The organism is Dechloromonas aromatica RCB, assembly GCF_000012425.1.
Genome location: NC_007298.1, coordinates 4,316,644 through 4,372,130, shown reverse-complemented (window position 1 = coordinate 4,372,130; position 55,487 = coordinate 4,316,644). Strand labels below are relative to the sequence as shown.

General features: G+C 61.2%; 61 protein-coding genes, 1 other RNA gene and 2 riboswitches (2 of these 64 only partly in view). Of the genes, 38 read left to right on the top strand and 24 right to left on the bottom strand.

Annotation, left to right across the window (positions count from 1 at the left end):
• On the bottom strand, nt 1–233 hold the 5' end (the start) of the coding sequence (locus DARO_RS20770) for a LysR substrate-binding domain-containing protein (RefSeq protein ID WP_011289797.1). 643 nt of this gene lie to the left of the window's left edge; 233 of the gene's 876 nt are visible here — the first part of the coding sequence; its start codon is at nt 231–233; the stop codon falls past the left edge of the window.
• Nucleotides 234–538: 305 nt separating this feature from the next.
• Here DARO_RS20770 and DARO_RS20765 point away from each other — a divergent pair, with 305 nt between their 5' ends.
• Entirely contained in the window at nt 539–868 is a 330-nt protein-coding gene (locus tag DARO_RS20765) for a chorismate mutase (RefSeq protein WP_011289796.1), read from the top strand.
• Between the two features lie 13 nt (nt 869–881).
• Entirely contained in the window at nt 882–1,766 is an 885-nt protein-coding gene (locus tag DARO_RS20760) for a DMT family transporter (RefSeq protein WP_011289795.1), read from the top strand.
• 51 nt (nt 1,767–1,817) lie between these two features.
• Here DARO_RS20760 and DARO_RS20755 read toward each other — a convergent pair whose 3' ends face one another.
• The 7 genes from DARO_RS20755 to DARO_RS20725 form a co-directional block, all read right to left on the bottom strand.
• Nucleotides 1,818–2,165: a GFA family protein gene (locus tag DARO_RS20755; RefSeq protein ID WP_011289794.1), complete on the bottom strand. Its 348-nt coding sequence runs from the start codon at nt 2,163–2,165 to the stop codon at nt 1,818–1,820.
• Nucleotides 2,166–2,207: 42 nt separating this feature from the next.
• Nucleotides 2,208–2,651 carry an SRPBCC family protein gene (locus DARO_RS20750; RefSeq protein ID WP_011289793.1) on the bottom strand — a complete coding sequence of 148 codons (444 nt, stop codon included), beginning with the start codon at nt 2,649–2,651 and terminating at the stop codon, nt 2,208–2,210.
• Nucleotides 2,652–2,711: 60 nt separating this feature from the next.
• Nucleotides 2,712–3,515, bottom strand: coding sequence for an amidase (locus tag DARO_RS20745; RefSeq protein WP_011289792.1), 804 nt, complete (start codon nt 3,513–3,515; stop codon nt 2,712–2,714).
• A 167-nt stretch (nt 3,516–3,682) separates the two neighbouring features.
• Nucleotides 3,683–4,156: an SseB family protein gene (locus DARO_RS20740; RefSeq protein WP_011289791.1), complete on the bottom strand. Its 474-nt coding sequence runs from the start codon at nt 4,154–4,156 to the stop codon at nt 3,683–3,685.
• A gap of 305 nt (nt 4,157–4,461) precedes the next feature.
• Entirely contained in the window at nt 4,462–5,505 is a 1,044-nt protein-coding gene (gene pstS, locus DARO_RS20735) for a phosphate ABC transporter substrate-binding protein PstS (protein ID WP_041224573.1), read from the bottom strand.
• Nucleotides 5,506–5,688: 183 nt separating this feature from the next.
• A complete protein-coding gene (locus tag DARO_RS20730) occupies nt 5,689–6,357 on the bottom strand; it encodes a hypothetical protein (protein WP_011289789.1) in 669 nt (222 codons plus the stop codon).
• Between the two features lie 115 nt (nt 6,358–6,472).
• Entirely contained in the window at nt 6,473–8,098 is a 1,626-nt protein-coding gene (locus tag DARO_RS20725; protein ID WP_011289788.1) for a helicase HerA-like C-terminal domain-containing protein, read from the bottom strand.
• A gap of 159 nt (nt 8,099–8,257) precedes the next feature.
• On the opposite strand from DARO_RS20725, the gene DARO_RS20720 reads away from it, so the two are divergent.
• The 20 genes from DARO_RS20720 (at nt 8,258) to DARO_RS20625 (ending at nt 24,993) form a co-directional block, all read left to right on the top strand.
• Nucleotides 8,258–8,983 (top strand): YebC/PmpR family DNA-binding transcriptional regulator, encoded by a 726-nt coding sequence (locus DARO_RS20720; RefSeq protein ID WP_011289787.1) that lies wholly within the window; start codon nt 8,258–8,260, stop codon nt 8,981–8,983.
• Nucleotides 8,984–9,051: 68 nt separating this feature from the next.
• On the top strand, nt 9,052–9,528 hold the full coding sequence (locus tag DARO_RS20715) for a hypothetical protein (protein ID WP_011289786.1): 477 nt from the start codon (nt 9,052–9,054) through the stop codon (nt 9,526–9,528).
• A 94-nt stretch (nt 9,529–9,622) separates the two neighbouring features.
• Nucleotides 9,623–10,129: a hypothetical protein gene (locus tag DARO_RS20710; protein WP_011289785.1), complete on the top strand. Its 507-nt coding sequence runs from the start codon at nt 9,623–9,625 to the stop codon at nt 10,127–10,129.
• A complete protein-coding gene (locus DARO_RS20705; protein WP_011289784.1) occupies nt 10,129–10,980 on the top strand; it encodes a DMT family transporter in 852 nt (283 codons plus the stop codon). Before DARO_RS20710 ends, DARO_RS20705 begins: the two co-directional genes overlap by 1 nt.
• A complete protein-coding gene (ruvC, locus tag DARO_RS20700; RefSeq protein ID WP_011289783.1) occupies nt 10,977–11,516 on the top strand; it encodes a crossover junction endodeoxyribonuclease RuvC in 540 nt (179 codons plus the stop codon). The genes DARO_RS20705 and ruvC overlap by 4 nt, the downstream gene beginning before the upstream one ends.
• Nucleotides 11,517–11,565: 49 nt before the next feature.
• Entirely contained in the window at nt 11,566–12,144 is a 579-nt protein-coding gene (gene ruvA, locus DARO_RS20695) for a Holliday junction branch migration protein RuvA (protein WP_011289782.1), read from the top strand.
• A gap of 2 nt (nt 12,145–12,146) precedes the next feature.
• Entirely contained in the window at nt 12,147–13,202 is a 1,056-nt protein-coding gene (locus DARO_RS20690; protein ID WP_011289781.1) for an AI-2E family transporter, read from the top strand.
• Entirely contained in the window at nt 13,199–14,275 is a 1,077-nt protein-coding gene (gene ruvB / locus DARO_RS20685; protein WP_011289780.1) for a Holliday junction branch migration DNA helicase RuvB, read from the top strand. Before DARO_RS20690 ends, ruvB begins: the two co-directional genes overlap by 4 nt.
• Before the next feature lie 69 nt (nt 14,276–14,344).
• Nucleotides 14,345–15,739 carry a DUF2330 domain-containing protein gene (locus DARO_RS20680; protein WP_011289779.1) on the top strand — a complete coding sequence of 465 codons (1,395 nt, stop codon included), beginning with the start codon at nt 14,345–14,347 and terminating at the stop codon, nt 15,737–15,739.
• 22 nt (nt 15,740–15,761) lie between these two features.
• On the top strand, nt 15,762–16,595 hold the full coding sequence (locus DARO_RS20675; RefSeq protein WP_011289778.1) for an RnfABCDGE type electron transport complex subunit D: 834 nt from the start codon (nt 15,762–15,764) through the stop codon (nt 16,593–16,595).
• Entirely contained in the window at nt 16,592–17,014 is a 423-nt protein-coding gene (ybgC, locus tag DARO_RS20670) for a tol-pal system-associated acyl-CoA thioesterase (protein ID WP_011289777.1), read from the top strand. The genes DARO_RS20675 and ybgC overlap by 4 nt, the downstream gene beginning before the upstream one ends.
• On the top strand, nt 17,011–17,688 hold the full coding sequence (gene tolQ / locus DARO_RS20665) for a protein TolQ (RefSeq protein WP_011289776.1): 678 nt from the start codon (nt 17,011–17,013) through the stop codon (nt 17,686–17,688). Before ybgC ends, tolQ begins: the two co-directional genes overlap by 4 nt.
• A 3-nt stretch (nt 17,689–17,691) precedes the next feature.
• Entirely contained in the window at nt 17,692–18,099 is a 408-nt protein-coding gene (gene tolR, locus DARO_RS20660) for a protein TolR (RefSeq protein WP_011289775.1), read from the top strand.
• 6 nt (nt 18,100–18,105) lie between these two features.
• Nucleotides 18,106–18,942: an energy transducer TonB gene (locus tag DARO_RS20655; protein ID WP_011289774.1), complete on the top strand. Its 837-nt coding sequence runs from the start codon at nt 18,106–18,108 to the stop codon at nt 18,940–18,942.
• A 22-nt stretch (nt 18,943–18,964) separates the two neighbouring features.
• Complete coding sequence (tolB, locus tag DARO_RS20650; protein WP_497463009.1) at nt 18,965–20,245, top strand: Tol-Pal system beta propeller repeat protein TolB; 1,281 nt, start codon at nt 18,965–18,967, stop codon at nt 20,243–20,245.
• A gap of 18 nt (nt 20,246–20,263) precedes the next feature.
• Nucleotides 20,264–20,806: a peptidoglycan-associated lipoprotein Pal gene (gene pal / locus DARO_RS20645; protein WP_011289772.1), complete on the top strand. Its 543-nt coding sequence runs from the start codon at nt 20,264–20,266 to the stop codon at nt 20,804–20,806.
• 3 nt (nt 20,807–20,809) lie between these two features.
• Entirely contained in the window at nt 20,810–21,541 is a 732-nt protein-coding gene (ybgF, locus tag DARO_RS20640) for a tol-pal system protein YbgF (protein WP_011289771.1), read from the top strand.
• Nucleotides 21,542–22,180 (top strand): 7-carboxy-7-deazaguanine synthase QueE, encoded by a 639-nt coding sequence (gene queE / locus DARO_RS20635; protein ID WP_011289770.1) that lies wholly within the window; start codon nt 21,542–21,544, stop codon nt 22,178–22,180. It begins immediately after the preceding gene.
• 14 nt (nt 22,181–22,194) lie between these two features.
• Complete coding sequence (locus DARO_RS20630; protein ID WP_011289769.1) at nt 22,195–22,557, top strand: PilZ domain-containing protein; 363 nt, start codon at nt 22,195–22,197, stop codon at nt 22,555–22,557.
• A 216-nt stretch (nt 22,558–22,773) separates the two neighbouring features.
• Entirely contained in the window at nt 22,774–24,993 is a 2,220-nt protein-coding gene (locus DARO_RS20625; RefSeq protein ID WP_011289768.1) for a bifunctional diguanylate cyclase/phosphodiesterase, read from the top strand.
• On the opposite strand, the gene DARO_RS20620 is transcribed toward DARO_RS20625, so the two are convergent.
• Genes DARO_RS20620 through DARO_RS20600 form a run of 5 tightly spaced genes read right to left on the bottom strand, consistent with a single transcriptional unit; the run spans nt 24,990 to nt 29,469 of the window.
• Entirely contained in the window at nt 24,990–25,700 is a 711-nt protein-coding gene (locus DARO_RS20620; RefSeq protein WP_011289767.1) for a branched-chain amino acid ABC transporter ATP-binding protein, read from the bottom strand. The two genes, DARO_RS20625 and DARO_RS20620, sit on opposite strands and share 4 nt — an antisense overlap.
• The gene (locus tag DARO_RS20615; RefSeq protein WP_011289766.1) at nt 25,697–26,452 is read right to left on the bottom strand and encodes an ABC transporter ATP-binding protein; all 756 of its coding nucleotides are present in this window, start codon (nt 26,450–26,452) and stop codon (nt 25,697–25,699) included. Before DARO_RS20615 ends, DARO_RS20620 begins: the two co-directional genes overlap by 4 nt.
• Nucleotides 26,445–27,392, bottom strand: a complete 948-nt coding sequence (locus DARO_RS20610; RefSeq protein WP_011289765.1) for a branched-chain amino acid ABC transporter permease — start codon at nt 27,390–27,392, stop codon at nt 26,445–26,447. The genes DARO_RS20615 and DARO_RS20610 overlap by 8 nt, the downstream gene beginning before the upstream one ends.
• Nucleotides 27,392–28,306: a branched-chain amino acid ABC transporter permease gene (locus DARO_RS20605; RefSeq protein ID WP_011289764.1), complete on the bottom strand. Its 915-nt coding sequence runs from the start codon at nt 28,304–28,306 to the stop codon at nt 27,392–27,394. Before DARO_RS20605 ends, DARO_RS20610 begins: the two co-directional genes overlap by 1 nt.
• Nucleotides 28,303–29,469, bottom strand: a complete 1,167-nt coding sequence (locus DARO_RS20600) for an ABC transporter substrate-binding protein (protein ID WP_011289763.1) — start codon at nt 29,467–29,469, stop codon at nt 28,303–28,305. The genes DARO_RS20605 and DARO_RS20600 overlap by 4 nt, the downstream gene beginning before the upstream one ends.
• 96 nt (nt 29,470–29,565) lie before the next feature.
• On the opposite strand from DARO_RS20600, the gene queC reads away from it, so the two are divergent.
• Entirely contained in the window at nt 29,566–30,243 is a 678-nt protein-coding gene (gene queC / locus DARO_RS20595) for a 7-cyano-7-deazaguanine synthase QueC (protein ID WP_011289762.1), read from the top strand.
• 2 nt (nt 30,244–30,245) lie between these two features.
• Nucleotides 30,246–31,349 (top strand): YeeE/YedE family protein, encoded by a 1,104-nt coding sequence (locus tag DARO_RS20590; protein WP_011289761.1) that lies wholly within the window; start codon nt 30,246–30,248, stop codon nt 31,347–31,349.
• A gap of 7 nt (nt 31,350–31,356) precedes the next feature.
• Here the strand turns inward: DARO_RS20590 and DARO_RS20585 are convergent, their stop codons facing one another.
• Nucleotides 31,357–31,575, bottom strand: a complete 219-nt coding sequence (locus DARO_RS20585; RefSeq protein WP_011289760.1) for a hypothetical protein — start codon at nt 31,573–31,575, stop codon at nt 31,357–31,359.
• A gap of 71 nt (nt 31,576–31,646) precedes the next feature.
• Here DARO_RS20585 and DARO_RS20580 point away from each other — a divergent pair, with 71 nt between their 5' ends.
• Nucleotides 31,647–32,660 carry an MBL fold metallo-hydrolase gene (locus DARO_RS20580; RefSeq protein ID WP_011289759.1) on the top strand — a complete coding sequence of 338 codons (1,014 nt, stop codon included), beginning with the start codon at nt 31,647–31,649 and terminating at the stop codon, nt 32,658–32,660.
• 104 nt (nt 32,661–32,764) lie between these two features.
• Nucleotides 32,765–34,264 carry a protein adenylyltransferase SelO gene (locus DARO_RS20575; protein WP_011289758.1) on the top strand — a complete coding sequence of 500 codons (1,500 nt, stop codon included), beginning with the start codon at nt 32,765–32,767 and terminating at the stop codon, nt 34,262–34,264.
• Here the strand turns inward: DARO_RS20575 and DARO_RS22040 are convergent.
• From DARO_RS22040 to DARO_RS20530, 9 genes are all read right to left on the bottom strand, one after another.
• On the bottom strand, nt 34,248–36,227 hold the full coding sequence (locus DARO_RS22040; RefSeq protein ID WP_011289757.1) for an ATP-binding protein: 1,980 nt from the start codon (nt 36,225–36,227) through the stop codon (nt 34,248–34,250). The two genes, DARO_RS20575 and DARO_RS22040, sit on opposite strands and share 17 nt — an antisense overlap.
• A 183-nt stretch (nt 36,228–36,410) precedes the next feature.
• Nucleotides 36,411–36,656: a TonB-dependent receptor plug domain-containing protein gene (locus DARO_RS20565; protein WP_041224570.1), complete on the bottom strand. Its 246-nt coding sequence runs from the start codon at nt 36,654–36,656 to the stop codon at nt 36,411–36,413.
• 104 nt (nt 36,657–36,760) lie between these two features.
• Nucleotides 36,761–37,627, bottom strand: coding sequence for a Tim44 domain-containing protein (locus DARO_RS20560; RefSeq protein WP_011289756.1), 867 nt, complete (start codon nt 37,625–37,627; stop codon nt 36,761–36,763).
• Nucleotides 37,628–37,727: 100 nt separating this feature from the next.
• The gene (locus DARO_RS20555; protein WP_011289755.1) at nt 37,728–39,011 is read right to left on the bottom strand and encodes a cobyrinic acid a,c-diamide synthase CobB; all 1,284 of its coding nucleotides are present in this window, start codon (nt 39,009–39,011) and stop codon (nt 37,728–37,730) included.
• Nucleotides 39,011–39,601 (bottom strand): cob(I)yrinic acid a,c-diamide adenosyltransferase, encoded by a 591-nt coding sequence (gene cobO / locus DARO_RS20550; RefSeq protein WP_011289754.1) that lies wholly within the window; start codon nt 39,599–39,601, stop codon nt 39,011–39,013. The genes DARO_RS20555 and cobO overlap by 1 nt, the downstream gene beginning before the upstream one ends.
• Before the next feature lie 3 nt (nt 39,602–39,604).
• Nucleotides 39,605–40,378 (bottom strand): ABC transporter ATP-binding protein, encoded by a 774-nt coding sequence (locus DARO_RS20545; RefSeq protein WP_011289753.1) that lies wholly within the window; start codon nt 40,376–40,378, stop codon nt 39,605–39,607.
• Nucleotides 40,375–41,352 (bottom strand): iron ABC transporter permease, encoded by a 978-nt coding sequence (locus tag DARO_RS20540; RefSeq protein ID WP_011289752.1) that lies wholly within the window; start codon nt 41,350–41,352, stop codon nt 40,375–40,377. The genes DARO_RS20545 and DARO_RS20540 overlap by 4 nt, the downstream gene beginning before the upstream one ends.
• A 24-nt stretch (nt 41,353–41,376) precedes the next feature.
• On the bottom strand, nt 41,377–43,347 hold the full coding sequence (locus tag DARO_RS20535) for a TonB-dependent receptor (protein WP_041224569.1): 1,971 nt from the start codon (nt 43,345–43,347) through the stop codon (nt 41,377–41,379).
• A gap of 102 nt (nt 43,348–43,449) precedes the next feature.
• Nucleotides 43,450–43,656: riboswitch (cobalamin riboswitch) on the bottom strand.
• A 42-nt stretch (nt 43,657–43,698) separates the two neighbouring features.
• Nucleotides 43,699–45,858 (bottom strand): TonB-dependent receptor, encoded by a 2,160-nt coding sequence (locus tag DARO_RS20530; protein WP_011289750.1) that lies wholly within the window; start codon nt 45,856–45,858, stop codon nt 43,699–43,701.
• Nucleotides 45,859–45,962: 104 nt separating this feature from the next.
• A riboswitch (cobalamin riboswitch) is annotated at nt 45,963–46,168 on the bottom strand.
• A 115-nt stretch (nt 46,169–46,283) separates the two neighbouring features.
• Here DARO_RS20530 and DARO_RS20525 point away from each other — a divergent pair.
• The 5 genes from DARO_RS20525 to DARO_RS20510 all read left to right on the top strand — a co-directional run bounded on the left by DARO_RS20525 (nt 46,284) and on the right by DARO_RS20510 (nt 48,341).
• Complete coding sequence (locus DARO_RS20525; protein ID WP_011289749.1) at nt 46,284–46,481, top strand: hypothetical protein; 198 nt, start codon at nt 46,284–46,286, stop codon at nt 46,479–46,481.
• 1 nt (nt 46,482) lies between these two features.
• On the top strand, nt 46,483–46,818 hold the full coding sequence (locus DARO_RS20520; protein ID WP_011289748.1) for a cell division protein ZapA: 336 nt from the start codon (nt 46,483–46,485) through the stop codon (nt 46,816–46,818).
• A 29-nt stretch (nt 46,819–46,847) separates the two neighbouring features.
• Nucleotides 46,848–47,028: non-coding RNA, 6S RNA (gene ssrS / locus DARO_RS22590), on the top strand.
• Between the two features lie 54 nt (nt 47,029–47,082).
• Nucleotides 47,083–47,544 (top strand): EVE domain-containing protein, encoded by a 462-nt coding sequence (locus DARO_RS20515; protein ID WP_011289747.1) that lies wholly within the window; start codon nt 47,083–47,085, stop codon nt 47,542–47,544.
• Nucleotides 47,541–48,341: a sulfite exporter TauE/SafE family protein gene (locus DARO_RS20510; protein ID WP_011289746.1), complete on the top strand. Its 801-nt coding sequence runs from the start codon at nt 47,541–47,543 to the stop codon at nt 48,339–48,341. Before DARO_RS20515 ends, DARO_RS20510 begins: the two co-directional genes overlap by 4 nt.
• A gap of 5 nt (nt 48,342–48,346) precedes the next feature.
• Here the strand turns inward: DARO_RS20510 and DARO_RS20505 are convergent, their stop codons facing one another.
• On the bottom strand, nt 48,347–49,033 hold the full coding sequence (locus DARO_RS20505) for a GntR family transcriptional regulator (RefSeq protein WP_049758832.1): 687 nt from the start codon (nt 49,031–49,033) through the stop codon (nt 48,347–48,349).
• A 197-nt stretch (nt 49,034–49,230) separates the two neighbouring features.
• On the opposite strand from DARO_RS20505, the gene dctP reads away from it, so the two are divergent.
• The 7 genes in view from dctP to mdcE are tightly spaced (at most 13 nt apart) and all read left to right on the top strand, a layout consistent with a single transcriptional unit that may run on beyond the window.
• Nucleotides 49,231–50,256 (top strand): TRAP transporter substrate-binding protein DctP, encoded by a 1,026-nt coding sequence (gene dctP, locus DARO_RS20500; RefSeq protein ID WP_011289744.1) that lies wholly within the window; start codon nt 49,231–49,233, stop codon nt 50,254–50,256.
• A complete protein-coding gene (locus DARO_RS20495; protein ID WP_011289743.1) occupies nt 50,253–50,804 on the top strand; it encodes a TRAP transporter small permease in 552 nt (183 codons plus the stop codon). Before dctP ends, DARO_RS20495 begins: the two co-directional genes overlap by 4 nt.
• A 1-nt stretch (nt 50,805) precedes the next feature.
• Nucleotides 50,806–52,158 carry a TRAP transporter large permease subunit gene (locus tag DARO_RS20490; protein ID WP_011289742.1) on the top strand — a complete coding sequence of 451 codons (1,353 nt, stop codon included), beginning with the start codon at nt 50,806–50,808 and terminating at the stop codon, nt 52,156–52,158.
• Nucleotides 52,159–52,171: 13 nt separating this feature from the next.
• Entirely contained in the window at nt 52,172–53,836 is a 1,665-nt protein-coding gene (gene mdcA, locus DARO_RS20485; RefSeq protein WP_011289741.1) for a malonate decarboxylase subunit alpha, read from the top strand.
• A gap of 5 nt (nt 53,837–53,841) precedes the next feature.
• Nucleotides 53,842–54,156 carry a malonate decarboxylase acyl carrier protein gene (gene mdcC / locus DARO_RS20480; protein WP_011289740.1) on the top strand — a complete coding sequence of 105 codons (315 nt, stop codon included), beginning with the start codon at nt 53,842–53,844 and terminating at the stop codon, nt 54,154–54,156.
• The gene (locus tag DARO_RS20475; protein ID WP_011289739.1) at nt 54,153–55,055 is read left to right on the top strand and encodes a biotin-independent malonate decarboxylase subunit beta; all 903 of its coding nucleotides are present in this window, start codon (nt 54,153–54,155) and stop codon (nt 55,053–55,055) included. Before mdcC ends, DARO_RS20475 begins: the two co-directional genes overlap by 4 nt.
• Nucleotides 55,052–55,487, top strand: the 5' portion of a protein-coding gene (gene mdcE / locus DARO_RS20470; protein ID WP_011289738.1) for a biotin-independent malonate decarboxylase subunit gamma. It continues 287 nt past the right edge of the window; only the first 436 of its 723 coding nucleotides appear in the window; it begins with the start codon at nt 55,052–55,054; its stop codon lies beyond the right edge, outside the window. Before DARO_RS20475 ends, mdcE begins: the two co-directional genes overlap by 4 nt.

The window sequence follows — 55,487 nt, the reverse complement described above, 5'->3', positions numbered from 1 at the left end:
CGCAACAAGGCATCGCGCACCACGGCCAGATAACGCCGCCCGGCGGTGGTCAGCACCACGGCCCGATGCCGGCGCTCGAACAGCGCCTGGCCGAGATGCTCCTCCAGTTGCCGAATGCGATGGCTGATCGCCGAGGGTGTCAGGTGCAGGGCCTCGGCTGCCGCCAGAAAGCTGCCGAGCCGGGCGGCGGCTTCGAAGGCGGGCAGGGTGTGGAGCGGCGGCAGGTCGTGCATGGGGGCTGGCCGGGGGCGAGTGGTTGGGCTATGCCGAGTATTCTGCCCGAATACCGCTGGTTCGTTATTTCGGTCGTCTTGACGCAGCGCACAATATGCCTTCAAAATGAACCAATGAACTGCGAAATCTCCCTGTTTTCCCTGAAGGCCCCGTCTCGCCGCATCCTGCGTGCGTGGCGCGTTGCCATTCGTCCGGGGCCGGGGTGAAGTAGTCGATTTCTCCCAGAATTCAGCAAAGGCCGCGGATTTGAACCCCGCGGCCTTTTTGTTTGCCCCTTGTTTATCCCTGATCGAAAGGAAGTGCCATGACCCGTATTGCCCACCGAATCGCCCAATGCGCCTCGCTGGCCGAAGTGCGCCAGAACATTGACCGGCTGGATCGCGAACTGGTCACGCTGATCGCCGAGCGCGGGGCTTACGTGAAACAGGCGGCTGGTTTCAAGAAAACGGCTGCCGAAGTTCCGGCCCCGCCGCGGGTGGTGCAGGTGCTGGCCAAGGTGAACGCTCTGGCGCTGGAAGTCGGTGCCGAGCCGGCCGTGGTCGACGCCACCTGGCGCGCCATGATCGCCGCCTTCATCGACAGCGAGCGCCTTCATCAGGCCGCCTTGCATCCTCCTGCGCCACAAGCGAATTGAACCGGAGAAACCTATGTCCGTCCCCCTTGCCTATCTCGGCATCGTCCTGATCTGGTCCACCACGCCGCTCGCCATCCAGTGGAGCAGCCAAGGTGTCGGCTTTGCCCTCGCCGTGCTCGCCCGCATGGTGATTGGTGTCGTCGTCGCCGGCCTGCTGGTCGCGCTGTGGCGTATCCCCTTGCCGCTGCATGAACGGGCGCGCCGCGCCTATCTGGTCGGCGGGCTGTCCCTGTTCGGCGGCATGGCACTGACCTATTGGGGCGCCCGCTATGTGCATTCCGGGCTGATTTCGGTGATGTTCGGCCTGTCGCCGCTGGCCGCCGCCATTCTGGGCGCGATCTTTGTCGGTGAGCGCTCGCTGACCCCGGTCAAGCTGATCGGCATGTTGCTCGGTGCCGTCGGTCTGGCGACCATCTTCATCCACGGCGACACGCTGGGCCATGAACACGCGCTGGCCGGGCTGTTCGCCGTGCTCTGTGCGGTCACGGTCTACTCCGGCGGCATGGTCTGGCTCAAACAGATCGGTGACGACAGCCCACCGCTGGCCACCACCGTCGGTTCATTGACCGTGTCGCTACCGCTGTTCGGGCTGGTCTGGTGGCTCAGCGGTGCCCAGTTGCCCGCCGTCGTGCCGCCGCGCGCCGGGGCGGCGGTTGTCTATCTCGGTGTGTTCGGCTCGGTGATTGGTTTCGCGCTCTACTACTACGTGATCAAGCACCTCGAAACCTCGAAAGTCGCCCTGATCACGCTGATCACCCCGGTTATCGCCCTGCTGCTCGGCAACTGGCTCAACGGCGAAACGATCGGACTGCGCCTGTGGATCGGCACCGTGCTGATCCTGCTCGGCCTGAGCGTGCATCAATGGGAGATGCTGGCCGGCTTCCGGCGGCGCACCTGAGTTGGGTCATCGGGGCTGGTTCAGCGGCCCCGATGCTCTTCTGACGACGCCCTAGCGGGAGCGCCCGTCGATATGGGTGACCGCCAGCGACGACAGTTCTACCCCCTCAAGGCAACGCGCATTGATCGCCGCCATGCGATTCCCGGCCGGGTCGGTGCCCTCGCCAAACGGATGAATGCCGCACTTCGGGCAGAAGTGATGCTTGATCGACTGCTTGCCGAAGGTGTAGGTGGCCAGATTGCTCTCCGGCGTCAGCAGGCGCAACTTGTCGCGCGGCACGAACCAGTGCAGCGAGCCCATGCGCGAACAGATGGAGCAATTGCAATCCATGACCTTGGAGAGCTCACCCTCCACTTCGAAAGCGATTTGCCCACAGTGACAGCTGCCTTTGTAGATCATGCCGGTTCTCCTGGATTGGTGAAATTGAGTGTGGCGGGAAGCTTATTGCTGAATTTCAGGTTCAACCAGCGCCGCCAGCTGGCCCAGCGATTCCTGCCATCCGAGGTAGCACATCTCGACCGGAATCGCGTCCGGAATGCCCTCCTGGACGATATTCAGCTCGGTGCCGCATAAAACCGGCGTCAGTGAGATGGTTACCTGCAGAACACCCGGCAGATTGGGGTCGTCGAACTGGTCGGTATAGCGCAGCAGTGCGTTGGGAACGAGCTCGAGATACTCGCCGCTGAACGTATGACCTTGCTGCGTCGTGAAGTTGGTGAAAGACATCCGGAAAGTCCCGCCCACCCGCGCTTCCATGTGGTGAACCGTGCAGGTGAAACCATGCGGCGGCAGCCACTTGGCCATGGCCTCCGGCGTTGTAAAGGCGCGATAGACGCGCTCGGCCGGGGCTTTCAAGACGCGATGAAGACGAACGGTGCCTGGCATGGTGCTGTGCTCCGGTGAGGGGGTAGGCGTTCGACGCGTTTTGGGGAGGGAGGTTCGCCGTTATTCCCGCTTGATGACGTAGCGGCCGCTGACCCAGCGTTGCGCTGTCGGATGGATGCGGTACCAGCCGTTACGCACCTCGTAGATCGCCAGCAGCGCGCCATTGGCCACGGCGCCGAGTTGGGTGCCATCCACGCCAGGCTTGTCGCGGATGCGGAGTGAGGGGGTATTCACCTCGCCCTGGAACTGGGCCTGCGGCGGCGCGGGTGGATTGGTTGCCGCGCCCATCGCCGCGGCGATCAGCGGGAGAAAGCCGGCCTGGGCGGCGGCCACGCTATTGCCGCCAAAGAAGGCGGTGCCGGGGCAAGTCTTGGTGTTGCCGCTGCCGTTGGTGCGTTGTCCGGAATTCAGATCCCACCAGTGGTGATAAACCACGTGATCCGTGTCGCAGGGCAGGCCAAAACGCATCAACAGCCGCGCGTTAACGGTCACGATAGCCTTGCGCTGGGCATCGCTCATGACGTCCCCGCCCAGGTCAAAATTGCCCAGGTTCTCGATGCACAGGCCATTTTGATTAGCTCCCTTGATGCCGGCCGGAATCGTGTTGAAGCTGCGGCACAGCACAACGTCGCCATCCGGGAATACGGTCAGGTTCTGGGCGATTTCAGCAAATCCACGCTCCAGATGGGAGCGCTCCATGCTTTCACACAGGGCGATGTGGTTATTGCCCTTGAAATGGGCATAACCCGGAATATAGGTGTGGTGGTTCTGGATGACACCGATCTGCCGGTCGAACCGATTGGCGTTGAGCCAGCCGGTGAATTCGACCAGCGACATGCGGACGAACTTTCCCTTTTTTTCCATGGCGTTCCCCTATGTGTAAGAGATGCATCATTGGTGCAACAACTAGCAGTACTGGTCTGCCCAGTGTTGTTTTAAGGACTCGCGTATTCGTATTCATGACGCACAACGTGGAGTTGAGGCGCCTGCGCGGCTTTTTGCGCAGGTCGCCTCGAATGCAGGGTTAGCCATCAGTGGCTCCCCGGAAGAAGTGTTTTGACAGATTGGAATAGCTCTCTCGGAATTGGGTAGAGAGAATCCGAAGCGGAGTTGAGGTAGATGCCTCGAAACTGCGGATTAGCTTCGATGATGCTGAAGAAGACAGGGAACGTGAGTTCGGCGTGGCTAGCCCCTTTGGGAAATGCCTTCGATAACTCAGCAGCACTGGTGTATGCATAAGCCCAAACGTTCCCCTGATTATCAAGAGCCGTCCTCAGGCGCAACTTCCCAAGAGGTGCCCCCGGATCGGTAGCAACAAGCAAGGAGCAGCTAACTAGGGCGGCAGCAACCGGGCCAATTGACTTTGCGACGGGTTCCTTTCCGTGTTGGCGAATGACTTGCTCAATTGACATTTGCTCGGCTCCTGCGATGTGGCTAACGCCGACTGCTAGCAATACTAGGCAGCAAACAATGGCGGTTCGGCAATGCGTTGCTTCAAAGAACACGACAGACTCCTGATGGCTAACTGTTAAGTATGCCCCCCAAAATTGCAGGCATATTTATCAATACAAAATTTAAAAATTACGTCAAACCATATGAATGATGGAAATATATGTTTCCGAAAGTTGCTGTAAAAACCGTCATCCATCTTGCATCGAAACATGGATGCTATCTGTTCCAGGCTTCGGGTACGAGCATAGTGAACAGCTATGCCGTTGGCAATCTTGTGTGGCCTCTTGTGCGCAGTTCGGTCTGCAGAAACGAAAACGCCTCGCGCTAAGGCGAGGCGTTTTGCGTTGAGGTCCGGCAGTTATCGGAGGCTGTTTATGCCGATGGGAACGCCCTTTGCATCGACGATTTCCGAAATCACCCGGAAGGCTTTCCCCTGGATGATCGACGGCAGGCGGACGAAGTTGGCCTGTTTCGCAAGGTCGTCACCGCGCATGAATGCCTCGGTGAAGAAACGGGTGACCTGGATGGTCCGTTCCGGATTGTTGGAGACTCGGGGCATGACGATAAAAGTGCCCATCGTGATGGGCCAGCTGCTTTTCCCGGTCTGATTGGTCAGCGTCTGAGTGAAGTCGCCGGTTTGCTTCCAGACGCTCTGGGCAAGCGCTTCACGGAAGGTGTAAGGCCCGGCTTCGACGATGGCGCCGTCCGCATTCTTCATGGCTGCCCCCGTGAGCTTGTAATCCAGTACGTAGTTGTAATCCACGTAACTGATGCTCCCGGGCGTCGATTTCACTGCTTCGGCAACGCCCTTGCTGCCCTTGACCGACGTGAACGAGGCTGGCCATTTGAGGTTCGTGGCAACGCCCATCTTCTGTTTCCATGCCGGACTGACCTTGGCCAGATAATCGGCAAAGTTGTAAGTGGTGCCAGAGCCATCGCTGCGGACGACCGCGACTATCGGTTTTGCGGGAAGGCTCAGGCCGGGATTCAAGGCGCGGATCTCAGGTGCATCCCAGTGCTCAATTTCCCCCAGGAAGATTCTGGCCAGCGTGGGGCCGTCCAGAACAAGCGGTTTTTCCATCTTGGGCAGGTTGATGACGGGAACTGCGCCGGTGATGACCGTTGGAAAGAGGATAAGGTTGTCCTTGGCCAGTTGCTCACTTTTGAGTGCGACATCCGTGGCGCCGAAATCGGCCTGACGGGCGCGAGCTCTCTCGACCCCGGCCGATGAGCCGACGGGATCGTAGTTCAGCACGAAACCGCCTTCACGTTTCAGTTGATCCGCCCACAGCTTGTAGATCGGGTAGGCGGCAGACGACCCGGCACCGGTCATCGGTTCTGCGGCGATGAGGGTGCTGGCGTATAAAAACAACGCGGCGGCTAGCAGTGCTGCTCTGGACATTGGAGATTGCATTTTTTCCTGTTTTTGTAAGGGGGGCGGCAACTTGCACCGAGCTGCCGTTGCGAGGGCGCGGATTTTACAAAATTTTCACGAACTTTCCCCGGGAGCTAGGCTGCTCACCATATCGAAACAATAGGGGTCAGACCCCTATTGTTTCTAAAAAGAGTATGTGAATTTTGAAAGCTAGCGTTGCAGAGGATAGAGACGCGGACCGTCTGTAAACTCAACACCGTTGGATGTACGCCGAGTGTCAGCGTACCACTGCATATTTTCCATCTCTTCCAATCCTTGAAGTTTCCAGGCTCGACGCATATCTTTGTCTTTTGCCCAGTCAGCAAGTTTAGTCAAGTGCTTTCTGAAATCGGATTTAGTAAGTTTGCCTTCAGGAAAATATTTCTGTTTAACGATACGCTCAAACTCCAGTGTGCCGTAGGTAAGTGATATACCGGAAGAAGGTCCGAAATTAAAATCTGCCGTACATTTGTCATCGCTATAGAATTGTTTCCCTAAGCTAGTAATGGCATATGTTGTGCTGGTTTTTGTTTGACTCTTGGTAAAAAGACCCAAACGAGTTAAATGGTCCCATCTAGCTGCCCTCTCTTCCACGCCATACCCTTTTTTATCCACAACAAACTTACCAGTGGAATAATTAAATGAACTATCGAGCATCATACAAACACGTACAGTGGCCGGATATGTGCGTTCATGTTGTTTGATTGCGGACGGTATAGAGTCATCTTGTGCCAAAGGCGCTAAACCGCTGCCATTTGTTGTAGCAAGACAACCAGCCAAGCTTACTGTCACCAAAGCAGGAAATAACCAATTTGCGACTAGATTATTAATTTTATTCAAAATATGCCCCCTTGATATGATTCAGAACGCCTTAAAGATGAAAGAGATAATAGGGGGAGACCCCAGTTAATTCTGTTGTTTTTGTGGTTATAAGTAATTTGGGTCAGAACACTATTTAGCGTCGTCCGCCCAGGATTGACCCCAGCACCCCGCGCAGAATCTGCTTCCCAATCTCCCGGCCAACCGTGCCGGCAACGCCGCGAGCGGCGCTCTTGGCGGCACTTTCGAGCACGCCTTCGCGATGACCACCGCGTGGGCCGGTGGTGCCGGTCAGGATGTCGCCGAGGCCGCCGAACAGACCACCGCCCGAGCTTTCCTGCGGGGCGGGGGCGCTCTGTCGGGGTTGCGGGGCTTGTTCATAGCGCGGCTGTTGCTGGTTGGCATGGTTGCCCCAGTCGCTGTCGTTGAGGCTGCTGTTGCCGGCCGGTGGCGCCGGAATGGCGCCGGGGGCGGCTTGCGTGGCGGCGGGTTTGCCGCGCAGGATTTCGTAGGCGGATTCGCGGTCGACGGTCTGGCCGTAGGTGGCGAGCATCGGCGAGGCGTTGATCATGGCCTGGCGTTCGTCGGCGGTCAGTGGGCCGAGGCGGGAGGCGGGCGGGAAGATGGTGCTGCGCTCAACCATGGTTGGCCTGCCCTTTTCGTCGAGGAAGGAAACCAGCGCTTCGCCGACGCCGAGTTCGGTGATCACGGTGGCGGCATCGAATTTCGGGTTGGCGCGCATGGTTTGCGCTGCTGCCTGGACGGCCTTCTGGTCACGCGGCGTGAAGGCGCGCAGGGCATGCTGGACGCGGTTGCCGAGCTGGCCGAGGATCTTTTCAGGGACGTCGAGCGGGTTCTGCGTGACGAAATAGACGCCGACGCCCTTGGAGCGGATCAGACGGACCACCTGCTCGACCTTGTCGGTCAGCGCCTGCGGGGCGTCGGTGAACAGCAGATGGGCTTCGTCGAAGAAGAAGACGAGCTTGGGCTTGTCCAGATCGCCGGCTTCCGGGAGTTGTTCGAACAGTTCGGAGAGCAGCCAGAGCAGGAAGGTGGAGTAGAGCGCCGGGGCTTGGACCAGCTTTTCGGCGGCGAGGACGTTGATGACGCCGCGGCCGTTTTCGTCGACCTTCATCAGGTCGTTGATATTGAGCATCGGTTCGCCGAAGAACCGGTCGCCGCCCTGCTCTTCCAGCGTCAGCAGGCCGCGCTGGATGGCGCCGATCGAGGCGGTCGAGACATTGCCGTATTCGGTGGTGAAGTCCTTGGCGTTTTCGCCGACGTACTGGATGCAGGCGCGCAGGTCCTTCAGGTCGATCAGCAGCAGGCCCTTGTCGTCGGCGATCTTGAAGACCAGTTGCAGGACGCCGGTCTGGGTGTCGTTCAGGTTCAGCAGGCGGGCGAGGAGCAGCGGGCCCATGTCGGAGATGGTGGCGCGCACCGGCACGCCGCCCTGGCCGAAGACATCCCAGAAGGCAACCGGGTTGGCGTAGGGGGCGAAGCCTTCGAGGCCGAGGTCCTTGAGGCGGGTTTCCAGCTTCGGGGTCAGGGTGCCGGCGGCGCCCATGCCGGAGAGGTCGCCCTTCACATCGGCCATGAAGACCGGCACGCCGGCGTAGGACAGGCGTTCGGCCATCGACTGCAGGGTGACCGTCTTGCCGGTGCCGGTGGCGCCGGTGATCAGCCCGTGGCGGTTGGCCATCTGCGGCAGCAATGCGGGATAACCGTCTTCGGACTTGGCGAGGTAGAGAGGTTCGGACATGGCGGCAGGCTCCAGCTGGAAAAGTATCCCGGCATTCTAGCAACGCGGCGATACGGCTTTGTTAAATAGCGTAAGTTTGGGCGCTACTGAGGCCTGACGAGAAGCCGCCGGGCGAGTAAAATCACGCCTTCTTCGTTATTTGCATTCAGGGAAAACAGCATGGCTGGTCATTCCAAGTGGGCCAATATCCAGCACCGTAAAGGTCGCCAGGACGAGAAGCGCGGTGCCGCCTTCTCCAAGATTGCCAAGGAAATTACCGTTGCGTCCAAGATGGGCGGCGGCGACATCAACTTCAACCCGCGCCTGCGCGTCGCGGTCGACAAGGCCAAGGGCGTCAATATGCCCAAGGACAAGATCGATACCGCAATCAAGAAGGGTACCGGTGAGCTGGAAGGTGTCGAGTACATCGAGATCCGCTACGAAGGCTATGGCATCGGCGGCGCGGCGATCATGGTCGACTGCCTGACCGACAACAAGGTGCGCACGGTGGCCGAAGTTCGCCATGCCTTCTCCAAGTTTGGCGGCAACATGGGTTCCGATGGCTGCGTGGCGTTCCAGTTCAAGCACTGCGGCCAGATGATCTTCGCCCCGGGTACCGACGAAGGCGCGCTGATGGATGCGGCCATCGAAGCCGGTGCCGACGATGTGACGACCAATGACGACGGCTCGATCGAGGTTTTGACCCCGCCGAACGACTACATGGCCGTCAAGGACGCGCTGGAAGCGGCCGGTTTCAAGCCGGAGTTCGGCGAAGTGACGATGAAGCCGGAAGGCGAAAACGTTTTCGCCGGCGAGGAAGGCGTGAAGATGCAGAAGCTGCTCGACGCGCTGGAAAATCTCGACGACGTGCAGGAAATCTACACCACGGCGGTCATCGAAGACTGATGTTTCCCGCCACGGATTCCACGCCTGGGGAGTTCGTGGCTTTGCTTGCTGCAGCCTAAGGATCCACCGTGAATCTTCGTCAGCTTTCCCTTGCCTTGATCGTCGCTTCACTGAGCCTTTCAGCTGCTGCCGCCCAGCTTTCCTGCCCCGATCTGGCCAGTGCCGTTCAGGTGAACGCCTGCCCGACCGAGGAAGAGCTGCAATTCACCTACACCGGCTATTGCAGCGATAACGCCAAGGCTTACGCCAATCAGACCGATTCCTGCATCCGTTACGAGGACTATCGCCAGATGAAGAACCTGGCGCGCTGGGAATCGAAGGATGGCGAGTTTGACGCCTACGTTTCCTGCGATCTGCCCGCCAGCCAGTTCAAGGCGTTGAAAGCGACGAGCATGGCCGTGGTGCAACAGGGCAAGCTGACCAAGCTGGTGTGCGTCTATCCGAAGGGGATCAATTTCACCTATCGGACCAAGCAGACTTGCGCCGTCGACAACGAAAAGGCTTGTGCGGCCGATGCGACCAACTGCCGGGCGACTTGCAACTGAACGGTGAGCCGCCGATGAGGCGCCTTGCGCCACAATGTCTTGCCTCGATACCGGTCGGTAGCAGGGCCTTGCAGTGTGACGGGGGCGCCAGAGCATGACGCAGCCGATCGTCATCGACATCGAAGCCTCCGGATTTGGCCGGGGCAGTTATCCGATCGAAATCGGCTTCTACATGTCCGATGGCAGCGCCTACTGCGCGCTGATTCAGCCTGAGGCGGGATGGACGCACTGGGACGAATCCGCTGAGGCGGTGCATGGCATCACGCGTGAAGTCCTGCTCGCCAAGGGGCGGCCGGCAGTCGAGATTTGCCTTGAACTGAATCGGCGTTTGCGCGGGGAACGTCTGTATTGTGATGCCTGGGCCTATGACTATGTCTGGCTCAGCAAGCTCTACGATACGGTCGATCTGGTGCCGACCTTTACGCTGAGGGATATCCGCGAGCTGCTCGAGGATTGCGAAATGACCTTGTGGCACATCACCCGCGCTTCGGTTGAATTACGCCTGCAACTGCGCCGCCACCGGGCCAGTGGCGATGCCCGCGTGCTGTTCGAAACCCTGCTTGAAGCACGCAAGCGCTGTGCCCCGGATTGGACCAACTGATGCAGCGCTTCTACCCCTTTCTTTTTGTTTTTCTGTGGAGCACCGGCTTCATCGGGGCCAAGTACGGCCTGCCCTATGCCGAACCGCTCTCTTTCCTGCTTAGCCGCTATGGGGCGGTGATCACGCTGATGACGGTCATCGCGCTGGCGACCCGGGCGCCTTGGCCGGAAAAGCCGCGTGACTGGCTGCATATTGGCATATCCGGCGTGCTGGTCCATGCCGTTTATCTCGGCGGCGTCTTCGTGGCCATCAAGCATGGCCTGCCGGCCGGGGTGACGGCGCTGGTCGTCGGCATGCAACCGCTGCTGACAGCTTTGGGCGCCGGGTGGCTGCTCGGTGAAAAAGTAACCGGCCGGCAATGGGCCGGCTTGGGGCTGGGCTTTGTCGGCGTCGGCATGGTCGTTTCCGGCAAACTGGGCGAGGCCGCATTGGGGCCGATGCTGATTCCGGCGCTGGTTGCGCTGCTTGGCATTACGGCCGGTACGCTGTACCAGAAACGCTTTTGCCCGAAGTTCGACCTGCGGACCGGATCGGTGATCCAGTTTGTCCCGACAGCGATCATTACCGCCATTGCCGTGGCCGTGTTCGAGGATTACCGGATCGAATGGAACGGCCATTTCCTGTTCGCCCTGGGCTGGCTGGTGCTGGTCCTGTCGATCGGCGCGATCAGCCTGCTCAACCTGCTGATCCGCAGCGGCAGTGCGGTCAATGTGGCCAGTCTGTTCTACCTGACGCCACCGATGACGGCGCTGATCGCCTTCTTCATTTTTGGCGAAAGTTTGACCCTGACTGCGGCGCTTGGCATGGTGGTGGCCGTTAGCGGCGTTTATCTGGTGGCGAGGACGAAATGAGCATCACGACCCCCCGTATCCTTGGCATCGACCCCGGCCTGCGGGTGACCGGCTTTGGTGTCATCGAACTGCACGGCAAGCAACTGGTGTACGTCGCCAGTGGCTGCATCAAGTCGAACGACAAGGAGTCGCTGCCGGAGCGGATCAAGACCCTTTTCGCCGGCATCAGCGAAGTCATCGCGACCTATCAGCCGAATCAGGCGGCAGTGGAAAAGGTCTTCGTCAACGTCAATCCGCAATCGACCTTGTTGCTCGGTCAGGCGCGTGGCGCGGCAATCAGCGCGCTGGTTCATGCCGATTTGCCGGTCGCCGAATACACGGCGCTGCAAACCAAGCAGGCCGTGGTCGGCCATGGCAAGGCGGCCAAGGATCAGGTGCAGGCCATGGTCGTCCGGCTGTTGAACCTGCCCGGCGCGCCAACTGCCGACGCGGCCGATGCCCTCGCTTGCGCCATTGCCCATGCCCATGGCGGCCAAGGTTTGGGCGCCATGGCGACGGCCGGCTATCGCATTCGCGGCGGGCGACTGATAGGATGAGAAACTGTGTGAAAATACAGTACTTTTTCCAGAAAGAGATCGCCCCGAAATGATCGGAAGACTGACCGGTATCCTCGCCGAAAAGAATCCCCCGCAGATCGTGCTGGATGTAAATGGCGTCGGCTATGAACTCGACGTGCCGATGAGCACCTTCTACAACCTGCCGGCAGCGGGCGAGAAGACCAAGTTGCTGACGCATTTCGCGGTGCGCGAGGACGGCCACTATCTGTACGGATTCCTGACCGAGGCCGAGCGCTTTGCCTTCCGCCAGTTGTTGAAAGTCTCGGGTATCGGTGCCCGTACCGCGCTGTCGGTGCTGTCCGGTCTGTCGGTCGGTGATCTGGCGGCAGCCGTGGCGCAGCAGGAATTGGGGCGTCTGATCAAGATTCCCGGCATCGGCAAGAAAACGGCCGAGCGCCTGCTGCTTGAACTGAAGGGCAAGCTGGCCGATGCGACCGGCGTTTCGCTGCACCCGGCGGTCGACGACAGCAAGCAGGATATTTCCAACGCCCTGCTCGCCCTTGGCTACAACGAGAAAGAAGCCGCCTCGGCCATGAAGCAACTGCCGGCCGATGTCAGCACGTCCGATGGCATCCGGGCGGCACTCAAACTGCTGTCCAAGGTCTAGACATGTTCCCGGCAGGCGATCCTCGACGCTTGGCGCAGATCTCGCTGGTGGTGCTGCTGATCATCGGCTGCATCACGGTACTGCTGCCGTTCATTGGCGCCGTGTTGTTCGCCTTTGTCGTCTGGATGTGCACCTGGCGTTTTTACGCCGAAAAGCTGTTACCTCGGCTCGGCGGGCGCGACACGCTGGGCGCTTCACTGATGACGCTGGCGCTGGTCCTGGTGACCTTGTTGCCGATGATATTTTTGGCCGGTTCGCTGGCCAATGGTACCGATAACCTGATCGATTTCATCAAACCTTATGTCGAACAAGGCTTGCCGGCCAATCCGCCTGCCTGGTTGAGCGCTCTGCCTTTCTTCGGCACGGAAATCGATAGCACCTGGCACCGCCTGGCCAGCAATCGCGAGGAGCTGAATGCCACGGTCAGGCAGTTGGTTGCGCCTGCTCGCCAGTTCGTACTGGCACTTGGCGGGATTGCCGCCAATGGCTTGTTGCAGCTGGCGCTGGTGCTGTTCGTCACCTTCTTTCTGTACCGCGATGGCGCGGCAATCAGCCATGCGCTCTATGTCGGCGCCCGCAAGCTGGGCGGCGACCTCGGCGAAAATATGCTGGACAAGGCGCGTGGCACCGTGGTCGGCGTCATGCTCGGCATCGTCGGTACAGCGGCGGCGCAGGGCACGGTGGCGATGATCGGCTTCCTGATTGCCGGCGTGCCGCAGGCCATGCTGCTCGGTTTTGCTACCTTTTTCCTGTCGATGATCCCGGTTGGTCCGCCACTGATCTGGGGTGGTGCGGCGGCCTGGCTGTATAGCGATGGCCAGACCGGCTGGGCAATCTTCATGGTGATCTACGGCCTGTTCGGGATCAGCAGCATCGACAACTTCGTCAAACCCATCCTGATCGCCTATGGCGCTGGCCTGTCCATCCTGCTCATTGCCCTTGGCGTGCTGGGCGGTGTGCTGGTCTTCGGCTTCATCGGCATCTTTCTCGGGCCGGTGCTGCTGGCGCTTGGCGACATGCTGCTCCAGCGCTGGATTCGTGAGGAAACGCTCGCATGATCGAAACCGACAAACTGACTCCTGCGGTCGACCGCACGAATTTGGACAGAGTCGTGGCGCCGCAAACCAAGTCGGCCCAGGAAGAGGCGCTCGAACGCGCCCTGCGCCCCAAGCGGCTGGCCGACTACACCGGTCAGGTCAAAATCCGCGAACAGCTGGAAATCTTCATTCAGGCGGCACGGAATCGCAGTGAATCGCTCGATCACGTGCTGCTCTTCGGCCCGCCAGGCCTGGGCAAGACGACGCTGGCTCACATCGTGGCTGCTGAAATGGGTGTCAACCTGCGCCAGACTTCCGGCCCGGTGCTCGAGCGCGCTGGCGATCTCGCCGCCATTCTGACCAATCTTGAACCGCACGACGTGTTGTTCATCGACGAAATCCACCGTCTCAGCCCGGTGGTCGAGGAAATCCTCTACCCGGCACTGGAAGATTTCCAGATCGACATCATGATCGGCGAAGGTCCGGCCGCCCGTTCGGTCAAGCTGGATCTGCCACCCTTTACGCTGGTTGGTGCGACGACCCGTGCCGGCATGCTGACCAACCCGCTGCGCGACCGCTTCGGCATCGTTGCCCGTCTGGAGTTCTACACGGCGGAAGAACTGAAGAGTATCGTCAGCCGTTCGGCGTCGCTGCTCAATGCGCCAATCGACCCCGAAGGCTCCTTTGAAATCGCCAAGCGCTCACGCGGTACGCCGCGTATCGCCAATCGCCTGCTGCGCCGCGTCCGCGACTACGCCGAAGTCAAGGCGGACGGCAACATCACCCGCCAGGTGGCCGATGCCGCGCTGCACATGCTCGACGTCGATCCGGCCGGACTGGATATCATGGACCGCAAGTTACTCTCCGCCATTATCGACAAATTCGGTGGTGGCCCGGTCGGCGTCGACAACATTGCGGCGGCCATCGGCGAAGCGCGCGACACCATCGAGGATGTGCTGGAACCTTATCTGATCCAGCAGGGCTACCTGCAGCGCACCCTGCGCGGCCGCATCGCGACACCGGCCATCTATCGCCATCTCGGCCTGGCCGAACCGGCCAGCGCTGTCGTCCGCGACTTGCTCGCCGAAGAATAAAGGCTGACTCGGCGGTCCACCATCCCGGGCTATGATGCGTTAATAGAGCTTCATCCCCGGGAGGATTCCATGAAGAAATTGCTCGTTGCCAGCGCGTTAGCCGCCGTAGTTGGCTCAGCGCAGGCTTTTTGCGGCTTTTACGTCGGCAAGGCCGATGCCAATCTGTTCAACGAAGCTTCGCAGGTGATCGTCGTCCGCGATGGCGACAAGACCGTGGTCAGCATGCTCAACGATTACAAGGGCGATGCGAAGGAGTTCGCGCTGGTCGTGCCGGTGCCGACTGTGCTGCAAAAGGGCCAGATCAATGTCGGCGACAAGAAGACTTTCGATCGCCTCGATGCCTACTCGGCGCCCCGTCTGGCTGAATATTACGATCCCAATCCCTGTGATCGACGCCTGTACGAGATGCGGAGCAAGGATGCTGCCGTGGCCCCGATGGCTGCGCCGGTGGGCAGTGCCGCCGCCAAGGCCCTCGGCGTGACCATCGAAGCCAGCTACACGGTTGGTGAGTACGACATCGTGATTCTCTCGGCCACCCAGTCGGATGGCCTGGAAACCTGGCTCAAGCAGAGCGGCTACCGCATCCCGGCCAATTCGGCCAAGGCGCTGGCGCCGTACATTCGCCAGAACATGAAGTTCTTCGTGGCGAAAGTGAATCTGGCCGAGCAGGCCAAGTCCGGCTTCACGATGCTCCGCCCGCTGCAGTTCGCCTACGAATCCGAAAAGTTCATGCTGCCGATCCGTCTCGGCATGGCCAACGCCAACGGCCCGCAGGACCTGATCGCCTACATGCTGACCAAGAATGGCCGCGTCGAGACCAGCAACTACCGCACGGTCAAACTGCCGGCCAACATGGACCTGCCGGTTTTCCTGAAACAGGGCGATGAATTCCGCAATTTCTACAAGGCGATGTTCGGCGAACAGGCAAAGAAAGAAGGCTATCGTGCCGTCTTCACCGAGTATTTTTGGGATATGGGCTGGTGTGACCCGTGTGCCGCCGATCCGCTGTCACCGGAAGAGCTGCGCAAGGCTGGCGTCTTCTGGGTGGGCGCACCGAATAACGAGGTGCAGCCACTGCCGCTGCCCGGTCAGCCGCAGACGCGCATCATGCCGCCGCGGCCGTTTCCCGGAGGCGGTGCACAGCCGGTGATGCTGACCCGCCTGCACGTTCGCTACACCCCAGAAACATTTCCGGAAGACCTGATGTTCCAGGAAACCAAGGATAGACAGAACTTCCAGACCCGCTACGTCCTGCGTCACCCGGCCAAAGTCGAGCCGAACGCCTGCCCGGAAGCCAAGCCTTACCTTGAGAGCGTGATCAAACGTCAGGAAAACGAAGCACAGCAACTGGCCACGCTGACCGGCGGCGACATCAACGCCATTCGCAAGAAACTGACCCTGCCTCCGGTACCACCACAAAAGCCATGGTGGGATGGTTTGTGGGGTAACGGCGCCGCCAAATAGGCCGCCGCTGGGGCAAATTGTCATGGATGCACGCATTTTCCAGATCGGTTTTCAGGCAATCCTGCTGACAGCCGGTGTGCTGCTCCGTGACTTCAGCCTGCTGCCCTTGCAGATGGGTTTGGCGCTCGCTTCGGCGGCGGCAACACAGGCTTTCTGGCTACGTGTTTTCCGGTTGCGGGGAGTCGGCTATCTCAGTCCATTGATCACCGGATTCGGGCTGTCGTTATTGCTACGGGCCGATAGCCTGTGGCTGCATCCGCTGGTCGCCTGCCTGGCGATCAGTGGCAAATTCCTGCTCCGGGTTAACGGCAAGCATGTCTTCAACCCGGCCAATTTCGGGGTGGGTGTGGCCTTGTTGGCCTTGCCCGGGGCTTGGGTGTCGCCGGGGCAGTGGGGCAGCGACCTCGGCATCGCGGTCTGGTTGATTGGCCTTGGCGCACTGGTCGCCCAGCGGGCCTGCCGTGATGACGCCTCCTGGTTGTTCCTGGCCATTTTTCTTGGCCTGCTTGCCGCCAGGCTGTTTCAACTCGGCTACAGCTTCGAGCGGGCGTGGGAAATCTTCTGCCATCAGGCCTTGAACGGCGCCCTGCTGCTGTTCGCCTTCTTCATGATTTCCGACCCGATGACACTGCCCGATCGCCCTGTCGCACGGCGGCTTCACGTCGGCCTGGTCGCCGTTGTGGCATTTGCCTGGCAGTTCCTGTTCTACCGGCCGAATGGGGCCTTGTGGGCGCTTTTGTGTCTGGCGCCGCTGGTGCCGATATGGGATTCGATCTGGCCAGGGAAGCGTCACAATTGGCATGGAAACAGATCGTTACAAAACAATGTTGCGGCGCAAGGTAAAATCCCGGGATGAAATACGAGCCGAAGCCCAACGCCTTCTCGATCCCAGTCCGCGTTTATTACGAGGATACGGATGCCGGCGGTGTTGTTTACTACGCCAATTACCTGAAATTTTTCGAACGCTGCCGTACCGAATGGATGCGCTTTGCCGGCCATGACCAGTCAGCATTGGCTTCGGAAGCCGGCATTGGCTTCGTGGCACGCAAGGCGAGTTGCGAATATCTGAAGCCGGCGCGACTCGACGACGAGTTGATCGTCGGCCTCGAAGTCGAAAAACTGACTCGCGTCCGCGTCATCTTCCGTCAGCACGTCCGCCGCGGCGACGTCGAACTGGTCACCGGTACCGTTGAAATTGCCTGCGTCAACATGGCCACCATGACGCCGGCCGCCATCCCTGATTTCCTGCATCAAAAACTGGAAGCGCTTAAATGAACGTCACCCAGGATCTTTCCATCCTCCATCTGATTCTCCAGGCCAGTGCGGTCGTTCAGGCCGTCATGGCCCTGCTCGCCGGCGTTTCCTTCATGTCGTGGTACTACATTTTCATGAAGCTGTTTTCGGTCAAGCAGGCGAGAAGCAAGACCGAAACCTTTGAGCGCGATTTCTGGTCGGGTGGCGATCTGAACAATCTTTACAACAGCGCAGTGAATGATCGTCACCATGCCGGTTCGATGGAGCGCATCTTCGAAGCAGGCTTCCGCGAATTCACCAAGCTCAAGGGCCAGAAGAACCTCGACCCGAAGGACATCGTCGACGGTTCCCGCCGCGCCATGCGCGCCACCTACCAGCGCGAGATGGATGCCCTCGAATCGCATCTTTCTTTCCTTGCCTCGGTCGGCTCGGTCAGTCCGTACATCGGCCTGTTCGGCACCGTCTGGGGCATCATGCACGCCTTCCGCGGCCTGTCGAATGTCGGTCAGGCGACGCTGGCCTCCGTCGCCCCCGGTATTGCCGAAGCGCTGGTCGCCACCGCCATCGGCCTGTTTGCCGCCATCCCGGCCGTGCTGGCCTACAACCGCTTCTCGCATGACATCGACCGCCTGGCGACCCGCTACGAGTCGTTCATGGAAGAGTTTTCCAATATTCTCCAGCGGCAGATGCGTTAAGCCATGCGCCAGCGCCGTCTAAAAAGCGAAATCAACGTCGTGCCTTATATCGATGTCATGCTGGTGCTGCTCGTCATCTTCATGGTGGCGACGCCGATGATGACGACCGGTTCGGTCGATCTGCCGGCTTCTGGTACGGCGCCGCAGAAACCGGATAAATACATCAAGGTGCAGATCAAGGATGATGGCAGCCTGTCGCTGTTCAATATCAAGGGCGACGAGTCCAAGCTGAAGGGCATCAAGGAACTGAAGGCCGAACTCGCCACCTTGAAGGCGGCTGACGACCAGACGCCAATCCTGATCGCCGGCGCCAAGGAAACGCAGTACAAGAACGTCATCGAAGTGCTCGACGAAGCCAAGCGCGCCGGGTTCCAAAGAGTTGGCCTGGAAACCGCCAGCGCCAGCAAGTAAGTGGACATGATCCTCGACAAACCCGAAGAGCCAGGCAAGAAATACGCGCTGGCGTTCACCATTCTGGTGCACGTGGCCTTGCTTGCCTTTCTGTTCTTCGGGGTGCAGTGGAAGCGAAGTGCGCCTGAGGTGATGGAGGTCGAGCTATGGTCGCCTCGCCCAATGCCGGCACAAGTGGTTCCGCCGCCTCCACCGCCGCCGGAACCGGAAGTCAAGCCGGAGCCGAAGCCAATCCCCAAGGTCGAGCCGAAAGCTGAACCGAAACCCGAGCCGGTGCTGAAAAAGCCGGAAATCGTGGTCAAGGAAGAAAAGAAGAAGCCCGAGCCCCCCAAGCCGGAGCCCAAGAAACCGGAACCGCCGAAGCCTGAGCCGAAAAAGCCGGAACCACCGAAGGCCGAGCCGAAGAAGCCGGAACCGCCCAAGCCGGAAGTCAAAGCGCAGCCCAAGTTTGATTTCAGCAAGGAATTGTCGCGCGAAACCTCGGAATTGAAGCCGCGCCCGAATGCCCAGCAAATGGCCAATGCGGCGGCGGCGGAAGCCGAGCAACGGGCATCGTCGAACAAGCGTGGGCTGGCCGATTACGCGACCAAGATTCGCGTCAAGGTGCGTGGCAACATCATGCTGCCGCCAGCGATACAGGGTAATCCGGAAGCGGTTTTCGATGTCAGCCAGCTGCCGACCGGTGAAGTACTGGACGTCAAGCTGAAGCGCTCCAGTGGCAATTCTGCGCTGGACAGCGCGATCGAGCGTGCCATCCGGAAATCCTCGCCCTTGCCAAAACCGGACGACCCATCGCTTTTCAAGCGTGAACTGGAAATCAAATACCGGCCGTATGAAGAGTAAAATCGCGCGAAACCTTTTGAAAATGAACGCAATGTCCCGAATTTCCCGTCGTATTTTTCTTGCCCTGGCCTTGTCTTTGGCCGGTCTGGCGCAGGCTCAGCTGTCCATCGAGATTACCGGTGCCGGTGCCAATCGGATTCCGGTGACCATCGTCGACTTTCCTGGCGACCCGACGGCTGCCCGCGTGGTCACCGCGACGGTGCGCGCTGACCTGGAGCGAAGCGGCCTGTTCAAGCTGGTCGATAACGGCACCGCCGCTTTCGATGAAAACGCCCCGGTCAATCACGCCGAGTGGAAAGGCAAAGGGGCGGACGCCCTGGCCGCCGGCAGTATCGCCCGCAGCACTGATGGCCGCATGGAAGCCCGTTTCCGTCTGTACGACACGCAAAAAGGCGTATCGCTGGGCGGTGCCGCTTACGTGACCAACAATAGCCAGCTGCGCGCTGCCGGTCACCGCATTGCCGACTTCATCTACGAAAAACTGACCGGCGAGAAAGGGGTTTTCTCGACCCGTATTGCCTATGTCGTCAAGGCGCGTGGCCAGTTCCTGCTGCAGATCGCCGATTCGGACGGTCAGAATGCCGCTACCGCCCTGAGCTCGACCGAACCGATCATTTCGCCGGTCTGGTCGCCGGATGGCGGGCGTCTGGCCTACGTCTCCTTTGAAAAGAAGAAGCCGGTCATCTACGTGCATACCCTGGCTTCCGGTCAGCGTCACATCGTCGCCAATTTCAAGGGTTCCAATTCAGCGCCGGCCTGGTCGCCCGATGGCCGCAAGCTCGCCGTTGTCCTGTCCAAGGATGGCAATTCGCAGATCTACTCGGTCAATGCCGATGGCAGCGGCCTGCAGCGCATCACCCAGTCTTCCGGCATCGATACCGAGCCGCGTTACTCGGCAGACGGCGGCACCATCTACTTCACCTCCGACCGCGGCGGCAGCCCGCAGGTCTATCAGGTCGGCGCCAGCGGCGGTGACGCCAAGCGCGTCACCTTTGAAGGTAGCTACAACGTTTCGCCGCGCCCGGCGCCGGATGGCAAGAGCCTGGCCTTCATCAGCCGGCGTGAAGGTCGCTTCCAGCTCGCCGTGATGGATTTGGCCAGTCGCCAGGTGCAGGTGGTCAGCGATTCCAACAAGGACGAATCTCCAAGCTTCGCCCCCAACAGCCGCATGATCCTGATCGCCACTGAAATCGGCGGTCGCGGCGTACTATCGGCTGTGTCCAGCGATGGCAGGATCAAACAACGCCTCTCGGTCGCCGCAGGTGATGTACGCGAACCGGCCTGGGGCCCTTACTATCAATAATCCTCACCGGAGAACCTCGTGAAAAAACTGCTGATCCCCGCCCTGCTGTCGGCCCTGCTGGCTGCTTGTTCCACCACCCCGCTGCCGGAAGACGGCGGCGCCCCCGTCGAGTCGCGTAGCGGCTCCGGCTCGGGCGTTGCACCGGTGACTGCCGGTGGCCTCGATGCCAGCGGCCTGCCGCGCGAGTTGACCGATCCGAAGAGCAAGCTGTCGCAGCGCAGCATCTACTTCGATCTCGACAAGTACGAAGTCAAGGACGAATACAAGGATCTGGTTGCCGCTCACGCCAAGTACCTGGTCGCCAACAAGGGCTTCAAGGTGCTGCTCCAGGGCAACACCGACGAGCGCGGCAGCCGCGAATACAACCTGTCGCTCGGCCAGAAGCGGGCCGAAGCCGTCAAGCGTTCGCTGACCTTGCTCGGCGTCAAGGATGACCAGATCGAATCAGTCAGCCTCGGCGAAGAAAAGCCGAAGGATGCCGGTCATGACGAAGCAGCCTGGTCGCAAAACCGTCGTGCCGACATCCTCTACAAGGCTGCTGACGGCCGCGGCGAGTTCTAAGCCATGCGCCCGGTTCGAATCGCCCTTCTGATCGCCGCATTGGGTGCCGTCCAGGCCCATGCCGGTGTGTTTGACGACGACGAAGCGCGTCGCCAGGTTGCCGATCTGAAGATCAAGACCGAAGCGCGGTTCGACCAGCAGGCCAAGGCCCAGCTGGATCTGGCCGGCCAGATCCAGCGCCAGGCTGAAGAGATTTCCCGCCTGCGCGGCCAGATCGAAACGCTCAACTACGAGTTGGAGACGGCCAAGAAGCGCCAGCAGGATTTCTACCTCGACCTCGACACCCGCTTGCGCAAATTCGAGTCGCCTGCTGCTGCCGGCGATACGCCCAATGGGACTGTCGCCAAGCCGGCCGTTGATCCGGCCAAGGAAAGCCAGGATTACGAAGCGGCCCTGAATCAGTTCAAGGCTGGTAAATACAAGGAAGCTGCCGTTGGTTTCGGCGCTTTCGTACAGAAATATCCGGACAGCTCGCTGGCCCCCAATGCCCAGTACTGGCTGGGTAACGCCTGGTATGCCCAGCGTGACTGCAAGCGCGCCATCGAGGCGCAAAGTCTGGTCACCACCAAGTATGCCGAGAGCGCCAAGGCGCCGGATGCCTGGCTGGCCATTTCGACCTGCCAGCAGGAAATGGGCAACCCGACCGGGGCCAAACGTTCGCTGGAAACGGTCATTGCCAAGTACCCCTCTGCCCCTGCCGCCGACACCGCGCGCGAACGACTGAAGAAGAAGTAATTGGCACTCCGCATCACCGAAATTTTTTACTCGCTGCAGGGCGAGGCATCGCGGGTCGGGCTGCCGACGGTTTTCGTTCGTCTGACTGGCTGCCCGCTGCGTTGCAGCTGGTGCGACACGACCTACAGCTTTACCGGTGGCGAAGCAGCCACCGTTGAATCGGTGCTGGCGGAAGTGGCCAAATATCCAGCTCGCCAGGTTTGTGTCACCGGCGGTGAGCCGCTGTCGCAAAAGGATTGCCTGCCGCTACTGGCGGCCCTGTGCAATGCCGGCTACGACGTTTCGCTGGAAACTTCCGGCGCGCTCGATGTGTCTGCGGTCGATCCGCGTGTCGCCCGGATCATGGATCTCAAGGCACCGGATTCGGCCGAGTCGGCCAGGAACTTGTGGGAAAACCTGACCGTTCTGACGCCGCGTGACGAAATCAAGATCGTCATCGCTTCGCGTGGCGACTACGAATGGGCGCGCGATGTGCTGCGCCAGAAAAAACTGGATCAAATCTGTTCCGTACTTTTTTCGCCGGCACAGGGGGTGATCGAGCCGCAGTCGCTGGCGGAATGGATACTTGAAGACGGCCTGAATGTGCGCTTCCAGCTCCAGCTGCACAAGCTCCTTTGGGGTAACATGCAGGGAAAATAAGTACGGAGACAAAAGTGACAACTAATCGCCGCAAGTTTTCCCGCATTCCGTTCAAGAGCGAAGCCAGGCTTTTTCTTCCCGATGGGGAATGCTTTGTCGAGGTTCTGGATCTCTCGCTGAAAGGTGCGCTGATTCGCCTGAAGGACTCGATGTTCGTCATGGTTGGTGCCAACGGTACCCTCAAAATTCTGCTCGACAACGTTGGTACCAGCATCCGCATGGAAGTGACCGTCGTGCATCACCTCGCCAACAGCTATGGCCTCGCTTGCCGTGAAATCGATCTGGATAGCGTCACGCACTTGCGTCGCCTGGTTGAACTCAATCTTGGCGATGAAGCGATGGCCGAGCGGGAATTTGCCCTGCTGGCGAATACCTGATCGAATTCCATTCCGTGACTTTTTGCTCACGTTGCCTGTTTTAGGGCTTGCTAGCCCTTTTACCTTACGGTCATAATCCGGCAATAATTTGTCCCTCCCGGATGCCGTTCGGCCGGGAACGGTGATGAGCTTGGGAGGAGCCATGGTTGTAGCGGGGATTTTGTTTTTTGCGTCCAGTCGATTGCGCGCCTTTTCTGTTCCCCTGTTTTCTGCGCAATGAAGTCTAGCCAAGGTGCTGTGCTACCTTGTTGCCCGGACGACGCCAGGCATGGCATTGGCATTAATCCGCCGCTGCTTTGCGATCTGCAGCTTTCGATTTTTGAACACGCGGGTCGCGCGATCATTCTGACCAATCCGGACGGTCTGATTTCCTATTTCAATCGTGCAGCTCAGCAGATGCTGGGTTATACCCCGGAAGAGGTGGTCGGACGTGAGACGCCGTTGCTCTTCCATTTGGCTGATGAAATATCCGCCTGTGCCCGGCTCTATTCATGTGAACCGGATGGTACCCCGCCCGCCGGCTTTGGGGTGTTTATCTCCCGATTGAAGCTGAAAATTCGGGATGAAGCGGATTGGACCTACGTTCGCAAGGATGGCTCGCATCTTCCCGTCAGCTTGGCAGTCAGTGTGCTGCGTGATGCCAAGGGTGGCGTTCAGGGCTATCTCGGCATCGCCTCCGATATTTCGGAGCGGCGACGGATGGAGCATGATTTGCGCATTGCAGCGATTGCCTTCGAGTCCCAGGCGGCAATCATGGTGACTGATGTGAATCAGCGCATTCTGCGGGTCAATCAGGCATTTACCAAACTCACCGGCTACTCTGCCGAGGAAGCCATTGGACAGACGCCCGGCATGCTCAAGTCGGGGCGGCAGGATGCTGATTTCTATGCGGCAATGTGGTGTTCGCTGGGTCAGTGCGGGCATTGGCAGGGCGAAATCTGGAATCGCCGCAAGAACGGCGAGATATTCCCCGAGTGGCTGACGATCAGCGGCGTTCGCGATGGCCGAGGCAAGGTGACTCATTACGTCAGCACCTTTTCCGATATCAGCAACCTCAAGGTCGCCGAATCGGAAATCCACCATCTGGCGTTCTACGATCCACTGACCGCCATGCCGAATCGCCGTTTGTTGCTCAACCGGCTCGATCAGGCGTGTGTTTCCGCCAAGCGCAGCGGGCAGTTCGGCGCCTTGCTGATTATCGACATCGATCATTTCAAGACGCTCAACGATACGCTCGGACACGATGTTGGCGATCACCTGCTGGTCGAGGTCGCCAGGCGGCTTAGCGCTTGCATCCGGGAAGGCGACACAGCAGCCCGCCAGGGGGGCGACGAGTTTGTCGTGATGCTTGAGGAATTGGGCTCGGAGCAGGAGGGGGCCGCTGTTCAGGCTGAGATTGTTGCCGAGAAGATTCGTCTTGAACTCGCCCGGCCCTATCTGCTGAATGGCGATACCGAGTATTTCCGTTCGGCCAGCATCGGGATCAGTCTGTTCTTCGGCCAGGAAAAAACAATCGATATCCTGCTCAAGCAGGCCGATATCGCCTTGTACAAAGCCAAGGATGCGGGTCGCAATGCAATCCGTTTCTTTGACACCGCCATGCAGACGACGCTGGATGAACGGGCTGAGCTGGAAGCAGGGCTCCGCCGGGCGCTGGTGCGCGATGAATTCGTGCTCTATGTTCAGCCTCAGGTCGATGCCGTACGTCGCCTGATTGGCGCCGAAGCCTTGTTACGCTGGCAGCCTCCGGGGCGGGCCATGGTCGCGCCGAACGATTTCATTCCGCTGGCCGAGGAAACCGGGTTGATTGTGCCCATCGGAATCTGGGTTCTGGATCAGGCCTGTGCCGAATTGCGCCGCTGGGCCGATGATCCGCGCAGCGCCAGCCTATTCTTGTCGGTCAACGTCAGCGCTCGCCAGTTTCGGCAGGCCGATTTCGTCGCGCAGGTGGCAGATGCGTTGGCCAGGCATGGCGCCAATCCCCGTTTGCTCAAGCTCGAGCTGACGGAGAGCCTGCTGCTCGACAATGTTGAAGAGGTCATCGAGAAGATGCAGGCCTTGCGTACCATCGGCGTGCGCTTCTCGCTGGACGACTTCGGGACAGGCTATGCCTCCCTGTCTTATCTGAAGCGTTTCCCCTTCGAGCAATTGAAAGTTGATCGTTCCTTCATCCGGGACATCAACATCAATCCGGATGATGCCGCCATCGTCAGGGCCATCATCGCCATGGGCAATACGCTGCGTCTCAGCGTGGTTGCCGAAGGCGTCGAGGACGACTTGCAGCACGCTTATCTCGTCAAGCACGAGTGCAGCTTGTTTCAGGGCTACTTGTTTGGCCGACCGATGTCTTTCGATGATTTTCGGGCCTCGCTGGGGAGCGAACCGCCCCCCAGGGCTGACCCTGCCATTGAGCCAGCCGATAACTGGGTGATCTAGATTCCCAGATAACGGTGCCAGATGCCGTGATCGGCATCGAGCTCGGCCGATGAGCCACGCCAGACGACCTGCCCACGCTCGATGATGGTGTGGCGGTCGGCCAGGGCGATCAGTTTTTCGACATACTTGTCGATGACCAGCACGCTCTGTCCCTCGTTGCGCAAACGGGCCAGGCAAGCCCAGATTTCATCGCGGATCAGCGGGGCGAGGCCTTCGGTGGCTTCGTCGAGGATCAATAAACGCGGATTGGTGACCAGCGCCCGGCCGATGGCCAGCATTTGCTGTTCGCCGCCGGAAAGCTGGTTGCCGAGATTTTTTGAGCGCTCGAGCAGGTGGGGGAAAAGCTCGTAGACACGAGCCGGTGTCCATGGCTCAGCGACGCCGCGCCGGTTGGCGAAAAAGGCCACCAGATGCTCATCGACGGTCAGGTTCGGGAAGCACTGCCGCCCTTCCGGGACCAGCGCGATGCCTGCCCGGCCAATACGATCGGCCCGCCAGCCATCGATGCGCTCGCCGGCAAAGCGGATGCTGCCGGCCTTGACCGGCTCCAGCCCGCAGACGGCACGCAGTGTCGTCGTCTTGCCCATGCCGTTGCGGCCAAGCAGCGTCGCCGCCTCGCCCTCGTTCATGGCCAGATCGAGGCCGAACAGCACCTGGCTCGGGCCATAGGCGACTTCCAGACCGGCAACTTCGAGCAGGGCCGTCATCGGTGGTCTCCCAGATAGGCGCGGCGGACTTCCGGATCAGCCCGTACTTCATCCGGCGTGCCGGTACAGATCAGGCGGCCATTGACCAGTACCGAAATGCGGTCAGCTAGGCGGAAAACGGCCGCCATGTCGTGCTCGACAAGCAGGATGGTGACGTGGCGGGCGAGATGCTCGATCAGTTCGACCATCCGGGCCGATTCTTCGGGACCGGTGCCGGCCATCGGCTCGTCGAGCAGTAGCATTTGCGGCTTGGTGGCCAATGCCATGGCCAGTTCCAGTGCTCGTTGCTCGCCGTGGGCCAGATTGCCGGCGATGGTGTCGATGCGCTGCGCCAGCCCTGTCTGTTCGAGGTAGCTGCGTGCTTCGTCGAACATGGCCGTTTCGCTGCGGGCGGGTCGCCAGAAGCGGAAGCTGCTGCCGGCATCCTGTCGCCCCTGCACGGCCAGCGCCACATTGTCGAGCGCCGACTGGCCGAGGAAGACATTGGTGATCTGGTAAGAGCGCGCCATGCCGACAGCGACGCGCTGGTGCATGGATAGCCGGGTTACGTCCCGGCCAGCAAAGTGCACGCTGCCCGAGTCGGGCTGCAGGGCGCCGGAAACATGGTGAATGAAGGTCGTCTTGCCGGCACCGTTGGGGCCGATCAGCGCATGCACTTCGCCGGCTTCGACGCTGAAATACACGCCTTGAAGTGCGTCGACGGCAGCGAACCGGCGCGACAGGTTGCGGACGTCGAGCAGCGCCTCAGTCATGGCGTTTTCCAAACAGGGCAGCGACGCCTTTGGGGGCGAAAAGCACGACTCCGAGCAGGAGCAGGCCGAGAGCGATATGCCAGTGCTCGGTGACGCCGACCAGGCTTTCTTCAAGCATCAGGAGGATGACCGCCCCGACGACACCGCCATACAGGTAGCCAACCCCACCGATGATGACCATGACCAGCAGGGTGCCGGATTGCGTCCATTGCAGCAGGTTGGGGCTGGCCAGACCGGTCAGGTTGGCCAGCAGGGCCCCGGCCAGCCCGGCCAGAGCACCGCCAAGCGCGAAGCAGATCAGGCGGTAGCGGAAGACCGGATAGCCCAAGGCTTCCATGCGCGTCTCGTTCTCGCGGATAGCCTGGATGACCCGGCCGAAGCGGGCATCGGCCAGCCGTCCGAAGAAGACCATGACCAGCGCCAGGCAACCAAGGGTGGCATAGAACAGTGCGCTATCGCTGGTCAGGCTGAAGCCGCCCAGCGTCATCCGGCTGGCCAGTGGCAAGCCGTCATCGCCGCCCCAACTGCGCGCCGAAACGAACAGGTAATAGGCCATCTGGGCGAAGGCCAGCGTGATCATGATGAAATAGCCCCCCCGCGTCCGCAGGCTGATTGCGCCAACAACCAGTGCCAGCAGCCCGGCGGCGGCCATGGCCAACGGAAAGGCCAGCAGGGCATCGGCGATGCCGCTGCTCATGCAGATCGCCGCCGCATAGGCGCCGGCCCCGAAAAAGGCGGCGTGGCCGAGCGAGAACATGCCGCCGAAACCGAGCACCAGATTCAGGCTGGAGGCCGCCAGCGCGAAGATCAGCACGCGGGTGGCAAAGCCGATATAGAACTCCTGGCCGAAGGCGATCAACGCCGGCGGCAAGGCGAGCAGCACCAGCAGCAGCGCGAGGACGACCGGTTTCTGGTAAGTGGCGGGACGGTAAAAAGCCATCAAGCCCTCGCCGGGAACAGGCCTTGCGGCTTGAAGAACAGGATGCCGGCCATCAGCAGGTAGATCAGGATCGAAGCCAGTGCCGGGCCGAGCGTCGCGGCGGCGTCAGCCGGCAGCAGCGCGCGCAGCAGGGTGGGCAACAGCGCCCGGCCCAGCGTATCGACGGTGCCAACGATCAGGCTGCCGACCAGGGCGCCGCGAATTGAGCCGATACCGCCGATGATGATCACGACGAAGGCCAATATCAGCACGCTTTCGCCCATGCCAACCTGCACGGCAAGCAACGGTCCGAGCAGGCCGCCGGCCAGCGCACAGAGCGCGGCGCCGAAGACGAAAACGGCGGTGAACAGGCCTTGCACGTTGATCCCTAGGGCTTCGGTCATCTCGCGGTTCGAGGCGCCGGCGCGCACCCACATGCCGACCCGGCTTTTTGCCACGAGCAGGTAGAGCAGCCCGGCGACAGCCAAGCCGAAGGCGATGATGACCAGCCGGTAGGCCGGGTAGAAGAAGCCGCCAATCTCGACCGGGCCGGACAGGGCTTCCGGCGGGTTCAACATCAGCGCTGCTGGTCCCCAGATCCAGCGCACGGCTTCGTTGGCAATCAGGATCAGTGCAAAGGTGGCGAGCACCTGCGACAGGTGGTCGCGCTTATACAGCTGCCGGAACAATGACAGTTCCAGCAGCAGGCCGAGCACGGCCGCACCCGCCACCCCGGCACCGAGGCCGATCCAGAACGAATCGGCCGCCAGTGCTGCTGCAGCGACGAAGTAAGCGCCCACCATGTAGAGCGAACCATGGGCCAGATTGATGCAGTCCATGATGCCGAAGACGAGCGTCAGCCCGGCGGCGAGCAGGAACAGCATCAGGCCGAATTGCAGGCCGTTGAGGGCCTGCTCGAGAACCAGCTGCGTCACTTCATCTTGCAGGAAGCAACGTAGGCATCCGCATGGTTGGTGAAGATGGTGCCCATGGTCTTGTTCGTTACCCGGCCTTGGGCATCCTTACCGATGGCGCGCAGGTAGTAGTTCTGCACCGGGTAGTGGTTGGTGTTGAACTTGAAGTCGCCGCGCACGGACTTGAAGCGCTTGGCTTCCAGTGCCTTCTGCAACGCGGCCTTGTCCTCGACCTTGCCCTTCACATCACGCACGGCGGCATCCATCATCAGCGCCGCATCGTAGCCCTGCGAAGCGTAGAGCGAGGGCAGGCGGCCATATTCCTTCTGGAAGTCGGCAACGAAGCGCTTGTTCTCGGCATTGTCCATGTCGTGCGCCCAGTGCGACGAGTTGAACATGCCCATCATCGAGCTGCCGACGGCCTTGATCACGTCCTCATCGGCCGAGAAGCCGGGGGCAAACAGCTGCGTGTCGCGCGACAGGCCGGCTGAAACGAACTGTTTGACGAAGTTGATGCCCATGCCGCCCGGCAGGAAGAAGAACAGTGCATCCGGCTTGGTGGCGCGAATCTGCGCCAGTTCGGCGGCATAGTCGAGCTGGCCGAGCTTGGTGTAGATCTCGTCGGCCACCTTGCCCTTGTAGTAGCGCTTGAAACCAGACACTGCATCCTTGCCGCCCGGGTAGTTCGGGGTGACGATCACGACGTTCTTGTAGCCCTTGTCCTGCACCACCTTGCCGACGGCTTCGTGCAGGTTGTCGTTCTGCCAGGCGACGTTGAAGAAGAAGGGATTGCACTGCTCGCCGGCATACTGCGACGGGCCGGCGTTGGCCGAAATGTAGAAGGTCTTGTTCTCGAAGACGGTCGGGCCGACGGCGAGCATGATGTTGGAGAAGACAATGCCAGTCATGAAATCGACTTTGTCCTTCTTCAGGAACTTGTCGGCCGTTTGTTTGGCGATATCCGGATTCTGCTGATCGTCGGCGATCAGCACCTCGGCCGGCAGATTGCCCAGCTTGCCGTTCAGATGCTTCATGGCCAGATTGAAGCCGTCGCGAATATCGACGCCGAGGCCGGCGCCAGGGCCAGACAGTGTCGAAACCAGCCCAACCTTGATCTGGTCGGCGGCATGGGCGGAACCGGCAAGCATCAGGGCGGCTGCAAGGGCAGTCAGGCGAAGCGACATGGCAATCTCCGGAAAGGCATCAAAGTCGGAAATTGTAGCTTAGTAACAAGCAGATACGGCTCAAATCGGGGTCAATTTCGGGTATATTCGCGCCCCATGATGAAGAAAGCCGTCGTTCTCCTTTCCGGTGGACTCGATTCCGCCACATGTCTGGCCATTGCTCGCAGCCAGGGTTTTGAATCCTATTGCCTGTCCTTCAATTACGGGCAGCGCCATTGTGCCGAGCTGGTCGCGGCCGACCGTGTCGTCAAGGCGCTGGGCGCGGCCGAGCATCGCGTGCTCAATTTCGGGCTGGCCCAGTTCGGTGGCTCGGCCTTGACCGATACCAACATCGCCGTGCCGACCGAAGGCGTGCAGCCGGGTATTCCGGTCACCTACGTGCCGGCCCGCAACACCATCATGCTGTCGCTGGCCCTGGCCTGGGCGGAGGTGCTGGGCAGTCGCGACATCTTCGTCGGCGTCAATGCGGTGGATTATTCAGGCTACCCGGACTGCCGCCCCGAATACATCGCCGCTTTCGAAACCATGGCCAATCTGGCCACCAAAGCAGGGGTCGAAGGCCACAAGCTGTCCATCCACGCGCCGCTGATCGATCTCTCGAAGGCCGAGATCATCCGCACGGGCGCAGCGCTCGGCGTCGATTACAGCCTGACCGTTTCCTGCTACCAGGCCGATGAACAGGGCCGTGCCTGCGGGGTTTGTGATTCCTGCCGCCTGCGGGCCGAAGGTTTCGCCGCTGCCGGACTGGCCGATCCCACTCTTTACCGCGCCTGATCATGGAAACTGCCGTTTCGCCCAATGCTGTTCTCTGGCTGGCCTTTGCCGTTGCCTTCGTGTTTGGCGCCATTGCCCAGAAAACCCACTTCTGCACGATGGGGGCGGTGGCCGACATCGTCAACATGGATGACTGGAGCCGCATGCGGATGTGGCTGCTGGCCATCGGTGTTGCCATCCTCGGCGCCGGCGCGCTGCATGGCGCAGGCTTGATTGACCTCGGCAAGTCGATCTACCGCACGCCGAATTTCACCTGGCTGTCCTATCTGGTCGGCGGTGCCTGCTTCGGTATCGGCATGGTGCTGGCATCCGGCTGCGGCGGCAAGACACTGATCCGCATTGGCGGCGGCAATCTGAAATCGCTGGTCGTCTTCATGGTGCTCGGGCTGGTTGCCTATATGACCATGCGTGGCATCTTCGGCGTCTTCCGGGTCAATGTGCTGGAAAAGGCCGTCATGACTTTCCCCGGTGGGCAGGACATCCCGGCGCTGCTGGTCGCGCTTGGTCTGGAAGCAAAAACAGCCTTCCTGCTGGCGGTCATCGCCATTGGCGGCGGATTGACCGCATTTTCGCTGCTCAAGCGCGATTTCTGGACCTTCGACAACCTGCTCGCCGGTTTTGGCGTCGGTCTGACCGTAGTCGCCGCGTGGTATGTCAGCGGTCACCTCGGGTATATTGCCGAGCACCCGGATACGCTGGAAGAAGCCTTCATCGCCACCAACAGCGGTCGCATGGAAGCGCTGAGTTTCGTCGCACCGCAGGCCTACTCGCTGGAGTTGCTGATGCTGTGGTCCGATAGCAGCCGCACCGTCAGTTTCGGGATTGCCACGGCGCTGGGCGTGATTGCCGGCTCCTTCGTCTGGTCCATCGTGACGCGCAGCTTCCGCTGGGAGGGTTTTGCCGGTATCGAAGACACCGCCAACCACCTGCTCGGCGCGGCGCTGATGGGCTTCGGCGGGGTGGTCGCCATGGGCTGTACGGTTGGCCAGGGCATTTCCGGCTTTTCGACGCTGGCACTCGGTTCCATCGTCACCTTTCTGGCCATCGTCGGCGGTGCAGCCGCGACGCTGAAGTTCCAGTACTGGCGACTGATGCGCGAGGCCTAGGTGTCGCTCAGGCTGACTCGTTTTCCTTCAGCTTCTCGATGACCAGCGGGAAGGCACCCGAGCCGATCAGGGCGATGGCGGAAACGATGAAGGCCAGTCCGGCCATCGGGTCGTCGAGCACCGGATGCAGGCTGGCGCCGAAGCCGGCCAGACTGATGGCGCCAGGAATGGCGCAAAGCACCCCGAGAGCGGTCAGGGCAAGGAAAGAGAACGGGTAGCGGCGCATTGCGTGAGTGTAGACGAGCGCCGGATTCGGCGCGATGATAGGCACCTATTTTAACGTTTCAGGATGTGCTTATGAACCGTCGCCTTTTCCTGCGCTCCGTGGCTGCCATCTCGGCGCTGGGGGCGGCCGAGTTCGCCCCGTGGCAGGCGATGAGCGCCTTCGCCGAAGAGATCAGCGATTTCGTGCGTGGCCCGGCAATCAAGGACTATCCGCTGCGCCAGATCTCGAAGCATGTCTGGATCATCTTCACGCCCGATGCTTTCCCGACGCCGGAAAACCAGGGGATGATGAGCAACGTCACCTTCGTCAACACCAGCCAGGGTATCGTGGTCGTCGATACCGGTGCTTCGGTGCAGATCGGCGAAATGTCCATCCGGCAACTGGAGCGCTCGCTGAAAAAGCCGGTCATCGCGATCATCAACACCCATTACCACGGTGACCACTGGCTGGGAAATCATGCCTACGTCGATCGCTACGGCAACAGCCTGCCGATCTATGCCCACCCCGGCACCATTCAGGCAGTCAAGGGAATTCAGGGCAGTCTGTGGCTGACGCTGATCGAAAAGGCGACCAACCAGGCCTCGCTCGGCACCCGTATCGTGCCACCCAATACGCCGCTCGAACATGGGGCCGTGCTCAAGTTTGGCGATGTGACCCTGCGCATTCATCACTATGGCACCGTGCACACGCCCTTCGATCTGTGTGTCGAAGTGGTCCAGGACGGCGTGACGCTGGTTGGCGATATTGCGATGGACCGGCGCATTGCCAATATGGATGACGGTTCCTATCTCGGCACTTTCAAGGCCTACGACACGCTGGTCAAGAAGACGGGAACCCGGATCTGGCTGCCGGCGCACGGCGAACCGGGCGAACACGTGCTGAAATGGAACCGCGAACTGTTCGAAGGCATCTACCGCCCCTGCGAGCAGGCCGTCAAAAATGGACTACCGCTCGAAGAGGCCAAGGCGCTGGTTCTCAAGGACCCGCGCGTCGCCAGCCGGGCCCGGGAAACCAGGGGTTTCGAGGCGAATATCGGCAAGTACGTCAGCATCGCCTACCTGGAGGCCGAAGCGGCCGGCTTCTGAGCGGCGAACCATCTGCGCTTTTCGTGTTCTGAGGAAAGGGCTGGCCGGCACGCCACTTGCTGCATGCCGGAATAGCCTGATTTTCTTGCCAGAAACCCGACACGATGAACGCCCCAGAATCCCTGCCTGTTGAATTTCCCGTCTTCGACAACAGCTTCGCCGCACTGCCCGAAGCTTTCTACACCCGCCTTGAGCCGCATCCGCTGCCTGAACCTTACGTGGTCGGTGTCAGCACTGAGGTGGCTGACTTGCTCGGCCTGCCTGCCGAGTTGATGAATAGCCCCCAGTTTGCCGAGATCTTTGCTGGCAACCGCCTCCTGCCGGGCAGCGAACCCCTGGCCGCCGTTTATTCCGGCCACCAGTTTGGCGTCTGGGCCGGGCAACTTGGCGACGGACGGGCGCATCTGTTGGGTGGTCTGCGCAATGATCAGGGACACTGGGAAATCCAGCTCAAGGGGGCGGGACGAACGCCCTACTCGCGCGGTGCCGACGGCCGAGCCGTGCTGCGTTCGTCGATTCGTGAATTCCTTTGTTCGGAAGCGATGGCCGGCCTCGGCGTGCCGACGACGCGGGCCTTGTGCGTGATCGGGGCCGATCAGCCGGTACGCCGCGAGGAAATCGAAACGGCTGCCCTGGTGGCCCGCGTCGCACCGGGCTTCGTGCGTTTCGGCTCCTTCGAGCACTGGGCTTCGCGCGATCGAAGCCGCGAATTGCAGCAACTGGCTGATTACGTCATCGATACCTTCCGCCCGGCGTGCCGCGATGCAGAAAACCCCTACGATGCGCTGCTGCGTGACATTTCCCGCCGTACCGGCGAACTGATCGCCCACTGGATGGCGGTCGGCTTCATGCATGGCGTGATGAACACCGACAACATGTCCATCCTTGGCCTGACACTGGACTATGGCCCCTTCGGTTTCATGGAGGCCTTCGATGCCGGCCACATCTGCAATCACTCGGATCACCAGGGGCGCTATACCTATCGCAACCAGCCGCATGTCGCCCAATGGAACCTCTACTGCCTGGCCGATGCTTTCCTGCCGCTGTTGAAGCATCCGGATATCTCCCGGGTGGCAGTCGATGAAACCTATGGCGATGCCTTCGCCCAGACCTTCGAGCGCCTGATGTGCGCCAAGCTCGGCTTGCGTCATGCCTTGCCGGATGACGAAAATTTCATCGGTGAAACCTTCGGCTTCCTGCAGCAGCATCGGCCGGACTTCACGCTGTTTTTCCGTCGGCTGTCTCGACTGAGTGGCGGGCTGGACGGGGAAGCCATGGCCAAAGCCGATGCCCCTTTGCGCGACCTGTTTGTCGATCGAGCCGCCTGCGATGCCTGGCTGGCCAACTGGCGGGCCAGGCTGGCGCAAACGCCGTGGGACGATGGCGAGCGCCAGGCATCCATGCTCGCCGCCAATCCCAAATACGTGCTGCGCAACTGGCTGGCTGAAGCGGCAATCCGCAAGGCGAAGCTGAAGGATTATTCCGACGTGCAGCGCCTGCTCACCTGTCTGCGCCGGCCCTACGACGAGCAGCCGGAATTCGACGATCTGGCCGCCTTGCCGCCCGACTGGGCCAGCGGCCTGGAGGTCAGCTGTTCGAGCTGAGCGGCGTTTTTCGGGCTTCTTTCAGCCAGCGCAGCATGATCATGAACAGGTTGTCCGGATCGACCGGTTTGGCGATGAAATCGTTCATGCCAGCATCCATGCAACGTGCGCGGTCCTCGGCAAAGGCGTTGGCGGTCATCGCGATGATCGGCACGTCGGCATAGTCTGGAATCTCACGGATGGCCTGGGTGGCGCCGAGGCCATCCAGCTCTGGCATCTGCATGTCCATCAGGATCAGGTCGTAGCGGTGTTGCAGTGCCATTTCCAGTGCCTGGGCACCATCTGGTGCAATGTCGACGGCAAAGCCAAGCGTTTCGCGTAATAGTTCGAGCGCGACTTCCTGATTCACCCAGTCGTCTTCGGCAACCAGGATGCGGCTCTTGCCGAATTCGGTTTTCAGCCGTTTTTCAGCCTCGACGCCATCGTTGTGCGCCTCGACTGTCGGAGCGTGCAGCGGTTCGGCTCGCTGCAGACGGACCGTAAAGGTAAATTCGCTGCCGGCCCCCGGTGTGCTGACGACCTGGATTTCCCCGCCCATCAAGCGAACGAGGCGCTGGCAGATCGGCAGACCCAGTCCCGTCCCGCCATATTTTCGCGTGGTCGAACCATCAGCCTGTTCGAATGGGTTGAAAATCCGTCCGATCGCCTCCGGGGCGATGCCGATGCCGGTATCCCTGACCGACAGTTCGATGTGCACCGCTTTTTCGTCGTCCTCGACGACGCGGGCGACAATGCGGACCTCGCCGCGCTCGGTGAATTTGATCGCATTGCCGGCCAGGTTGAGCAATACCTGTTGCAGGCGAAGCGGGTCGCCAAGCAGGCGCAACCCCTTGAGCCGGGAGTCGACGTCGAGAATGAAGCGCAGGCGAGCCGATTCGGCGCGCGGTGTCAGCAGGCTGGCCACATCGGCGGCCAGTTCGGGAATTGAAAAGGCGGTCTGCTCCAGCGTCATCCGTTCTGCATCGATCTTCGACAGGTCGAGAACGTCGTTGAGCAATTGCAGCAGATGATTGGCCGCATTGTCGATCTTCCCCAGCTTGTCCACCTGGAGCGGGTCGGCGTTTTGGCGCTTGAGCATGTAGGTCATGCCGATGATGGCATTCATCGGCGTCCGCAATTCATGGCTCATGTTGGACAGGAAAGTACTCTTCGCCCGGCTGGCCGCTTCGGCTGCTTCCTTGGCCACGGACAGGGCCTGCGTCCGTTCCTGCACGGTGTCTTCGAGGTGATCGCGTTGATCGGCCAGTTGCCGGTCGCGCTCGGCGATTTCCGCGAGCATTGAATTGAAAGTATCGCCCAGGCGACCGATTTCGTCGTCCGAATAGATCTTGGCGTGGCGCGAATAATCCTTCGAATTGGCGACGTATTGCGCCGTATCGGTCAGCGAGCCGAGGGCGGCGAGGATGGCAGCCAGCATTTTGCTGGCGATGGCAAAGGCGATCACGAACGAGATGGTCAGGGCCAGCAGCGAAAGAGCCAGGTTCCAGGCGATGGCTTGCCAGACCTGATTCAGGCTGGCTGTAATCGATACGGTGCCGACCACCCCGTCTTCCGAGCGGATGGGCACGGCGACCGTGACATTTGACCAGTCGGCATAGACGGCACGTTCGCGATGCGGTCGATCGCCGAGATTGACCTGGGCGGGCAGCTGGCGATTGACGGCATCGAAGATGTAGCGAAAATCCGAGTCGAGGCCGAGCAGACGTACGGTCAGGACGTCCGGATGCTCGGCAAACGAACTCAGCAGCTGCTTGGCCCCCTTGGTGTCCTTGAATTCGATGACCGCCGAGGCATTGAAGGCGACGACATCGGCCATGGCGAACAATTCGTTCGTTTTCGCCTGGCGTCGCTGGTCAATTTCACGAACTGCAAAGGTCAGGAAGGAAAGCAGCAGACCGATCCCGAGTGACACTGCGATGGCCAGCGCAATTTTCTTGCGGATGGTCTGGCGGGTACCACTCATCAATCGCCTCCGAGGACTTGTTAGGCAAGACGCAGCATTTGCGAACCGGGGGTTAGTCCACTCCGGGACAGGGATTTGCATTGACGACGAATTGAATCCGGCCACTGCTACGGGCCTGTTCGGTCCCTACGCCAAGTCGGATGTAACTTTCCGAATCGCTGACCGTCAGTATGGGCTGGCTATCTAGCCAGCGCAATACCGCGCTGATCGGGCTTCTTCGATCTCGGGCATGAAGAGCCGTTGGCGGTGTGGCATGTCGCCCCGACTGGTTGCCCCAAGACCGCGAATGACCTCGATGCGTTCGATATCTTCAAGCGGAATCGCACCCTGTTCCCCCGTGTCTGAGAATAAAGGCTGATAGGTGCTGCGTCCGTCGCCCAGCACCTGCAACTTGTTGGTAAAGCGGCCGTTGAAACCTCGGGCCGTCATGGCGTATCGACTTTGGTCGATTTACGCCAACGGTATGCCATGGGCAGAAATGAAAAAGCCGGCAAGCGTTGATGCGCTTGCCGGCCAATTTCAGACTTCAGGTGTTACTGGACTTGCTGGATGCCTGCCAATGTCCAGCCGCGGCTGTTGTCGGTCGGCTTGGTCATGTGCCAGATTTCGTCGAACGGTGCGGCAGCCGCATCCTTCTCTTCGCGGATCAGGCCGGTGAAACGGACGCTGACGATGTAGCGGCTGGGCTCCTCGGCAACATCGATGACCTCGGCATTCAGTTGCACGACATCGGTTTCCTGCTTGGCATTGCCGCGCTCGGCCATTTCCATCTTGATTTCGGCGAACATTTCCGGCGAAGTGAATTCGCGAATGTCGTCCAGATTGCCAGCATCGTTGGAAGCCTGCAGGCGAATGAAGTTGACCTTGGCGTTGCGGACAAAGCCTTCAACGTCAAAACCGGCCGGGATGTTACCGCCCGTCGTGGCGCTGGCCAGCGGCGCAGCAGCGGAACCGCCAGCCGGGATGAAGTCCGGCTGATGCGGCGCATTGTTGCCGTAGTTGGCATTGGCTCCCGCGTACTGCATGCCGCCTTGTTGGGATGCCGCCGCCTTCTTGCGCATGAAGTAGCCGATGACACCGATCACGGCCACGGCAAGCAGTGCCATCATCATGAAGTTGGCCAGGCCTTCACCGAAACCGAAATGCGACGCCAGTGCAGCCAGGCCAAGGCCGGCAGCCAGACCTGCCAGCGGGCCCATCCAGGAACGCTTCGGTTGGGCTTGCGGGGCCGCAGCGGGTTGCTGCTGGGCGGGGGCGGCGGTGGTCGACCTGCTCGGGGCAACCGACTGGCGTTGCATGCCAGAGGAGGTGCCACCACCGAGGCGCTTGGCCTCGGCATCATTGATATGCAACGTGAAGCCGAGCACCAGTGCGGCGGCCATCATTACGAAATTCTTCATATTTGTCTCCGGGTGGAAAAGTTACAGCACGTAGTGTAGCGGTTTACTGTTGCTGAAAAATTATCTTCGCCCTGTGTGACAGTTCGAGAAAACCGAAGTTTCAGGCGCGATTGAACAGGGCGGCTGTCGCTTCTGGATTGGAGGGAAAATAGAAGTGTACGTAGGAGGCCGTCAGTCGAATTTGCCGATAGATCGCCTCACCTTCGCGGCCGTCAGCCGTCTGGGCACGAACCAGCGGGGCGAGCGTGGTTTCGCTCTTCGAGTAATGGAAGGTGTGACCGGAAAGCCGCCCCTCTGGCAACTCGGCGAACTGGGTGCCGAGTGCAGCCAGGCGTTGCTGCATGACCGAGCGGCCGGGCAGCAATCCGCCAAAGTCATGGCAGACACCGGCCTTGTCGATGACTTTCTCGAACAGGCTCATCATGCCGCCGCATTCGGCGAGCAGGGGTTTGCCGGCTGCGACATGGTTTTTCAGCGCCTGCCAAAGGCCGGTGTGGCCGCTTAGCGCATCAGCGTGCAGTTCGGGATAGCCGCCGGGCAGCCAGGCTGCATCGCATTCGGGCAACTCGTCACCAGTGACCGGTGAGAAAAAGCGCAGTTCGGCGCCAAGTGCGGTCAGCGTTTCCAGATTGGCCGGGTAGATGAAGCCGTAGGCTGCATCCCGGGCGATGGCGATGCGCAGGCCGGCAAGCAGTGGCGGGATGGCCGGCGGTGCGCAGTCTTCAAACAGTACCGGTTTGGGCAGATCAACCGTCGCGCTGGCAGCCAGGGAGTCGGCCAGATGGTCGAGGCGGGCTTCCAGATCGGTGATCTCGGCCGCCTGCAACAGGCCAAGATGACGTTCCGGCAGGCTGTTCGCCGAGCGCGGCAAGGCGCCAAACCAGCCCATGCCGGCCGGCAGGCTGTCGCGCAGCATCTCGGTATGCCGTTCGCTGCCGACCCGGTTGGCCAGCACGCCGGCAAAAGGCAGGCCGGGCCGGTAGGTGGCCAGGCCGTGGGCAACGGCGCCAAAGGTCTGGGCCATGGCGCCGGCGTCGATCAGGGCCATGACCGGAATGCCGAAGCGTTCGGCAATGTCGGCCGCTGACGGCTGGCCGTCGAACAGGCCCATCACGCCTTCAACCAGGATCAGGTCGGAATCCGCCGCCGCCCGGGCCAGACGCCAGCGGGCATCAGCCTCGCCGCACATGCCGAGGTCGAGGTTCTGGCAGGCGCGACCGCTGGCCATGGCATGAATCTGTGGGTCGAGAAAGTCAGGGCCACACTTGAAGACGGTGACGCGCCGGCCTTGCCGGGCATGTAGTCGGGCCAGTGCTGCGGTGACGGTGGTCTTGCCCTGGCCGGAGGCGGGGGCGGCGATCAGGAGTGCGGGGCAGGCTGGCATCAGAATTCGAGACCCGGCATGGCCTTGATGCCACTCTGGAAAGCGTGCTTTTCCATGCCGATGTCGCTGACCGTATCGGCCACATCGCGCAAGGCCTGCGGTGCGGCGCGGCCGGTGATGATGACGTGTTGCATCAGGGGGCGGGAGAGCAGTTTGGCGATGACGGTGTCGAGATCCAGCCAGCCATACTTGAAGGCGTAGGTCATCTCGTCGAGCACGACGAGGCCGATGGCCGGGTCGCTCAAATGGCCGCAGGCAACGTCCCAGGCGGCCTGCGCTGCATTGGCATCGCGGTCCTTGTCCTGGGTTTCCCAGGTGAAGCCCTCGCCGCCGACATGCCATTGGACGTTGGGCTGCTGGCGGAAGAAGGCTTCCTCGCCGGTGTCCGAGCGGCCTTTGACAAACTGCACGACGCCGACTTTCAGACCATGGCCGAGGGCCCGGGTGACGACACCGAAGGCTGCACTCGACTTGCCCTTGCCGTTGCCGGTGTTGATGACCAATACACCGCGTTCTTCCTGAGCCGCCTCGATCTTGCTGTCGATGACGGCCTTCTTTTTCTGCATACGTTCTTCGTGAGTGATAGTCATTGTCTATTCCGGAATGAAGCAGCGATGGCCGCGGTCTTCGATCTGCCGCAGGCCATAGCCGTAAAGGTCGGACAGCGTTTCAGCTGTCAGGATGTCGTCGACCGGCGCGATCTCGGTCCGGCCATCGCCGAAGACGAGTAGCGCCCGGTCACAGAAGCGATGGGCCAGCGCCGGGTCGTGCAGAACCATGATGACGCCGGCGCCGCAGTCGCGGGCCGTGCCGGCGAACAGTTCGAGCACGGCCATCTGGTGATTGAGGTCGAGATGCGACAGCGGTTCGTCGAGCAGATAGAGCGGTGCGGCCTGTGTCAGCAGCGTGGCGATGGCCAGCCGCTGGCGTTCGCCACCGGACAGGGTGTGAATCTGCCGGGTTTCCATGCCATCGAGCCCCACTGCTTTCAGCGCGCTACGTGCCATTTCCGCGTCGCGGGTCGATTCCCAATCCCAGCGACCAAGGTGCGGATGGCGGCCGGTCAGCGCGGTTTCCAGCACGGTCGAGCCGAAGGGATCGTTCTGGAACTGTCCGAGCCAGGCCCGCTGCAAGGCGGCCTGACGCGGCGGCATCAGCGCGGCATCTTCGCCATCCAGCAACACGGCGCCGCCTGCCGCCTTGCGCAGGCCGGCCAGCGTGGACAGCAAGGTCGATTTGCCGGCGCCGTTGCGACCTAGGATAGCGACGCGTTCACCGGTTGCCACGGCGAAATTCAACCGGTCGACCACGGTTTTGTCACCAATTTCGACGCGCAGCTGGCGGGCTTCGAGCAGGGGGCGGCTCATTTCGGCTGCCTAGACAACAGGAAAAGGAAGACCGGCACGCCGATCAGTGCCGTCAGTACGCCGACTGGCAACTGTTGCGGGGCGATCAGGGTCCGTGCCAAGGTATCGGCCAGCACCAGCAGCGAGCCGCCGGCCAGCACGGAAGCCGGTAGCAATAGCCGTTGGTCGTTACCGGTGGCCAGGCGCACCAGATGCGGGACGACCAGTCCGACGAAGCCGATTGAGCCGGCCGTGGTGACCGACGCCGCCGTGGCCAAAGAGGCGAGCAGATAAATGGCGTAGCGCAGCCGGCCGACCGCAACGCCCAGTGCCTGTGCCTGCATCATGCCGCGCGATAGCAGGTTCAGTTCGCGGGCGAAAGGCATGGCCAGGGCCAAAGCGACGACCAGTGCCAGCAAGGCCGGCCACCATTGGGTGCTCTGCCCGAGGTCGCCCATCAGCCAGAACAGCATGCCGCGCAGCTTGTGTTCTTCGGCAATGGCCAGCATCAGCGCGACCAAGGCGCCGCAGCCGGCGGCGACGATGACGCCGGTCAACAGCAGACGGGTCTGGGTCCAGCTGCCATCGCCGTGGGCCAGCCCGAAAACGATGAACATGGCGCCCAGTGCCCCGGCAAAAGCCAGCCCGTCGATACCGAGCACCGGCAGGCCGACCAGGATGGCAAACATCGCCCCTACCCCGGCCCCACCGGAAATACCCAGCACATAAGGGTCAGCCAGCGGATTGCGCAATAGCACCTGCATCAGTGCGCCGGCCAGAGCGAGCAGGCCACCGCAGGCAAAGCCGGCAATCGCTCGCGGCAGGCGCAGCTGCAGAACAACGTCGCCGGCGCCGCCTTCCTGGCCGAGTAATGCCCCCAGCACTTCGCCATAGGAAACCTTGAAGCTGCCCACCGTCAACGCCAGCCCGAAACTGGCCACGGCCAACAGGCAGAGGCTGGCGAGGATCAGGAAGGCACGTTGGCGAGTGGGCATGAGCTGAATCGTTATTGCTGACGGTTATTTGAAGTCATAGCGGGCAGTCATGACAAAACTACGCCCGTCGGCAGGATAGTAGTAGTAATCGGTCGCGTAGCCGTAAGCAGCGCTCGACTGATAAGTCGCCCAGTTGGCGTATTTCTTGTCGAAGGCATTGAGTACCTTGGCGGCAATCGTCCATTGGCTGAATTTCCAGGCGGCCATCAGGTCCGTTGTCGTATAGCCACCCACCTGCCTCCGCGTGTTGGCATAGTCGCCGCTAACGTAGCGTTCTCCGACGTAATTGACTGTCGCGCTGTACTGGCCGAATTGCTGGGCATTCCACTGTAGCGCCAGGGCGCCCTTGTTTTCGGCGACCATCGGGATCTGTTTGCCAGTGAACGAGCCGCTGCGGTAGGTCGCGTCCAGATAGGTATAGCTGCCGCGCAAGGCGAGGCTCGAGGTGGCCTGCCATTGCGCTTCCAGTTCGATGCCCCGGCGCTGGGTCGGGTCGGTGTTGATGTTGGTGTACAAATTGCTGTCGAACAGGATTTCATCCGTCAGCTTCATGTCGAAGGCCGCGGCTTTGACCGATATGTCACCCCGGCGGGCAGAGGCGCCGATTTCCTTGATGGTGCCGTGTTGGGGGCGCAGGTTGGCGGAAAACACGGAGTTTCCGGACATGATGTCGTAACCGAACAGCTCGTCGGTATTGGCGAAACGGAAGGTGGTGCCTACCTTGCCATAGACCTGCCAGTGACTGCCGGCATACGTCAGGCCGATTTCTCCGGCGTTCTTCGTGCGCTGGGTTTCGCCCTGAATCGAACTGTCGGCGGCGCTTTGCCACATGCGCTGCGAACGGGCGCCGAGCATCAGGCCCCAGTGCTCATCGAAGTGGGTCAGGTTCTGCAGGTACAGGGCCTGGCTGTCCTGCTCGGCGCGGGCGCGGGAAATGCCAAACAGTGCGCTGTTGCTGACTGAGCGCCAGTCGCCGTGGTACTGATCGAAACCGATCACGGTCTCGCTGGCGGCCAGGCTGGGCAGGCCATGCGCCCAGCGCAGGCGAGGCGTGAAGGACCAGTGCTCTTTCTCCCGCTCGTAAGTGGAGCGATAGACGCCGGAGTACGAGTCGTAGTTATCTTGGTCGAAGGAAAACTCGGCATTGAACAACAGATTCTGGGCGATTTCGGCTTCAACGCCCGGGCGAATCCGGAAGCCGTCGCGATGCTGGTGATCCTGTGGTGTTTTCGAGTAGCGCGGGCGCTGATCGTAGTCGGCTTGCGAGAGAGCACCCGGCAGCCTGGCGCTTTCATCGAAGCCGGAAAAGTCGACGAAACCCTTGGCGCTGCTGCCATCAATGCCGACTCGGCCGGCCAGCGAAGTCTGGGTGGCGGCCGAGTTCTGGCGCCAGCCATTGGTGTCGGCGAAGTGTCCAGCCAGGTTGATGTGAGCGCTTTCACCGCGAGCGGACAGTTGCGCATCGGTGGTGAGCAGCCCGTTGCTGCCGGCGCCGAGCGTAATATTCTGCTGCGAACCTGTCGCTTTCTTGGTGATGATATTGACCACCCCGCCGCTGGCGCCGTCACCGTAGAGCACGGTACCCGAGCCGCGCATGATTTCGATTCTCTCGATGTTGTTCAAGGGGATCAACGACCAGTTGACCGACTCCATAGCCGCGGGGTTGAGGCGCTGACCATCGAGCAAGATAAGTGTGTTCAACGACGCAGTGGCTGGGCCGAAGCCGCGCAGATCGACGCTGGCATCGATGCCGAAGCTGCCATAAAGTGCGCTGACACCGATACCTGCCTGGGTTTTCAGAAGGTCGGGCAAATTGCTGGCCGGGCTCTGACGAATATCCTGCGCAGAGATCACGGTGATATTGGCTGGCAGGCGGGAGTCGATTTGCTCGAAGCGGGTTGCCGAAACGACGACCGCCGGCATTTCTGCGGCGTCATGGGCGAAAACGCTCGAAATGCACAAGGGCAGGGAGAAAACGAGATATTGCGGCTTCACGGAGCTTTCCTTTCCCGGCAGACGTCCCCGCTGCCGGAATGCGTTGAGACGGAAGCGCGGGAGGCAGCTGGTCGAGAAACCGGCACCACCACCCCGTGGCACTTCCAATGGGTGTTCCAGGCCGGTATCCGGGCTCACAAGTCTTGACGTATCGCCTTCCCAGGTGGTCACCCAGTGGCCTTGTGATACGTCCGCACTTGCTTACCGTTGCGGGGGCAGCAGCGGCATGGTCTCGTTGGAGACGCACCGCTTTCCCGTTTAACTGCGCTTGGATAATCCGTACGCAGCACCTGAGACGGCCGCCATTTTACATGGCGGAATACTTTAATAACAGCGAGATAGCTGCATTGCCTAGTAGCTGTAGGCCAGCGAGGCGAACCAGGCTCGTCCGGGAGCGGCGTAATAGGAGAAATAATTCCGGTCGAACAGGTTGCTGACGGCCAACGAGGCATTGAGGCTCTTGTTGAAGCGATAGCTCAGTTTGCTGTCGACCACGAAATAAGCATCGTAGGCTTTGTAAACAGCAGCAGCGGTATCGGCATTGGTGTCGTCGGCGTACTGCTTGCTGGCGTAGCGGCCACTGGTGGACAGCAGCCAGTCGCCACGGCGGGTTTCGAAGCCGATGCTGGCCTGCTTTTCCGGCAGGCCGGTCAGGCGCTTGCCGACCGACGACGGCGACGCGCTGTTTTCCAGCATTTCGCTGTGCGTATAGGTCAGGTTGGCGAAGACCCGGTTGTCGGCATCGAAATGGTGGGTGGCGCTGAGCGTGACACCGTTCGTCCGGGCTTTGCCGGCGTTGATGCGTTTGCGAACCACGATGTTGCCCGGGCCGGTCTGCTTGGGACCAAGGTAGATCAGGTCGTCGATTTCGTTGTGGAAATAGGTGGCCCTGATTTCGCCGCCGTTCCAGGCGCGCCAGTCGCTGCCCACTTCCCAGGATTTGACGGTTTCGGGGGTTAGCGCTGGGTTGGCACTAATGAGGTAGCTGCTGAACGAACTGCGGTATAGGTCATAGACCGTTGGAGCATGGAAAGCCTTGCCGGCCGAGGTGCGCAGCGTGAAGGCATCGGTCACGCGCCACGAGGCGCCGAGCTTCGGGCTCCAGGCGGCTGCAGTTCTCTCGGCGTAGCTGTAGCTGCCCGTCGGGTCGCTGCTCTGGCCGTTGGCGTTGAGCCAGTGGTCGTAGCGCAGGCCGCCCTGCACGGTCAGGCTTGGCGCAAGCTGCCAGTTGTCCTGAAGGTAGGCGCCATGCAGGTACATCTTGCCGGAGGCAGTCGAGTACAGCGCGGTCTTGGATTCAGGATTGCCCCAGTTGCTCAGGGTGTAATCCTTGGCGTCGGCCGAGTCCTGGCGGTAGGCGTAGCCGACGGTCAGGTCATGGGCGCCGAGCGAGGCATTCCAGTAGGTGTCGAATGCTGTCGATTCCGATGGGCTGTCGCTGATCCGGCCTGGGCCGCCAAAGGCTGTGCTGCCGGTCGTTGCTATGATGTACGAATTGGTCGTCACGGCAGTATGGCTGGCCAGCACGTTCAATTGGCCGATCCCCAGCTTGGTGTCGAAGCCGGCATGGAACAGCTGGCGGGTGTAGTTGCTGTCGCCACCGGCGAAGGAAACGTTGTAGATTGGGGCGCCGGTGGCATTGCTACGCACGAAGGATTCCGGGGCGGCGTAACCATAGTGGTAGTCCTGCAGCAGCCAGCCAGCACGCCAGGAGGTGTCGGTGCTGACGCGCTGTTCCAGCTTCAGCGAGGCGCCGTGTTCCTGCCAGGTGTTGTCGCCCTTTTGGCCAAGCAAATAGGTGCCGGCGCCGAGCTCCGTGCTGGTCGGAATAGCGCCTCTGGAGCCCGTTGGTCGACTGCCAGTAACCCATTCGCTGCGATATCCGTTGGTTTGCGCCCAGTTGCCGGTGAAGCGGATCGCCAGGCCATTTTCCAGGCGGGTGCCGGCATGGAGGTAGGCTTTCTGGACATCGGCCGGTGCCTTGCCCGTCTCGAAGGCATCACCGTAGCCGACATTGAAGCCGAATTCGGTGCGGGTCGGCATGCGGGTGACGAAATTGACCACGCCGCCCATCGCATTGCCACCGTACAGCGAGGACATCGGTCCGAACAGGATTTCCGTCTGCTGGATCGATTCGGTCGGGATGCCGCCGAGCAGCACGCTGCCGGCGTAGCCATCGGTCATCGGGATGCCGTCGAGCAGGACGAGGGCACGACGGTCGCTCGGGATACCGCGCAGTGCGAAGCCCGGTGTGGTTTGCAGCGGGCCTTTGCCGGTGGATACGAAAACACCGGCGGTGTTGTTGACGATGTCGGTCAGGCGATCGGTTTGCCGCGCCTCGATTTCCTGGCGGCCGATGACGACGGTTTCTCCCGTGGCATGTTCCAGCAGCAAGGGACCGCGAGTGGCGGTGACGACGACGGGCTCCAGCGCTTGCTGGGCAAAGGCCGACAAAGGCTGGCTGAAAGCGGTGATCAGGCCCAGCGTGATGGGTCGCAGGTGGATTTTCATGGTTCTCCCCTCCGGACAGGCGTCCCCGCATGCCGGAATGCTTCGAAAAGGACGTGCGGGGGAGGGAGCGAGTCACAGGAACCGGCGCCACTACCCCGTGGCACTTCCACTTTTTGTCTCAGGCCGGTATCCGGGCTCGCAAGTTTTGACGTATCGCCTTCCCAGGTATTTCCCAGTGGCTGTGTGATACGCCCGCACTTGCTTACCGTTGCGGGGGCAGCAGCGGCATGGTCTCGTTGGAGACGCACCGCTTTCCCGTTTAACTGCGCTTGGAGAATCCGTACGCAGCACCTGACACGGCGCGCATTCTACATACATCGTTGCTGCAGTGCATCAGCAAAGTGCCGGCAAGTTGCTATAAACCACTTTGAGAATAAAGGCTTAGTCCTTGACCGGGCGGCATTTTTCCCTCTATAGTTCGCGCCATGAATGTCGAACTCGAAACACTCGAAACCAAGATCGAACAGGTCGTTGCCCTGGTTCACCAGTTGCGCGCCGAAAACGAAGTTTTGAGAAACCAGATGGTCGCGGCCGAGGCCGAGCGGCTGCATCTGCGTCAGACCATGAGCGCCGCCCGTGAGCGCCTGGTAGGTCTGATGGACAAGATCCCCGAGGATGCCTGAGATGAGTCTGGAGCCGAATTTCCTCGACGTGAAAATCATGGGTCGCGAATATCGCGTTGCCTGCGGACCGGAAGAGCGCGACGCCCTGCTCGCAGCCGTCGATCTGGTCGACGGCAAGATGCGCGACATCGCCCAGCGCACCAAGAACACCATCGCCGAACGCGTTGCCGTCATGGCTGCGCTCAACATCGCCCACGAGCACCTTTCAGGGGGTGGAGAGGGCGCGCAAAAAGAGTTTGCGGAAGCGGTTGATACTTCCGAAACGAAGCGTAGAATCGGTGACATGGGAGCGCGGCTGGATGCCGTGCTGGCGCCTCAGCAACGACTGGATCTCTGATCTGATCGGTGTGGGCGTAGCCCGCCAAGTGTTCCCTGCGGTGTTTGTTAAGGCCATATATTCCTTGAACCAATGCTAATTGGCATCGGTTGCGGACCATTGAAACCGTTGTTGTGCGCGCTCTTTATCGAGTGTGCCTGATACGGGGGGAAAGCAGCCACTCTGAACCCAGGTTCAGGATGCCGGCCTGACGGCACTCGCGGGGACCAAATCCAACGGGTGGCAGAGCAATCTGCCACCCGTTTCCATTTTTGGGTGCAAGCGATGCAATACTGGCTGATGAAGTCGGAGCCTGACGAGGTTTCGATCGATGACCTGGCGAGGAACGGGACGGTTCCGTGGTTCGGTGTCCGCAACTATCAGGCGCGCAATTTCATGCGTGATGCGATGCAGATCGGTGATTTGGCCTTCTTCTACCATTCCGGTTGCGCCGAACCGGGTGTCGCCGGTATTTGCGAGGTTTGTTCGGAGCCTTATCCGGATGCCACCCAGTTTGAGCCGGCCAGCCCCTATTTCGACCCCAAATCAACACTGGAGAATCCACGCTGGCTACTCCGCGACGTGCGCTTCGGGGAGAAAACGCGCTATGTGCCGCTGACCGAACTGCGCACCTATGCCGAACTTGCTAACATGCGCCTCCTTGCCCGCGGCAACCGGCTTTCGATCACGCCGGTCAGCGCCGAAGAATGGGCTTTCATCACTCAACAACTGATGGACCTGAAATGACTCTCTGGTGGTTGACCTACCCCCTGCTCGGCATCTTCGGCGGTTTTGTCGCCGGCCTGTTCGGCGTTGGCGGCGGCCTGACGCTGGTGCCCTTCATGTACATGCTGTTCGTGGCCCAGAGTTTTCCGCCGGAACACGTCATGCACTTGGCGCTCGGCACCTCGATGGCGACCATCGTCTTTACCTCGCTGTCCAGCATGCGGGCGCATCATGCTCATGGTGCGGTGCGTTGGGATATCGTCCGCCATCTGGCGCCAGGGCTGGTGCTCGGGACTTTTGGCGGCTCGCTGGTTGCCGGTCAGGTGCCGACCGGGCCGATGACGGCCATTTTCGTCATCATTGTCTATTACGCCTCGCTGCAAATGATGCTCGACTTCAAGCCCAAGGCGCACCGGCAGTTGCCCGGGCCGCTCGGTCTGTTTGCTGCAGGTGGCACGATCGGGATCGTTTCAAGCATGGTGGCCGCCGGTGGCGGTTTTCTTTCGATTCCGTTCATGTTGTTCTGCAATGTGGCGATTCATGCGGCGGTCGGCACCTCGTCGGCGCTCGGCTTTCCGATTGCGCTGGCAGGAGCGATTGGCTATATCGTCGCTGGTGGGAACGATGCCGGCTTGCCGGCCTATGCCCTTGGCTACATCTATCTGCCGGCTTTTGTCGGTATCGTGACGATGAGCGTGCTGGTCGCACCATTGGGCGCCAAGCTGGCGCACCGCTTGCCGGTCAAGCAATTGAAGCGGGCCTTTGGCGGCTTCCTTGCCCTGCTGGCGACCAGGATGCTGTTCAACATCCTGGGCTGAACGGCTTAGACGCCGGCGTTGAAGTCGCGCAGGGTGGCGACCAGGTCGGCGAAGCGCTCGCCCTGAACCGTGACATGAGCACGCAGCAGGGCTGCCGCCAGATCGCTATCCCCCTTGTTGATGGCTTCGACAATTGCCAGATGTTCGTTGAACGAGGTCGCCATCCGGTTGCGCACGCGCAGTTGCAGGCGGCGATAGGGGCGCAGGCGACGGTGCAGGGCGGTGGCCTGCTCGACCAGGAAGCCGTTGTGACTGGCTTCGTAGATGCGCTGATGAAACACTTCATTCAATTGATAGTAAATGTCCGGCGTGTCGGCATCGCGCGCCGCTTCACAGGCGCGGTGGGCTTCCTGTAGGGCGAGCTGCTCGCTGGCGGTAATCCGCCGGGCCGCCAGGCGGCCGCACATGGCTTCCAGTTCGGCCATCACTTCAAACATTTCACAGACCCGGTCGGCGCCGATTTCCGGCACCGTCGCGCCGCGCCGCGGGCGGATTTCGATCAGGCCGATCGATGCCAGCTGGATCAGTGCCTCGCGCACTGGGGTCCGCGAGACGCCAAAGGTGCTTGCCAACTCCTGTTCGTCGAGCCGCGTTCCCGGCGGATAAGTGCCGGTCACGATACGCTCTTCGATCAGCTCACCCAGGCGTTCGGATTGACGGGTGACGACGGGGATTTCGGCGGGGCTGTTCATGATCGGGCATCCGGCAATTGGCAACGATTGCATTATACGAAAATTGTTGACTAGTATTCAATAATTGGTATCTTGTATACACAGCGGCGATATATGAATACAAATATTTAGGCCTGCATTCCGGATGAGTCTCTGGATGAGCAGATCAGCGAGGGTCGCCGTCATTGCTATTTGATCAATCATCTGGAGGAGACATCATGAACGAAATCCGGCGCAATATCCTGAAAGGCATGGTTGCCACACCGGCTTTGGCCCTGTCGCCCAATCTGCTGTGGGCGCAAGCGGCTGGCGAGTTGAAAATTTCGCACCAGTTCCCTGGTGGCACCGCGACCGAAGGCGATTTCCGCGACCGACTCTGTCGCCGCTTCAGCGCCGAAATTACCAAGCGAACCAATGGCGCCTTGAGGGGCACGGTTTATCCCGGATCGTCGTTGATGAAGACCAACGCCCAGTTCAGTTCGGTACGCAAAGGCGCGCTCGACATGACGCTGGTGCCGCTCTCCTATGCCGGCGGCGAAGTGCCGGAAACCAACATCGGGCTGATGCCGGGCATCGTCACTTCCTACGAGCAGGCAGTGAGCTGGAAGAAAGCCGAGATCGGCAAGGCGCTGGCCAATATCCTCGCCGACAAGGGCGTGCTGGTTGTCAGCTGGATCTGGCAGGCCGGCGGCGTCGCCAGTCGGGTCAAGCCGATCATCGATCCGGAAGATGCCAAGGGCCTGAAAGTCCGCGGCGGCAGCCGCGAGATGGACATGGTGCTGAAGCAGGCCGGCGCCACGGTGCTGACCCTGCCGTCGAACGAAATCTACGCCGCGATGCAGACCGGCGCGCTGGATGCCGCGATGACCTCGTCGACCAGCCTGATTTCCTTCCGTCTCGAAGAAGTCGGCAAGGCGCTGACCACCGGCCGCGGCAAGACTTACTGGTTCATGTTCGAACCCTTGCTGATCTCCCGTGCGGTCTTCGAGAAACTGCCCAAGGCGCAGCAGGATGCGATCATGGCGGTTGGTGCCGAGATGGAGGCTTACGCGCTGGAAGGGGCCAGGGCCGATGACCAGGCCGTGGCGGCGGTTTACCAGAAAGCCGGCGGCAAGGCTTACGACCTGTCCGACGCCTCGGTCAAGAAATGGCAGGCGATTGCCCGCGATACCGCCTGGAAGGACTTCGCGGCCAAGAATGAGAGCTGCGCCCGTATCCTCAAACTGGCCGAGGCCACGCTGTGAGCCACGGCTTCGAGATCGAGGGCGCCGTCAAAGCGCCCGAAATTCCCGAAACGGGGATACTCGGTGGGATCAATCGAGTGATGACGGGCTTGCACACGGCGATCATGTTCCTGTCGTCCGGGGCCTTGCTCGGCGCTGCCCTGATCCTGTGCAGCAGCGTCTTCCTGCGCTATTTCCTGAAAATCCCGACCGACTGGCAGGACGAGATGTCGGTTTTCCTGCTCGTCGGCGCCACCTTCATGTGTGCCGGCTACGTTCAGTCGCAACGCGGCCATATCGGCATCGAGGCGCTGGGCGGGCTGTTGCCGCCCCTGGCCAACCGCCTGCGCCTGCTCTTCTGCGATCTGGTGTCCCTGCTTTTCTGCGCTTTCTTTTCCTGGAAATCGATCCTGCTCTTTCACGAAGCCTGGGTTGACGGACAAACCACCTCGTCCTCATGGGCACCGCCGCTGGCGATTCCCTATGGCTTCATGACCGCCGGCATGATCCTGCTCTCGCTGCAGATCCTGCTCCAGCTGGTCGCTGGCATCGTTCGCAAGGAGCACTAAGATGGCCGAATCAAGCATTGGCATTCTCTACGGCCTGGGCACCTTGGCCGTGATGTTCTCCGGCATTCCCATCGCCTTCGCGCTGGGCTCCATTGCCGTCCTTTTCATGCTGCTCTTCATGCCGGCAGCGGCGACCGACACCATTACCCAGAACGTCTTCGAGGAAATGGCCAACATCACGCTGCTGTCGATCCCGCTATTCATCCTGAAAGGCGCGGCCATCGGCCGATCGCGCGCCGGCGCCGACCTTTACCTGGCGATTCACGCCTGGATGCACAAGATTCCCGGTGGCCTCGGCATCGCCAACGTCTTCGCCTGTGCGCTGTTTGCGGCGATGGCCGGCTCCAGCCCGGCGACCTGTTCGGCGATTGGTGGCGCTGGCATTCCGGAAATGCGGGCGCGCGGCTATTCACCCGGGTTCGCCGCCGGCATCATCGCCGCCGGTGGCACGTTGGGGATTCTGCTGCCGCCGTCGATCACGATGATCCTGTTCGCGGTCGCCGCCGAGCAGTCGCTGGGCCGCCTCTTCCTCGCCGGCATCTTCCCCGGCCTGCTGCTGGTCTTCCTGTTCGCCGGCTATGCCGTGTTCCGCTTCAAGGTCGAATACAACTCGGCACTCGATGTCTGGCATTCCGGTGGCGCCAAGTCGGCCTACCTCGACGAAATGCGCATGACCCGGGCCGACAAGACCCGCATGCTGCCGCGCGTGATTCCCTTCGTGCTGCTGCTGATCGGCGTCATGTTGGCGCTTTATGGCGGCTACGCGACGCCGTCGGAAACCGCCGGTCTTGGCGGCATCCTGGCGCTTGCCCTGATCGCCGGCATCTACGGCGTCTGGCGTCCTTCGCAACTGAAACCGATCCTCAACAGCACGTTGAAGGAGTCGACCATGTTGATGTTCATCATCGGCATGTCGCTGCTCTACTCCTACGTGATGAGCTATCTGCACATCAGCCAGTCGGCGGCCGAGTGGATCGTGGCCATGCATCTGTCGAAATGGCTGCTGCTCGCTGCCATCCTGATTTTTGTGGTGATTCTCGGCTTCTTCCTGCCGCCGGTGTCGATCATCCTGATGACCGCGCCGATCATCCTGCCGCCGCTCAAGGCCGCTGGCTTCGACCTAATCTGGTTTGGCATCGTGATGACCGTGGTCATGGAAATGGGCCTGATTCATCCGCCAGTCGGCCTCAATATCTTCGTGATCAAGAACGTCGCGCCGGACATTCCGCTCAAGGACATCGTCTGGGGTGTCTTCCCCTTCGTCGGTCTGATGTTCCTCGCCGTGATCCTGCTTTGCATCTTCCCGGGCATTGCCACCTGGTTGCCGGATGTGGTCATGGGCGTGGCGAGCTAAGGAGCGATCGATCATGAATGCACCGCAACCCCGTCAATGGGACAGCCTGCGCCAGAACCGGGCGCGCCGCCTGGAACGGGCGGCCAGCCTCGGCCTGGCTGGCCAGAATGGCAAGGAAATTCCGGTCGATCGCATCATCGACCTGCTCGAAGCCGTCATCCAGCCGGGCGACCGTGTCTGCCTCGAGGGCAACAACCAGAAGCAGGCCGATTTCCTGTCCGAGTCGCTGGCCGATTGCGATCCGGCCCGTATCAATCACCTCAGCATGGTCCAGTCTGTCCTGGCGCTTCCGAGCCACGTGGACCTTTTCGAGCGCGGCCTGGCAACCCGCCTCGACTTTTCTTTCAGCGGCCCGCAGGGCGCCCGGCTGGCCAAGCTGGTCCAGGAACAGCGCATCGAGATCGGGGCCATCCATACCTATCTCGAACTGTTCGGGCGCTATTTCATGGATCTGACGCCGAATGTGGCGCTGATCGCGGCGCAGGCGGCCGATGCCGAGGGCAACCTCTACCTCGGGCCGAATACCGAGGACACGCCGGCCATCGTCGAGGCGACCGCGTTCAAGGGCGGCATCGTGATCGCCCAGGTCAACGAGCGCCTCGACAAGCTGCCGCGCGTCGATGTGCCGGCCGACTGGGTCGACTTCACGGTGCTGGCGCCGAAGCCCAACTACATTGAGCCACTATTCACCCGCGACCCGGCGCAGATCACCGAAGTCCAGGTGCTGATGGCGATGATGGCGATCAAGGGCATCTACGCCGAATACGGCGTTACCCGGCTCAATCACGGCATCGGCTTCGATACCGCGGCGATCGAGTTGCTGCTGCCGACCTACGCTGCCGACCTCGGCCTGAAGGGCAAGATCTGCACGCACTGGGCGCTCAATCCACATCCGACGCTGATTCCGGCCATCGAAGCCGGTTTCGTCGAGTCGGTCCATTGTTTCGGTTCCGAAGTCGGCATGGATGACTACATCTCCGCCCGTTCCGACATCTTTTTTACCGGTGCCGACGGCAGCATGCGTTCCAACCGGGCGTTTTCGCAAACGGCCGGCCTTTACGCCTGCGATATGTTCATCGGCTCGACCTTGCAGATGGACTTGGCCGGCAACAGTTCGACCGCGACGCTGGGCCGCATCACCGGCTTCGGCGGGGCGCCGAACATGGGGTCCGATCCGCACGGCCGGCGTCATGCCAGCCCGGCCTGGCTCAAGGCCGGGCGTGAGGCCTACGGGCCGCAGGCGATTCGCGGCCGCAAGCTGGTGGTGCAGATGGTCGAGACTTTCCGCGAACACATGGCGCCGGTTTTCGTCGACGATCTCGATGCCTGGAAGTTGCAGGCCAGCATGGGTTCCGACCTGCCGCCGATCATGATCTACGGCGACGACGTCAGCCATATCGTTACCGAGGAAGGCATCGCCAACCTGCTGCTCTGCCGCACACCGGCTGAGCGCGAGCAGGCGATCCGCGGTGTGGCCGGCTTCACGCCGGTCGGGATGGCGCGGGACAAGGGCACCGTCGAAAACCTGCGCGATCGCGGCATCATCCGCCGCCCGGAAGACCTCGGCATCGACCCGCGCCAGGCCAGCCGCGACCTGTTGGCCGCCCGTTCGATCAAGGATCTGGTGCGCTGCTCCGGTGGCCTGTACGCGCCGCCTTCACGTTTCCGCAACTGGTGAGCGCCATGGAAATTCTCGACTTTCGTTTCGACTCGGCACCGGCTACCCCGGCTGCCAACCCCGCGCTGTGTGGCGTCGTCGGTTCCGGTAATCTGGAAATTCTGGTCAAAACCGGCGATACGCCGACGGCCTGCATCGTCCAGATCAAGACCTCGGCGCGCGGTTTTGCCGATACCTGGCAAGCGGTGATCGGCGCTTTTGCCGCTGCCCATGCGGCTGGCGGCACCTGCATTGCGATCAACGATATGGGGGCGACGCCGGCGGTGGTCAGCCTGCGCCTGGCGCAAGCCCTGGCAGAATATCAGGGAGGTGAGTCATGAACCCCTCGCTAGCCAAGCACCAGAGCTGGTTTGAAGCGACGGCGCGCAAACGCGTGGCCGGGCTGCTCGATGCCGGCAGTTTCAATGAAATCCTGCCGCCAGCGGCCTCAATGCCCAGCCCTCATCTGGCCCAGCTCGACCTGCCCGGTGCGTTCGATGACGGCGTTGTCGTCGGCACTGGTCAACTGAGTGGAAAGCCGATTTATGTCATTGCCCAGGAAGGCCAGTTCATGGGCGGCGCCGTCGGCGAAATCCACGGCGCCAAGATTGTCGGCCTGCTACGCCGCGCGGTAGCCGAGAAGCCGGCGGCCGTGCTGTTCCTGATCGATTCCGGCGGCGTCCGTCTGCACGAGGCCAATGCCGGGCTGATCGCCATTTCCGAAATCATGCGTGCCGTGCTCGACGCCCGCGCGGCCGGCGTGCCGGTCATCGCGCTGGTCGGCGGCAGTTGCGGCGCCTTCGGCGGCATGGGCATCGTCGCCAAACTGTGTTCGGCCATCCTCATTTCCGAAGAAGGCCGCCTGGCGCTGTCCGGGCCGGAAGTCATCGAGACGGTCGCCGGCGTCGAGGAATTCGATTCGAAAGACCGGGCGCTGGTCTGGCGCGTTACCGGCGGCAAGCATCGTTACCTGATGGGTGACTGTGCCGCCTTGGTCGAGGACGACATTGCCGCTTTCCGCGCCGGTGCCAGCGAATTTGTGGCGACCTGGCAGGAACCGCTGCCGTCTGTGGCCAATCTGCGAGCGACCCAGCAGCGGCTGGAAAACCGCCTCGCTGCCTATGCAACCTGCCGCGATGGCCTGCAGGTCTGGGCGGCCCTCGGTGTGGCCCAACCGGAAGCCGTGCCGCTGCTCGACCGCGACAGCCTGGTCGCCCTCAAGGAAGGATTGCCGACATGAGCCTCAACGATATTCTCGATCGCCTGTTCCCGGCCGGCCATACGATCGCCGTAGCCAACCAGGTGATCACCGGCCAGGCGCAGACAGCGCAAGGCATGGTGGCCGTGCTCGGCACCACCGATGCGGCGGCCATCGATCATGCGATGGCGCTGGCACTGGCCGATTTTGTCCTCGACACCGTCGAGCAGCATCCCGGCCGGCCGCTGGTTTTCCTGGTCGATACCTGCGGTCAGGCCCTGTCGCGCAGTCAGGAGCTGCTCTGCCTGAACGGCTCGCTGGCCCATCTCGCCAGTTGCGTCGATCTGGCGCGCCGCCAGGGCCATCCTTCGCTCAGCCTGGTCACCGCCAACGCGGTCAGCGGCGGCTTCCTGTCCTTCGGCCTGATGGCCGACCAGGCCTACGCGTTGGCCGACGCCCAGGTCCGGGTCATGG

Coding starts and splice junctions, on each gene's coding strand:
- DARO_RS20520 (WP_011289748.1), top strand. CDS start 46,483: ATGAGTCTGGAGCCGAATTTCCTCGACGTGAAAATCATGGGTCGCGAA.
- mdcC (WP_011289740.1), top strand. CDS start 53,842: ATGGAAATTCTCGACTTTCGTTTCGACTCGGCACCGGCTACCCCGGCT.
- DARO_RS20720 (WP_011289787.1), top strand. CDS start 8,258: ATGGCTGGTCATTCCAAGTGGGCCAATATCCAGCACCGTAAAGGTCGC.
- ruvB (WP_011289780.1), top strand. CDS start 13,199: ATGATCGAAACCGACAAACTGACTCCTGCGGTCGACCGCACGAATTTG.
- DARO_RS20585 (WP_011289760.1), bottom strand. CDS start 31,575: ATGCGCCGCTACCCGTTCTCTTTCCTTGCCCTGACCGCTCTCGGGGTG.
- DARO_RS22040 (WP_011289757.1), bottom strand. CDS start 36,227: ATGAGTGGTACCCGCCAGACCATCCGCAAGAAAATTGCGCTGGCCATC.
- DARO_RS20620 (WP_011289767.1), bottom strand. CDS start 25,700: ATGACGGCCCTGCTCGAAGTTGCCGGTCTGGAAGTCGCCTATGGCCCG.
- pstS (WP_041224573.1), bottom strand. CDS start 5,505: ATGTCCAGAGCAGCACTGCTAGCCGCCGCGTTGTTTTTATACGCCAGC.
- ybgF (WP_011289771.1), top strand. CDS start 20,810: ATGCGCCCGGTTCGAATCGCCCTTCTGATCGCCGCATTGGGTGCCGTC.
- DARO_RS20655 (WP_011289774.1), top strand. CDS start 18,106: ATGATCCTCGACAAACCCGAAGAGCCAGGCAAGAAATACGCGCTGGCG.
- dctP (WP_011289744.1), top strand. CDS start 49,231: ATGAACGAAATCCGGCGCAATATCCTGAAAGGCATGGTTGCCACACCG.
- DARO_RS20675 (WP_011289778.1), top strand. CDS start 15,762: ATGGATGCACGCATTTTCCAGATCGGTTTTCAGGCAATCCTGCTGACA.
- DARO_RS20525 (WP_011289749.1), top strand. CDS start 46,284: ATGAATGTCGAACTCGAAACACTCGAAACCAAGATCGAACAGGTCGTT.
- DARO_RS20505 (WP_049758832.1), bottom strand. CDS start 49,033: ATGAACAGCCCCGCCGAAATCCCCGTCGTCACCCGTCAATCCGAACGC.
- DARO_RS20610 (WP_011289765.1), bottom strand. CDS start 27,392: ATGGCTTTTTACCGTCCCGCCACTTACCAGAAACCGGTCGTCCTCGCG.
- DARO_RS20590 (WP_011289761.1), top strand. CDS start 30,246: ATGGAAACTGCCGTTTCGCCCAATGCTGTTCTCTGGCTGGCCTTTGCC.
- DARO_RS20540 (WP_011289752.1), bottom strand. CDS start 41,352: ATGCCCACTCGCCAACGTGCCTTCCTGATCCTCGCCAGCCTCTGCCTG.
- DARO_RS20560 (WP_011289756.1), bottom strand. CDS start 37,627: ATGAAGAATTTCGTAATGATGGCCGCCGCACTGGTGCTCGGCTTCACG.
- queC (WP_011289762.1), top strand. CDS start 29,566: ATGATGAAGAAAGCCGTCGTTCTCCTTTCCGGTGGACTCGATTCCGCC.
- tolB (WP_497463009.1), top strand. CDS start 18,965: ATGAACGCAATGTCCCGAATTTCCCGTCGTATTTTTCTTGCCCTGGCC.
- DARO_RS20565 (WP_041224570.1), bottom strand. CDS start 36,656: ATGACGGCCCGAGGTTTCAACGGCCGCTTTACCAACAAGTTGCAGGTG.
- DARO_RS20545 (WP_011289753.1), bottom strand. CDS start 40,378: ATGAGCCGCCCCCTGCTCGAAGCCCGCCAGCTGCGCGTCGAAATTGGT.
- ruvC (WP_011289783.1), top strand. CDS start 10,977: ATGAGCATCACGACCCCCCGTATCCTTGGCATCGACCCCGGCCTGCGG.
- DARO_RS20745 (WP_011289792.1), bottom strand. CDS start 3,515: ATGGAAAAAAAGGGAAAGTTCGTCCGCATGTCGCTGGTCGAATTCACC.
- DARO_RS20625 (WP_011289768.1), top strand. CDS start 22,774: ATGAAGTCTAGCCAAGGTGCTGTGCTACCTTGTTGCCCGGACGACGCC.
- DARO_RS20475 (WP_011289739.1), top strand. CDS start 54,153: ATGAACCCCTCGCTAGCCAAGCACCAGAGCTGGTTTGAAGCGACGGCG.
- DARO_RS20755 (WP_011289794.1), bottom strand. CDS start 2,165: ATGATCTACAAAGGCAGCTGTCACTGTGGGCAAATCGCTTTCGAAGTG.
- DARO_RS20580 (WP_011289759.1), top strand. CDS start 31,647: ATGAACCGTCGCCTTTTCCTGCGCTCCGTGGCTGCCATCTCGGCGCTG.
- ruvA (WP_011289782.1), top strand. CDS start 11,566: ATGATCGGAAGACTGACCGGTATCCTCGCCGAAAAGAATCCCCCGCAG.
- DARO_RS20600 (WP_011289763.1), bottom strand. CDS start 29,469: ATGTCGCTTCGCCTGACTGCCCTTGCAGCCGCCCTGATGCTTGCCGGT.
- DARO_RS20725 (WP_011289788.1), bottom strand. CDS start 8,098: ATGTCCGAACCTCTCTACCTCGCCAAGTCCGAAGACGGTTATCCCGCA.
- tolQ (WP_011289776.1), top strand. CDS start 17,011: ATGAACGTCACCCAGGATCTTTCCATCCTCCATCTGATTCTCCAGGCC.
- DARO_RS20710 (WP_011289785.1), top strand. CDS start 9,623: ATGACGCAGCCGATCGTCATCGACATCGAAGCCTCCGGATTTGGCCGG.
- cobO (WP_011289754.1), bottom strand. CDS start 39,601: ATGACTATCACTCACGAAGAACGTATGCAGAAAAAGAAGGCCGTCATC.
- DARO_RS20490 (WP_011289742.1), top strand. CDS start 50,806: ATGGCCGAATCAAGCATTGGCATTCTCTACGGCCTGGGCACCTTGGCC.
- DARO_RS20575 (WP_011289758.1), top strand. CDS start 32,765: ATGAACGCCCCAGAATCCCTGCCTGTTGAATTTCCCGTCTTCGACAAC.
- DARO_RS20690 (WP_011289781.1), top strand. CDS start 12,147: ATGTTCCCGGCAGGCGATCCTCGACGCTTGGCGCAGATCTCGCTGGTG.
- DARO_RS20510 (WP_011289746.1), top strand. CDS start 47,541: ATGACTCTCTGGTGGTTGACCTACCCCCTGCTCGGCATCTTCGGCGGT.
- DARO_RS20705 (WP_011289784.1), top strand. CDS start 10,129: ATGCAGCGCTTCTACCCCTTTCTTTTTGTTTTTCTGTGGAGCACCGGC.
- DARO_RS20680 (WP_011289779.1), top strand. CDS start 14,345: ATGAAGAAATTGCTCGTTGCCAGCGCGTTAGCCGCCGTAGTTGGCTCA.
- DARO_RS20615 (WP_011289766.1), bottom strand. CDS start 26,452: ATGACTGAGGCGCTGCTCGACGTCCGCAACCTGTCGCGCCGGTTCGCT.
- mdcA (WP_011289741.1), top strand. CDS start 52,172: ATGAATGCACCGCAACCCCGTCAATGGGACAGCCTGCGCCAGAACCGG.
- DARO_RS20515 (WP_011289747.1), top strand. CDS start 47,083: ATGCAATACTGGCTGATGAAGTCGGAGCCTGACGAGGTTTCGATCGAT.
- DARO_RS20530 (WP_011289750.1), bottom strand. CDS start 45,858: ATGAAAATCCACCTGCGACCCATCACGCTGGGCCTGATCACCGCTTTC.
- DARO_RS20555 (WP_011289755.1), bottom strand. CDS start 39,011: ATGCCAGCCTGCCCCGCACTCCTGATCGCCGCCCCCGCCTCCGGCCAG.
- ybgC (WP_011289777.1), top strand. CDS start 16,592: ATGAAATACGAGCCGAAGCCCAACGCCTTCTCGATCCCAGTCCGCGTT.
- tolR (WP_011289775.1), top strand. CDS start 17,692: ATGCGCCAGCGCCGTCTAAAAAGCGAAATCAACGTCGTGCCTTATATC.
- DARO_RS20750 (WP_011289793.1), bottom strand. CDS start 2,651: ATGCCAGGCACCGTTCGTCTTCATCGCGTCTTGAAAGCCCCGGCCGAG.
- DARO_RS20765 (WP_011289796.1), top strand. CDS start 539: ATGACCCGTATTGCCCACCGAATCGCCCAATGCGCCTCGCTGGCCGAA.
- DARO_RS20760 (WP_011289795.1), top strand. CDS start 882: ATGTCCGTCCCCCTTGCCTATCTCGGCATCGTCCTGATCTGGTCCACC.